This is a genomic window from Flavobacterium sp. (assembly GCF_040402835.1).
Classification (GTDB): Bacteria; Bacteroidota; Bacteroidia; order Flavobacteriales; family Flavobacteriaceae; genus Flavobacterium.
Map to the genome: position 1 here is coordinate 1 of NZ_JBBALW010000016.1, position 57,671 is coordinate 57,671.

At 32.8% G+C, this 57,671-nt stretch carries 47 protein-coding genes; 32 read left to right on the forward strand and 15 right to left on the reverse strand.

What is annotated here, in order from left to right:
* The first annotated feature begins 79 nt into the window (after positions 1-79).
* From ruvB to AC9UEH_RS06985, 18 genes are all read left to right on the forward strand, one after another.
* Entirely contained in the window at positions 80-1,102 is a 1,023-nt protein-coding gene (gene ruvB / locus AC9UEH_RS06900) for a Holliday junction branch migration DNA helicase RuvB (RefSeq protein WP_509530015.1), read from the forward strand.
* Positions 1,103-1,140: 38 nt separating this feature from the next.
* Positions 1,141-1,509: a four helix bundle protein gene (locus AC9UEH_RS06905; protein ID WP_509530018.1), complete on the forward strand. Its 369-nt coding sequence runs from the start codon at positions 1,141-1,143 to the stop codon at positions 1,507-1,509.
* A gap of 33 nt (positions 1,510-1,542) precedes the next feature.
* Positions 1,543-2,436: a tRNA epoxyqueuosine(34) reductase QueG gene (gene queG, locus AC9UEH_RS06910; RefSeq protein WP_509530021.1), complete on the forward strand. Its 894-nt coding sequence runs from the start codon at positions 1,543-1,545 to the stop codon at positions 2,434-2,436.
* A 68-nt stretch (positions 2,437-2,504) separates the two neighbouring features.
* Positions 2,505-2,939: a CBS domain-containing protein gene (locus AC9UEH_RS06915; RefSeq protein WP_509530024.1), complete on the forward strand. Its 435-nt coding sequence runs from the start codon at positions 2,505-2,507 to the stop codon at positions 2,937-2,939.
* Positions 2,940-3,078: 139 nt separating this feature from the next.
* Positions 3,079-5,364, forward strand: coding sequence for an NADP-dependent malic enzyme (locus tag AC9UEH_RS06920; RefSeq protein WP_509530027.1), 2,286 nt, complete (start codon positions 3,079-3,081; stop codon positions 5,362-5,364).
* A gap of 87 nt (positions 5,365-5,451) precedes the next feature.
* Positions 5,452-6,033: a Holliday junction branch migration protein RuvA gene (ruvA, locus tag AC9UEH_RS06925; RefSeq protein ID WP_509530030.1), complete on the forward strand. Its 582-nt coding sequence runs from the start codon at positions 5,452-5,454 to the stop codon at positions 6,031-6,033.
* A 3-nt stretch (positions 6,034-6,036) separates the two neighbouring features.
* Positions 6,037-13,302 (forward strand): T9SS outer membrane translocon Sov/SprA, encoded by a 7,266-nt coding sequence (gene sov / locus AC9UEH_RS06930; RefSeq protein ID WP_509530033.1) that lies wholly within the window; start codon positions 6,037-6,039, stop codon positions 13,300-13,302.
* A 74-nt stretch (positions 13,303-13,376) separates the two neighbouring features.
* Entirely contained in the window at positions 13,377-13,757 is a 381-nt protein-coding gene (gene gcvH / locus AC9UEH_RS06935) for a glycine cleavage system protein GcvH (protein WP_509530036.1), read from the forward strand.
* A 10-nt stretch (positions 13,758-13,767) separates the two neighbouring features.
* Positions 13,768-14,136 carry a VanZ family protein gene (locus AC9UEH_RS06940; RefSeq protein ID WP_509530038.1) on the forward strand — a complete coding sequence of 123 codons (369 nt, stop codon included), beginning with the start codon at positions 13,768-13,770 and terminating at the stop codon, positions 14,134-14,136.
* 41 nt (positions 14,137-14,177) lie between these two features.
* Entirely contained in the window at positions 14,178-14,921 is a 744-nt protein-coding gene (deoC, locus tag AC9UEH_RS06945; RefSeq protein ID WP_509530041.1) for a deoxyribose-phosphate aldolase, read from the forward strand.
* A gap of 131 nt (positions 14,922-15,052) precedes the next feature.
* The gene (gene cyoE / locus AC9UEH_RS06950; protein WP_509530171.1) at positions 15,053-15,955 is read left to right on the forward strand and encodes a heme o synthase; all 903 of its coding nucleotides are present in this window, start codon (positions 15,053-15,055) and stop codon (positions 15,953-15,955) included.
* Between the two features lie 2 nt (positions 15,956-15,957).
* Positions 15,958-16,539, forward strand: a complete 582-nt coding sequence (locus AC9UEH_RS06955; RefSeq protein WP_509530044.1) for a cytochrome c oxidase subunit 3 — start codon at positions 15,958-15,960, stop codon at positions 16,537-16,539.
* A 42-nt stretch (positions 16,540-16,581) separates the two neighbouring features.
* Positions 16,582-17,613 (forward strand): cytochrome c oxidase subunit 3, encoded by a 1,032-nt coding sequence (locus AC9UEH_RS06960; RefSeq protein ID WP_509530046.1) that lies wholly within the window; start codon positions 16,582-16,584, stop codon positions 17,611-17,613.
* 17 nt (positions 17,614-17,630) lie between these two features.
* Entirely contained in the window at positions 17,631-17,981 is a 351-nt protein-coding gene (locus AC9UEH_RS06965) for a cytochrome C oxidase subunit IV family protein (RefSeq protein WP_509530049.1), read from the forward strand.
* Between the two features lie 76 nt (positions 17,982-18,057).
* On the forward strand, positions 18,058-18,699 hold the full coding sequence (locus AC9UEH_RS06970; protein ID WP_509530051.1) for a hypothetical protein: 642 nt from the start codon (positions 18,058-18,060) through the stop codon (positions 18,697-18,699).
* 10 nt (positions 18,700-18,709) lie between these two features.
* Positions 18,710-19,399 carry an SCO family protein gene (locus AC9UEH_RS06975; protein ID WP_509530054.1) on the forward strand — a complete coding sequence of 230 codons (690 nt, stop codon included), beginning with the start codon at positions 18,710-18,712 and terminating at the stop codon, positions 19,397-19,399.
* 2 nt (positions 19,400-19,401) lie between these two features.
* Entirely contained in the window at positions 19,402-19,941 is a 540-nt protein-coding gene (locus AC9UEH_RS06980; RefSeq protein WP_509530057.1) for a DUF420 domain-containing protein, read from the forward strand.
* Between the two features lies 1 nt (position 19,942).
* On the forward strand, positions 19,943-20,221 hold the full coding sequence (locus AC9UEH_RS06985; RefSeq protein ID WP_509530060.1) for a CAMCR motif-containing small membrane protein: 279 nt from the start codon (positions 19,943-19,945) through the stop codon (positions 20,219-20,221).
* A 361-nt stretch (positions 20,222-20,582) separates the two neighbouring features.
* Here AC9UEH_RS06985 and AC9UEH_RS06990 read toward each other — a convergent pair whose 3' ends face one another.
* Positions 20,583-21,977: a DUF4403 family protein gene (locus AC9UEH_RS06990; protein WP_509530063.1), complete on the reverse strand. Its 1,395-nt coding sequence runs from the start codon at positions 21,975-21,977 to the stop codon at positions 20,583-20,585.
* Positions 21,978-22,341: 364 nt separating this feature from the next.
* Between AC9UEH_RS06990 and AC9UEH_RS06995 the strand changes: the two genes are divergently transcribed.
* Both AC9UEH_RS06995 and AC9UEH_RS07000 read left to right on the forward strand, forming a co-directional pair.
* The gene (locus AC9UEH_RS06995; protein ID WP_509530065.1) at positions 22,342-24,681 is read left to right on the forward strand and encodes a T9SS type A sorting domain-containing protein; all 2,340 of its coding nucleotides are present in this window, start codon (positions 22,342-22,344) and stop codon (positions 24,679-24,681) included.
* 85 nt (positions 24,682-24,766) lie between these two features.
* Positions 24,767-26,719, forward strand: coding sequence for a T9SS type A sorting domain-containing protein (locus AC9UEH_RS07000; RefSeq protein WP_509530067.1), 1,953 nt, complete (start codon positions 24,767-24,769; stop codon positions 26,717-26,719).
* A gap of 96 nt (positions 26,720-26,815) precedes the next feature.
* Here AC9UEH_RS07000 and AC9UEH_RS07005 read toward each other — a convergent pair whose 3' ends face one another.
* The gene (locus tag AC9UEH_RS07005; RefSeq protein WP_509530174.1) at positions 26,816-27,847 is read right to left on the reverse strand and encodes a substrate-binding domain-containing protein; all 1,032 of its coding nucleotides are present in this window, start codon (positions 27,845-27,847) and stop codon (positions 26,816-26,818) included.
* A gap of 285 nt (positions 27,848-28,132) precedes the next feature.
* Between AC9UEH_RS07005 and AC9UEH_RS07010 the strand changes: the two genes are divergently transcribed.
* The 8 genes from AC9UEH_RS07010 to AC9UEH_RS07045 all read left to right on the forward strand — a co-directional run bounded on the left by AC9UEH_RS07010 (position 28,133) and on the right by AC9UEH_RS07045 (position 42,981).
* Positions 28,133-31,171: a SusC/RagA family TonB-linked outer membrane protein gene (locus AC9UEH_RS07010; RefSeq protein ID WP_509530070.1), complete on the forward strand. Its 3,039-nt coding sequence runs from the start codon at positions 28,133-28,135 to the stop codon at positions 31,169-31,171.
* Positions 31,172-31,182: 11 nt separating this feature from the next.
* Complete coding sequence (locus AC9UEH_RS07015; protein ID WP_509530073.1) at positions 31,183-33,030, forward strand: RagB/SusD family nutrient uptake outer membrane protein; 1,848 nt, start codon at positions 31,183-31,185, stop codon at positions 33,028-33,030.
* 101 nt (positions 33,031-33,131) lie between these two features.
* Complete coding sequence (locus AC9UEH_RS07020) at positions 33,132-35,279, forward strand: sialate O-acetylesterase (RefSeq protein WP_509530076.1); 2,148 nt, start codon at positions 33,132-33,134, stop codon at positions 35,277-35,279.
* An 80-nt stretch (positions 35,280-35,359) separates the two neighbouring features.
* Positions 35,360-36,847, forward strand: coding sequence for a sialate O-acetylesterase (locus AC9UEH_RS07025; protein ID WP_509530079.1), 1,488 nt, complete (start codon positions 35,360-35,362; stop codon positions 36,845-36,847).
* Complete coding sequence (locus AC9UEH_RS07030; RefSeq protein WP_509530082.1) at positions 36,844-39,576, forward strand: glycoside hydrolase family 2 TIM barrel-domain containing protein; 2,733 nt, start codon at positions 36,844-36,846, stop codon at positions 39,574-39,576. The genes AC9UEH_RS07025 and AC9UEH_RS07030 overlap by 4 nt, the downstream gene beginning before the upstream one ends.
* A gap of 103 nt (positions 39,577-39,679) precedes the next feature.
* Positions 39,680-40,879, forward strand: coding sequence for an MFS transporter (locus tag AC9UEH_RS07035; protein ID WP_509530085.1), 1,200 nt, complete (start codon positions 39,680-39,682; stop codon positions 40,877-40,879).
* A 25-nt stretch (positions 40,880-40,904) separates the two neighbouring features.
* Positions 40,905-42,347 carry a class I adenylate-forming enzyme family protein gene (locus tag AC9UEH_RS07040; protein ID WP_509530088.1) on the forward strand — a complete coding sequence of 481 codons (1,443 nt, stop codon included), beginning with the start codon at positions 40,905-40,907 and terminating at the stop codon, positions 42,345-42,347.
* Between the two features lie 58 nt (positions 42,348-42,405).
* Entirely contained in the window at positions 42,406-42,981 is a 576-nt protein-coding gene (locus tag AC9UEH_RS07045) for a malonyl-CoA decarboxylase domain-containing protein (protein WP_509530091.1), read from the forward strand.
* A 104-nt stretch (positions 42,982-43,085) separates the two neighbouring features.
* Here the strand turns inward: AC9UEH_RS07045 and rluF are convergent, their stop codons facing one another.
* The 4 genes from rluF to AC9UEH_RS07065 are packed head-to-tail and all read right to left on the reverse strand — an operon-like array spanning position 43,086 to position 46,697.
* Entirely contained in the window at positions 43,086-43,898 is an 813-nt protein-coding gene (gene rluF, locus AC9UEH_RS07050; protein WP_509530094.1) for a 23S rRNA pseudouridine(2604) synthase RluF, read from the reverse strand.
* 32 nt (positions 43,899-43,930) lie between these two features.
* Complete coding sequence (locus AC9UEH_RS07055) at positions 43,931-44,776, reverse strand: alpha/beta fold hydrolase (RefSeq protein WP_509530097.1); 846 nt, start codon at positions 44,774-44,776, stop codon at positions 43,931-43,933.
* A 37-nt stretch (positions 44,777-44,813) separates the two neighbouring features.
* Positions 44,814-45,593, reverse strand: coding sequence for a zinc ribbon domain-containing protein (locus AC9UEH_RS07060; RefSeq protein ID WP_509530100.1), 780 nt, complete (start codon positions 45,591-45,593; stop codon positions 44,814-44,816).
* Between the two features lie 6 nt (positions 45,594-45,599).
* Positions 45,600-46,697 (reverse strand): Nif3-like dinuclear metal center hexameric protein, encoded by a 1,098-nt coding sequence (locus AC9UEH_RS07065; protein ID WP_509530103.1) that lies wholly within the window; start codon positions 46,695-46,697, stop codon positions 45,600-45,602.
* Positions 46,698-46,872: 175 nt separating this feature from the next.
* Here AC9UEH_RS07065 and AC9UEH_RS07070 point away from each other — a divergent pair, with 175 nt between their 5' ends.
* Genes AC9UEH_RS07070 through AC9UEH_RS07085 form a run of 4 tightly spaced genes read left to right on the forward strand, consistent with a single transcriptional unit; the run spans position 46,873 to position 49,190 of the window.
* A complete protein-coding gene (locus tag AC9UEH_RS07070; RefSeq protein WP_509530106.1) occupies positions 46,873-47,118 on the forward strand; it encodes a DUF2683 family protein in 246 nt (81 codons plus the stop codon).
* Positions 47,094-47,375 (forward strand): Txe/YoeB family addiction module toxin, encoded by a 282-nt coding sequence (locus AC9UEH_RS07075; protein WP_509530108.1) that lies wholly within the window; start codon positions 47,094-47,096, stop codon positions 47,373-47,375. Before AC9UEH_RS07070 ends, AC9UEH_RS07075 begins: the two co-directional genes overlap by 25 nt.
* Before the next feature lie 2 nt (positions 47,376-47,377).
* Complete coding sequence (gene lpxK, locus AC9UEH_RS07080; RefSeq protein WP_509530111.1) at positions 47,378-48,412, forward strand: tetraacyldisaccharide 4'-kinase; 1,035 nt, start codon at positions 47,378-47,380, stop codon at positions 48,410-48,412.
* Positions 48,375-49,190: a purine-nucleoside phosphorylase gene (locus tag AC9UEH_RS07085; RefSeq protein ID WP_509530114.1), complete on the forward strand. Its 816-nt coding sequence runs from the start codon at positions 48,375-48,377 to the stop codon at positions 49,188-49,190. The genes lpxK and AC9UEH_RS07085 overlap by 38 nt, the downstream gene beginning before the upstream one ends.
* Here AC9UEH_RS07085 and gap read toward each other — a convergent pair.
* The 9 genes from gap to recF form a co-directional block, all read right to left on the reverse strand.
* Positions 49,187-50,182 carry a type I glyceraldehyde-3-phosphate dehydrogenase gene (gap, locus tag AC9UEH_RS07090; RefSeq protein WP_509530116.1) on the reverse strand — a complete coding sequence of 332 codons (996 nt, stop codon included), beginning with the start codon at positions 50,180-50,182 and terminating at the stop codon, positions 49,187-49,189. The two genes, AC9UEH_RS07085 and gap, sit on opposite strands and share 4 nt — an antisense overlap.
* 75 nt (positions 50,183-50,257) lie before the next feature.
* On the reverse strand, positions 50,258-51,127 hold the full coding sequence (gene lipA / locus AC9UEH_RS07095) for a lipoyl synthase (protein ID WP_509530119.1): 870 nt from the start codon (positions 51,125-51,127) through the stop codon (positions 50,258-50,260).
* Positions 51,128-51,250: 123 nt separating this feature from the next.
* Positions 51,251-52,063, reverse strand: coding sequence for an energy transducer TonB (locus AC9UEH_RS07100; protein WP_509530122.1), 813 nt, complete (start codon positions 52,061-52,063; stop codon positions 51,251-51,253).
* A 245-nt stretch (positions 52,064-52,308) separates the two neighbouring features.
* On the reverse strand, positions 52,309-52,860 hold the full coding sequence (locus AC9UEH_RS07105; RefSeq protein WP_509530125.1) for an RNA polymerase sigma factor: 552 nt from the start codon (positions 52,858-52,860) through the stop codon (positions 52,309-52,311).
* Positions 52,851-53,957 (reverse strand): glycosyltransferase, encoded by a 1,107-nt coding sequence (locus AC9UEH_RS07110; protein ID WP_509530128.1) that lies wholly within the window; start codon positions 53,955-53,957, stop codon positions 52,851-52,853. The genes AC9UEH_RS07105 and AC9UEH_RS07110 overlap by 10 nt, the downstream gene beginning before the upstream one ends.
* Positions 53,958-54,064: 107 nt before the next feature.
* Complete coding sequence (murB, locus tag AC9UEH_RS07115; RefSeq protein ID WP_509530131.1) at positions 54,065-55,078, reverse strand: UDP-N-acetylmuramate dehydrogenase; 1,014 nt, start codon at positions 55,076-55,078, stop codon at positions 54,065-54,067.
* Positions 55,079-55,140: 62 nt separating this feature from the next.
* Positions 55,141-55,812: a DUF2461 domain-containing protein gene (locus AC9UEH_RS07120; RefSeq protein ID WP_509530134.1), complete on the reverse strand. Its 672-nt coding sequence runs from the start codon at positions 55,810-55,812 to the stop codon at positions 55,141-55,143.
* Positions 55,813-55,815: 3 nt separating this feature from the next.
* Positions 55,816-56,514, reverse strand: a complete 699-nt coding sequence (locus AC9UEH_RS07125; RefSeq protein ID WP_509530135.1) for a thioredoxin domain-containing protein — start codon at positions 56,512-56,514, stop codon at positions 55,816-55,818.
* Between the two features lie 59 nt (positions 56,515-56,573).
* A complete protein-coding gene (recF, locus tag AC9UEH_RS07130; protein WP_509530138.1) occupies positions 56,574-57,653 on the reverse strand; it encodes a DNA replication/repair protein RecF in 1,080 nt (359 codons plus the stop codon).
* Positions 57,654-57,671: the final 18 nt, after the last annotated feature.

The window sequence follows — 57,671 nt, forward strand, 5'->3', positions numbered from 1 at the left end:
CGTTATAATATTCAAATAGTTCAATTTTTATTGGACTATATTGAATACATAAACGGTATAACTTTCCTATATTTGTAATATGAATGAAAACTTAGACCCTACAAATGAAAATTTAAATCCTGAAGAACTTGATCTCGAAAAAAGATTAAGGCCGCTTACATTTGATGATTTTGCGGGTCAAGATCAAATATTGGAAAACCTAAAAGTTTTTGTTGAAGCTGCAAATCAAAGAAACGAAGCTTTAGACCATACACTTTTTCACGGGCCACCGGGATTAGGAAAAACTACTTTGGCAAATATTTTAGCCAATGAATTGGGTGTGGGAATAAAAATTACTTCGGGACCTGTTCTTGACAAACCCGGAGACTTAGCAGGATTATTGACCAATCTCGATGAAAGAGATGTTCTATTTATTGATGAAATTCACCGTTTGAGTCCAATAGTTGAAGAGTATTTATATTCAGCAATGGAAGATTTTAAAATTGATATTATGATTGAATCGGGACCCAATGCCCGTTCGGTTCAAATCAATTTAAATCCTTTTACATTAGTTGGCGCCACAACACGTTCCGGATTGTTAACCGCCCCGATGCGCGCTCGTTTCGGAATCCAAAGCCGATTACAATATTACACAACCGAACTTTTAACGACAATTGTTGAGCGAAGTTCAGCCATCATAAAAATGCCAATCACTATGGAAGCTGCGATTGAAATTGCAGGAAGAAGCAGGGGAACACCAAGAATTGCAAATGCACTATTGAGACGTGTTCGTGATTTTGCACAAATAAAAGGAAATGGAAAAATCGATATTGAAATTGCACGATATTCGCTAAAAGCGTTGCATGTTGATGCCCACGGTTTGGACGAAATGGACAACAAAATCCTAACCACCATAATTGATAAATTCAAAGGAGGACCTGTTGGTTTATCAACATTGGCAACAGCCGTTTCTGAAAGCAGCGAAACCATTGAAGAAGTTTACGAACCCTTTTTAATCCAAGAAGGCTTTATAATGAGAACGCCACGAGGTCGCGAAGTTACCGAAAAAGCATACACACATTTAGGCAGAATCAAAGGCAACATACAAGGAGGTCTTTTTTAATTTAAGAATTATGATTTCAGATTTTAGATTTCAGAATTATGGATGCAAACCAATTAAAGAATAGAACTAAAAATTATTCAATTACAATTTTAGATCTTGTCGAAAAGTTGCCAAATACAATTTCAGGTAAAGCAGTTTCTAATCAGATTGTAAGGAGTGGCACTTCTGTTGGCGCAAATTATAGAGCGGTATGCAGAGCGAGAAGCGATAGAGAATTTATTGCTAAAATGTCAATAGTAATAGAAGAATCCGATGAAACCTTGTTTTGGTTAGAAATTATTCTTGAAAAACAATGGATTAATAAATCAGAAATTGATATTATTTGGAAAGAGGGTAATGAGTTAACTGCAATCTTTGTGAGCTCAATGAAAACAATAAAAGACAGGGTTAATAATGCAATAATCTGAAATCTGAAATCTAAAATCTTAAATTATTCTGCATTGATAAAATCCGAAGCCAAGCGCCTCGGGTTTTTGTCTTGTGGAATATCCAAAGCAGGTTTTTTAGAACAAGAAGCACCACGATTAGAAAATTGGTTGAACAAAAACCAACACGGACAAATGTCCTACATGGAAAATAATTTCGACAAACGCCTCAATCCAACTTTACTAGTTGATGATGCCAAAAGTGTCGTTTCCTTATTGTTGAATTATTATCCCTCAGAAATACAAAATTCTGAAAGCTATAAAATTTCTAAATACGCTTACGGACAAGATTATCATTTCGTAATCAAAGAAAAACTCAATGAATTACTTTTTTCCATTCAATCAACTATCGGGGAAGTTTCTGGGCGTGCTTTTGTAGATTCCGCACCCATTCTCGATAAAGCTTGGGCTGCCAAAAGTGGCTTGGGTTGGATTGGCAAAAATAGTAATTTATTGACGCAGCAAGTTGGTTCGTTTTATTTTATCGCAGAACTCATAATCGATTTAGAATTAGAATACGATTATGCAACAACAGACCACTGCGGAACCTGCACGGCTTGTATTGATGCATGTCCAACAGAGGCAATCGTAGCGCCCTATATCGTTGACGGAAGCAAATGTATTTCCTATTTCACCATCGAACTCAAAGAAAATATTCCTATAGAAATGAAAGGAAAATTCGATGATTGGGCTTTCGGTTGTGATATTTGTCAAGATGTTTGCCCTTGGAACAAATTTTCAAAACCACATAAAGAACCTTTATTCAATCCAAATCCTGAGTTGCTTTCCATGTCAAAAAAAGATTGGGAAGAAATCACAGAAGAAACATTCAAAGTAGTTTTCAAAAATTCAGCAGTAAAACGCACAAAATATGAAGGATTAAAAAGAAATATTGAATTTTTGAAATAATTTTCCTTAGTTTTTTTCATTTGTATTGTGTTTTAACATAAATTTATAAGGAATTTAAATTTTATATCATGACAGTAAACCAAATTTTAAAATTAAAAGGAAGTGAAGTTTACTCAATACTTCCCAATGTAACTGTTTTTGAAGCATTGAAAGTGATGGGCAATAAAAATATCGGTGCAATTTTAATTATTGAAGATAATAGTTTAAAGGGAATTTTTTCAGAACGCGACTATGCTCGGAAAATAGTTTTGAAAAACAAATCTTCAAAAGACACTTTCGTTTATGAAATAATGGAATCCGAAGTTATTACTTTAAAGCCATCGGATAAAATAGAGTATTGTATGGAATTAATGACTACAAAAAGAATTAGACATTTACCCGTTTTCGAAAATGGTGTCGTAATTGGTATTATATCTATTGGAGATGTTGTTAAATATATAATCGAAACTCAAAAACAAACTATAGAATATTTAGATTCTTATATAACTGGAAGCAAATTATAAGTAATAAATTTACATTTTAAATAGTTGTGTTTTAAAGTTAAGTTGTTCAAACATCACCACAATTTTTACAAAAGAATTCAATAAATTAAATGTATTTTGAACAAGTCTTTTATCTTTGTCGAGAAAAATATTCACTTTAATGGACAATCAAAATAAAAGAAGAGAAGCGTTATTATACCACGCCAAACCAACACCTGGGAAAATTCAAGTGGTTCCAACCAAAAAATATGCTACTCAAAGAGATTTGTCATTGGCGTATTCTCCCGGAGTTGCGGAACCGTGTTTAGAAATTGCAAAAGACATAAATAACGTTTATAAATATACTGCTAAAGGTAATTTAGTAGCCGTAATTACTAATGGAACCGCTGTTTTAGGACTTGGTGACATTGGTCCAGAAGCTTCAAAACCAGTGATGGAAGGAAAGGCATTGTTGTTTAAAATATTCGCTGATATTGATGTTTTTGATATTGAAGTGGATACCAAAGATATCGAAGCTTTTATTACAACTGTAAAAAATATCGCACCTACTTTTGGAGGGATAAACCTTGAAGATATTAAAGCTCCAGAATCATTTGAGATAGAAAGACGCTTGGTTGAAGAGTTGAATATTCCTGTAATGCATGACGACCAACATGGAACTGCAATTATTTCTTCGGCAGCTTTATTGAATGCATTAGAATTAGCAAAGAAGAAAATTTCAAATATAAAAATTGTTATATCTGGTGCAGGTTCAGCAGCTTTAGCATGTGCAAATTTATATGTATTATTGGGTGTAAATCCAGATAAAATCATCATGTTTGATAAAGATGGAGTTTTGTCAAGTGACAGAACTGACTTGTCAGATTTACAAAAAAGATACTCAAAAGGATTAAAAAATACGAATTTAAAAGACGCTCTTTTGGGGGCAGATGTTTTCTTAGGACTTTCTGCGGGTAATATTTTATCGCCAGATATGTTGCTTGGAATGGCAAAAGACCCGATTGTTTTTGCAATGGCAAATCCAGTTCCAGAGATTGATTATGATGTTGCAATTGCCACACGAAAAGATATAATAATGGCAACTGGTCGATCAGATCATCCAAATCAAGTGAACAATGTACTTGGATTTCCTTATATTTTTAGAGGTGCTTTAGATGTTCGAGCAACAAAAATTAATGAAGCTATGAAAATGGCCGCTGTGAAAGCATTGGCGGCATTAGCTAAAGAATCGGTTCCAGAGCAAGTGAATATTGCTTATGGCGAAACTAAATTAATTTTTGGGCGGGATTATATTATTCCAAAGCCATTTGACCCACGACTGATTTCTACGGTTGCGCCAGCAGTTGCGAGGGCTGCAATGGAATCGGGAGTTGCGTTGCATCCCATTTTGGATTGGCAAAAATATGAAGAGGAATTATTAGATCGATTGGGTTCTGATAATAAAATGGTGCGCCTTTTGGCAAATAGAGCGAAAACAGAACCAAAACGAGTTGTATTTGCGGAAGCTGATCATCTTGATGTTTTGAAAGCAGCTCAAATTGCCTATGAAGATAAAATTGCTTTTCCAATTTTATTGGGAAATAAAGAAATTATATTAGAATTAAAAGCAGAAATTGGGTTTGATGCCGATGTTCCAATATTTGACCCAAAAACAAAATGCGAGGATAAAAGAAGAAATCATTATGCTGAAATTTTTTGGAAATCGAGACAACGACGGGGAATTTCACTTTTAGACGCTCAAAAATGGATGCGAGAACGTAATTATTTTGCAGCAATGATGGTCAATGAAGGCGAAGCAGACGCAATGGTTTCTGGATATTCTCGAAGTTATCCATCGGTTGTAAAACCAATTTTGCAATTAATTGATAAAGCTCCAGGAATATCATTGGTGGCAACCACCAATATGATGATGACCAATCGAGGCCCTATGTTTTTATCAGATACTGCGATAAATCCAAATCCACCTGCGGAAGATTTAGCAAAAATTGCTTTAATGACTGCAAAAACAGTTCGTATGTTTGGCTTGGAGCCAATAATTGCAATGATTTCTTATTCTAATTTTGGTTCTTCAACAAATGAAAGTGCGAGTAAAGTTAGGACGGCAGTTAAGTTTTTGCATGAAAATTATCCTGAATTACAAGTTGACGGAGAACTTCAAGCCGATTTTGCATTGAATCCAGAAATGTTAAAAGATAAATTTCCATTCTCAAAATTGGCGGGAAAAAAAGTGAATACCTTAATTTTCCCCAATTTAGAATCGGCAAATATTACTTATAAGTTATTAAAAGAATTGTACAAAGTAGATTCTATAGGTCCGATAATGTTGGGAATGGACAAGCCGGTTCACATATTTCAATTGGGTGCTAGTGTCGAAGAAATGGTGAATATGGTTGCCGTTGCCGTTGTTGATGCGCAGGAAAAAGACAAAAGAAATAAAACAAAATAATTTGTTTCCATAAAACACCATTTATATAATGATTAAGAATATTTTCAATTGAAGATTTTTCTTATATTTGAAAATTACTAAATAAAAATGATAGCACATTTACAAGGAAAATTAGTAGAAAAAACACCTACAGAAGTCATTATTGATTGCAATGGAGTGGGATATCATGTCAATATTTCTTTGCATACGTATTCTTTACTTCCTGCTTCGGATTCTATAAAATTGTTTACCTATCTTCAGATTAAAGAGGATTCGCATACGCTTTTTGGATTTGTAGAAAAATCGGAGCGCGAAATTTTTAAAATGTTACTTTCTGTTTCGGGAATAGGCGCAAGTATTGCTCGAACAATGTTGTCGTCATTAGAACCAAAACAAATTATACACGCTATTGCTTCTGCAGATGTAGTTACAATTCAGTCTATTAAAGGAATTGGTAGTAAAACAGCACAAAGAGCTATATTGGATTTAAAAGATAAAGTGTTAAAATTGTATGATTTAGACGAAGTTTCTATGAGTCAAAGCAATACAAATAAAGATGAGGCGTTATCTGCTTTGGAAGTTTTGGGTTTCATTAGAAAATCTGCCGAGCGAGTGGTGGAAAGAATCGTTAAAGAAAATCCTGATGCCACAGTGGAAAACATCATAAAATTAGCCTTAAAAAATTTATAATACTTGAAAACACTTCACAAAAAAAACAGAAATTTCTTCCTTAAAATAAGTATTTTTTTACTTGTTTTACTTTCTGATTTTACACTTCAAGCCCAAGTTAATGATGTTGTTCAAGATTCGACTAAAATGGGTTATTCAACTGGTCACATAGGGATTCCAAATCCACCTAGTGTTGTTAATTTATACGTTTATGATCCATTGACAGACCGATACGTTTTTACAAGTTCTGTTAGCGGGTTTTCAATTAATTATCCAGTAATTCTAACTCCAAAGGAATACAGAGCGATGGTTTTGAAGGAATCGATGCGTACTTATTTTAGAAAAAAATTAGATGCAATTGATGGAAAAAAAGAAGGAAGTGAAGCTGCTAAAAAGGATTTATTACCAAGATATTATTTAAACAATAGTTTTTTTGAAACCATTTTTGGAGGCAATACAATTGATGTAAAACCAACGGGTTCAGTAGAAATGGATTTGGGTGTTCGCTATACAAAACAAGACAATCCTTCCTTTTCTCCAAGAAATAGATCAAGTACTACTTTTGATTTTAATCAACGGATAAGTATGAGTTTAATGGGGAAAGTGGGAACAAGATTGAGTGTCAATGCCAATTACGATACTCAATCTACATTTGCATTTCAAAATCTTATCAAATTGGAATACAACCACGATTTGAATGCCAATGAAGATGATATTATCCAAAAAATAGAAGTTGGAAATGTTAGTATGCCTTTGAATACTTCTTTAATTCGGGGTGCTCAAAGTTTATTTGGCGTAAAAGCACAACTTCAATTTGGTAAAACGACAGTTACAGGAGTTTTTTCTGAGCAGAAATCACAAACAAAATCGGTTACTTCCCAAGGTGGAGGGACCATTCAGAATTTTGAATTATTTGCATTGGATTATGATGCTGATCGTCACTTTTTCTTGTCACAATATTTCAGAAATAAATACGATTCATCACTAAAAAATTATCCTTATGTGGATAGCAGGGTTCAAATTACACGCGTTGAAGTCTGGATTACAAACCGACAAAATCGGGTTACAACTACCAATAATAATTTAAGGAATATTGTTGCGCTTCAGGATTTAGGAGAATCCCAGTTGACAGGGTTAAATGATAATGAAATTGTAGTTGTAAATCCATCTACAGGATTTTTTATTAGCTCAACCAACTCACCTTCTGACAATAGAAATAATAAATATAACCCAGCTTTAATTGGCAATGGAGGGTTTTTAAATGGAAATATTAGAGAAATTGTAACTGCAAGTTCAGGATTTAACGGCATCACGGTTAGTGAAGGTCAAGATTATTCTAAATTGGAAAATGCAAGAAAATTAAATGCTTCAGAATTTACATTTCATCCACAATTGGGATACATTTCTTTGCAACAAAAATTAGCAAACGATGAAGTTTTGGCAGTTGCCTTCCAATATACAATTGGTGACGTAGTTTATCAAGTTGGGGAATTTGGTTCAGATGGGGTTCAAGCAACTGAAGTAGGGGGTGTTACAACTGGAACAACTCAACCAACAACGATTACAACTCAAAGCTTAATTTTGAAGATGTTGAAAAGTAACTTGACTAGCGTTGAAAATCCAACAACCCATGTTACTAGACCTATTTGGAACTTGATGATGAAAAATATTTATCAAATTCCAAATGGTTTTCAATTGCAACAAACGGATTTTAAATTTAACATTCTTTATACAGACCCATCGCCACTAAATTATATTAATTTAGTTTCGCCACTACCTCAACCCCTTGATTTAGTAACTTCTACTCCTTTGTTAAAGGTTTTTAATGTTGATAAATTAAACTACAATAATGATCCACAAGTAGGAGGTGATGGATTTTTTGATTTTATTCCAGGAATTACTGTAGATTCTCAAAATGGTAGAATTATATTTACAACAGTTGAACCTTTTGGAAAACATTTATTTGAGAAGTTAAGAGATGATAATAATAGAAATTATAATGGAGATCCAAATAGTATTTTAGACTATAATGCCAATCAAAAAAAATATGTTTACCGGAATTTGTATCGTCAATCTCAAGCGACTGCTTTGCAAGAGAGCGATAAAAATAAATTTCAATTAAAAGGAAAATTCAAATCATCTGGTGGCGAAGGAATCTCAATAGGTGCTTTCAATGTACCTAAAGGCTCTGTTGTTGTTACTGCAGGCGGACGTGTTTTAGTAGAAGGGGTAGATTATACGGTTAATTATCAAATGGGACGTGTTCAGATTTTAGATGCATCGCTTCAAGCATCCAATACTCCAATTAATGTTTCTTTAGAAAATAATGCTGTTTTTGGTCAACAAACCCGAAGATTTATGGGTTTCAATGTAGAACATAAAATATCAGAAAAGTTTTTGGTAGGAGCTACATTTTTAAAAATGACAGAAAAACCGTTTACTCAAAAATCGAGTTACGGAAAAGAATCGGTGAACAATACTATTTTTGGATTCAACACTAATTTTTCTACCGAAGTTCCTTTTTTTACAAGATTAGTAAATAAATTGCCCAATGTAGATACCGATGTTCCCTCAAATCTATCTTTCAGAGGCGAAATAGCTTTCTTAAAACCCGATACTCCTCAAGCAGACCAATTTCAAGGAGAATCTACCATTTATGTTGATGATTTTGAGGGTTCACAAACATCAATTGATATGCGAGCGCCCTATTCATGGAGCTTGTCATCTACTCCAGAAAAGTCACTTACAAGTCCATACAATTTTAATGGAACTGCAACAGACTTAAGTTATGGTTATAAAAGAGCAAAATTATCATGGTACAGCATAGACCCAATATTTTATGCAGCCAGACCCGGTGGGATTTCTATTCAAGACATATCCTTAAATTCAACAAGACGAATTTATAGTGAGGAATTATACCCCGCGACCGATATTGCTATTGGGCAAACCCAGGTGGTAAATACATTAGATTTATCTTATTACCCAAAGGAAAGAGGGTCGTATAATTATAATCCTGCTGCAGCAACTACCAATGTATTACCAAATCCACAAGAAAATTTTGGGGGCATTATGCGTTCCTTGAATTCTACTAATTTTGAACAAAGTAATGTTGAATATTTACAATTTTGGATTTTAGACCCTTATTTTGACCCAGGTAATGTAGCTAGCGAAACGTCAATAACTAACACGGGAAAAATATATTTTAACCTTGGTTCTATATCTGAAGATGTTTTAAAAGATGGTAGAAAACAATTTGAAAATGGACTTGGACCAGATCAAATATTGGTAACCCCACAGCCTATTTGGGGAAATGTCCCGGCATCACAATCATTGATTTACGCATTTGATACCAATGCTGCGAATAGAGCGAATCAAGATATTGGGTTAGATGGTTTAAATAATTCTGAAGAAGCTATTAAATTCCCTACTTTTTCTGGAAATCAAGATCCTTCATCCGATGATTATGTATATTATTTGGCTGCAGAAGGATCGGTTCGTGAGCGCTATAAAAATTATAACGGAACTCAAGGAAATTCCCCTGTTGATGTCACAGATACTAATAGAGGCGCTTCTACTCTTCCAGACGTTGAGGACATCAACCGCGACAATACAATGAACACCATCAATGCCTATTTTGAATATAGTATTTTTTTACACAAAAATATGACAATTGGAGCAGATCGATATGTAACCGATATTAGAGAAACAGATGCAGCCAATTTACCAGCAGGTGCCAACCCTACTAAGGCAAGATGGATTCAATTTAAAATTCCAGTTTCTCAACCTGAAAATGCTATTGGAGGAATTTCTGATTTCAGATCTATTGGCTATATGCGAATGTTTATGACTGGTTTCAATGACAATTTAACGGTGCGTTTCGGTGCATTAGATTTAGTAAGAGGAGAATGGAGACGCTATACCAATACATTAAATTCTCTTTATCCAATTCAATCTACTGGTAATCCAGATTTAGATGTATTGGCAGTAAATATTCAAGAAAATGGAAATAGAAGTCCAATTCGTTACGTGTCGCCTCCCGGAGTTGTTAGGGAGCAACTGTATAATAACAATTCTGTAATCAATCAAAATGAACAAGCATTAGCAATGAGAGCGGGCGGGGCTGGATTACTACCAGGAGATTCCAGAGCGGTATTTAAAAATATAAATGTAGACATGCGTCAATATAATAATCTAAAAATGTTTCTACATGCCGAAGCACTTCCCGCTCCTTCTGACCCAACACCACTTCAAAACGATCAGATGGTTGGATTTATACGATTTGGAAATGACTTCACACAAAACTTTTATCAAATAGAAATTCCTTTAAAAGTAACTGCTGAAGGAGCATCAACTGCTGAAGACATTTGGCCAGAAGTAAATAATATAAATTTACCATTATCACTTTTAACACAATTGAAAATTTTAGCAATGAGCGGTAGTGCTCCCCCAGAAGATGCAAACGGAATTCGATATATAGATGATAATGTTTTAGATCCTTCTCTAACAACCAATACAAGTAGAGGTAAATTGAGATTAGGAATTCGAGGAAATCCTAATTTTGGATTGGTACGGACTTTAATGGTGGGTATAAAAAACAAATCTACAACCACTAATATTCGCGGTGAAGTATGGTTTAACGAACTTAGATTGTCCGGAATGGATAATAAAGGAGGAATGGCCTCTGTGGTGAATTTAGATACTAATTTTGCTGATTTGGCTACAGTTTCTGCTACTGGAAAGCGAAGTACTGCAGGTTTTGGTTCCTTAGAACAAGGACCAAATGAAAGAAGTCGCGAAGATATCTTTCAATATAATTTTGTCTCTAATTTGAGCATTGGTAAATTATTGCCTAAAAAATGGGGAATCAATTTGCCTTTCAATTATGCTGTAGGTGAAGAAATTATTACGCCACTCTACGACCCATTTAATCAGGATATTAAACTGCAACAACTTATTGATATTACAGCAAATCAAGCTGAAAAAGATAATATTAGAGACAGGGCAATAGATTATACAAAACGTAGAAGTATCAATTTCATAGGCGTAAAGAAAGAAAGAGGCGAAAAACAAAAGCCACATGTTTATGACCTTGAAAATTTAACTTTATCCTATTCTTATAACGAAGTGAAGCGACACGATTTTGAAATTGAAAGTTATTTGGACAAACAAGTCAACACAACTGTTGATTACGCCTATACATTTCAACCAAAGCCTTTTGAACCTTTCAAGAAAGTTAAGGTTTTCAAGAAAAGTGATTATTGGAAATTGTTGAGTGACTTTAATTTTAATTATTTACCAACTAACATTTCGTTTAGTTCAAACATTATCAGACAATATAATCGGCAAGAATTCCGTCAAGTTGAAGTAGCTGGAATTGGATTAGACCCATTATACAGGCGAAATTTCCTGTTTAATTATCAATATGGATTCAATTATAATTTGACAAAGGCTTTGAAATTAAATTTCACGGCGTCTTCAAATAATATTGTAAAAAACTATTTAAACGAAAATAATGTTCCGAATAATAACATAACAATTTGGGATAATTATTGGAATGTTGGCGATCCAAATCAGCATACACAACAATTGACAGTTAATTATGATTTGCCAATAAACAAAATTCCATTGTTTGGTTTTGTAAAATCCACCTATTCATATGTAGGAAATTATAGTTGGCAAAAAGCATCTGCAGCTTTATCTTCTGTTGAAGCTACCGACGGAACTTTTTATAATTTAGGAAATACTATTCAAAATTCCGCCTCTCAAAAACTGAATACGGCTCTAAATATGGATGCTTTTTACAAGTATATCGGATTGTCAAAACAAATTAAAAGAGCGCCTCAAATCACTCCAAAAGTTGCTCCAAAACCAGGTCAGAAAGTTGTAAATACGCAGGTACAGCAAAACACATCTCAAGACAATGTGTTCATAGAAGGACTAAGAGGGGTTTTAACAAGCGTTAAAAACATACAAATTAATTACACAGAAAATAGAGGAACTGCCTTGCCAGGATATTTACCAGGATTAGGATTCTTGGGGACTTCAAAACCAACTTTAGGATTTGTTTTTGGTTCGCAAGACGACGTTCGTTATGAAGCAGCGAAAAATGGTTGGTTGACGAATTACCCTCAATTCAATCAGAATTTTACGCAAGTGACAAATAAAACATTGAACCTTACGGCAAATATGGATTTGTTTCCAGATTTCAAAATAGATTTAACCGCTGACAGAAGCTATGCAGACAATTTCTCGGAGCAATTTGATGTCTCTGCGGGACTATACAATTCAAGATCGCCCTATAGTACTGGAAATTTTGCAATTTCTACAGTTATGCTAAAAACCGCTTTTAGAAATAGTGACATCAATGAATCATCAGCATTTAATGACTTTAGAGGAAACAGAATTATAGTTGCAAATCGTTTGGCACAGCAATATTATAATTCTACAACTTATCCATTGGATCTTGAAGGATATCCTGTAGGATTTGGAAAAAACAGTCAGGCAGTTTTATTGCCTTCTTTCCTTGCAGCTTATACGGGTTTAATAAGTGATAAAATTGGACAAGCTGCATCTGGGGTTTCACTTTCTGCTTTTAGAGATTTTCCAATACCAAACTGGACTGCAAAATATAGTGGCTTAATGAAATATACTTTCTTTAAAGAAAATTTCAAAAGATTTTCTATGCAGCACAGTTACCGAGCGTCATATACAATCAATTCATTTAGGTCAAATTTAGCATATAACTTAAACCCGAATGGATTGGATGCGGGAGGAAATTTTCTAAATAAAACCATTATTGCAAATATCAATTTAGTAGAACAATTTAATCCATTAATCAGAATTGATTTTGAATTGAAAAACGCAATGAAATTTTTAGCAGAAATGAAAAAAGATCGTGCATTATCAATGAGTTTTGATAATAATTTGTTGACTGAAGTTCAAGGAATTGAATATGTAGTTGGGATGGGATATCGTTTTAAAGACGTAGCTTTTACCTCTAAATTTGCAGATAATCCAACAGGAGTAATCAAAGGGGACATTAATATAAAAGCTGATTTTTCTTATAGAAACAACCAAACTATTGTTAGATATTTAGATTACAATAACAATCAATTGGCTGGAGGGCAGAACATTTGGTCAGCAAAATTAACAGCTGATTATTCTTTGAGCAAAAATCTAACCGCTATTTTCTATTATGACCATTCGTTCTCAAAAGCAGTAATATCAACGTCATTTCCGATGACAAATATTAGAGGAGGATTTACTATAAGATATAATTTCGGAAATTAAGTTGAAATATTTTTAAAATAACTCACGAAATGATACCTTTGTAATTAAATAATTTAAAAACTAAAATTAAGAAAATGAATATTCCTTCAGAATTAAAATACACTAAAGACCACGAATGGATTAGTATTGATGGTGAAATTGCAACTATTGGAATTACTGATTTTGCCCAAAAAGAATTAGGAGATATTGTATATGTTGAAGTGGAAACGTTAGACCAAACCCTTGAAAAAGATGCCGTTTTTGGAACAGTTGAAGCAGTTAAAACAGTCTCGGATTTATTTCTTCCACTTTCAGGTGAAATAATCGAATTTAATGACAACTTAGAATCCGTTCCAGAAACAGTAAATGCCGATCCTTACGGAAAGGGCTGGATGGTAAAAGTTAGGTTTTCTACTCCTTCAGAAATTGAGGAATTGCTTTCAAGTGAAGATTATAAATCGCTAATTGGTGCTTAAAAATATTTATTTGTCAGCATCATTAATTTGGACTTCTTCCATATTAGTTCTTTGTTTAGAGCCTTTCAATGATTTGCCCGAAGTAGCAATAAAAAACGCTGATAAGTACGTTCATTTTACATTTCATTTTGTATTTGTAATTTTATGGACCTTGTATTTTAATTCTAAAATTGCTGATAAATTAGTTAAATTTACGAAAGCAATAGTTATAGTTTCTTTTTTATTCGGTATCCTAATTGAATTAGCGCAACAATTTTTCACCACCACTAGAAAAGCCGATATTTTAGACGTTTGTGCGAATACAACTGGTGCGATAACTGCATTAATAATTATTTTAGTCTATAATTATGCGATCAGATTAAAGATAAAATCACAGTAATTATCGAATAATAGATCTGAAAGTTCTCTTAAAAAACGGCTATGAATATTAAAGATTATTTAGATTCAACCTACTTAAAAACTGCAGGACAAGCCGGAATAAGCGAAAATAAAAACTTCGAAATAGTCGTCAATTGTGTTCAAGAAGCAATTGACGAACGTTTCAAATTGGTAATGATTCGTCCAGAAATGGTTGCCTTGGCAAAAAGAATGATACTTTCGCAAAATTCTAAATTAGGCATAGGAACTGTTATTGATTTTCCAAAAGGTATTTCAAGTCTTAGTAAAAAATTAAAGGAAGCCAACCAAGCTATTCTTGATGGCGCCGATGATTTGGATTTTGTTTGTAACTATGAAGCCTTTAAGAAGGGGAATATAAAATTAGTACGAGATGAAATTCTAAAATGTACACAGCTCGGAATCGAAAACCATAAAATTGTAAAGTGGATAATTGAAGTTGCGGCTTTGAATAATCAACAAATAATTCAATTATCATCGTTAATTAAAAACATTGTAATTTCAAATTTTAAAGAAGATAATTACGGTTCTGTTTTTGTAAAATCATCTACAGGATTTTATAAAACCGAAAACAATCTGCCTAATGGCGCTACAATTCCTACAATTATAATGATGTTAGAAAATGCATCACCCCTGTCAATTAAAGCAGCTGGAGGAGTAAAAAATTATGACGAGGCGATGGATATGATTCGAATCGGTGTGAAAAGAATTGGAACATCTTCAGCAAAAGCGATTGTAGGTGGTATTTCCTCCTCTGGTAATTATTAAATCAATTAAACACTTGTATTTTTTTTGTTAAAAATAGAATAAACCTTTATGTTTTAAGGTTTTTCCTTTTGTGATATACTATTTTTTCAAGTATCTTTGCACAAGTTTTGAAATACCAAATGAAAACAGCATTGAACGCTACAACAAATACTCTTTCTATCAAATCTATTTACACCGATTTCCTTGAAATCACTAAGGCCAGATTGGCTGTTAGTGTTGTGTTTTCATCTGTTGCAGGTTTTATGTTAGGTATTGCCGATTTTCAATCTTTGGAATGGTTGGTTTTAGTAAAACTCGCCATCGGTGGTTATTGTATGGTGGGCGCTTCAAACGCTTTCAATCAAGTAATTGAAAAAGAATTGGATGCCTTAATGGACAGAACCAAAAATCGTCCCGTTCCTGCTCAAAGAATGTCCGAAGGTTCAGCTTTAACAATTGCTTTCTTACTCACAATTTTCGGAATTTTCCTATTATATTCTATAAATCCGAAATCGGCTATGTTTGGCGCGGTTTCTATTTTTATTTACACCTGTATTTATACGCCTTTAAAAACAATGACTCCGTTGTCAGTTTTTGTTGGTGCCTTTCCTGGTGCAATTCCATTTATGTTGGGTTGGGTTGCGGCAACTGGAAATTTCGGTATTGAAGCCGGCACTTTATTTCTAATACAATTTTTCTGGCAGTTTCCTCATTTTTGGGCAATCGGTTGGTTTTTATACGAAGATTATGAAAAAGCAGGATTCTTTATGTTGCCTTCGGGTAAAAAAGATAAATCCACCGCTTTGCAAATTATTCTTTATACTGTTTGGCTGATAATTGCATCTTTATTACCAGTTTTAGGTTATACTGGGAGATTATTTATTACCAAATTCTCAGCAGTGATTGTATTTTTATTAGGATTATGGATGTTATTTTATGCCGTTAAATTATACCAAACTCGAACTTCAAAATCGGCGAAAACCTTAATGTTAGTTAGTGTTTCTTATATTACTTTATTACAATTGGTTTATATATTAGATAAATTTTTAAGATAATTATGGAAATGACAATCAACGAACACAAAGAAAGAACCGCGAGATCATACAAATTGATTTTGATTTTTGCAATGGTAAGCATGTTTATGATGTTTGCAGGGATAACAAGTGCATTTGTGGTAAGTAAATCAAGAGCCGATTGGTTAAAGGATTTTCAATTGCCAACTGCATTTTATTTAAGTACGCTAGCAATATTAAGTTGCAGTGTCACTTTTCATTTTGCAAAAAAAGCGATACAAAAAGACAATAGAAATGCGACAACTTCATTTCTTTTAGCTACTTTAGCGCTCGGAATTTTATTTGTTATTTTACAGTTTGTTGGTTTCCGTCAAATCGTAGATAATGGCTATTTTTTCACAGGAAGTGCGAGTTCTATTACAACCACTTTTTTATATGTTGTAACAATTGTGCACCTTGCTCACCTTGCTGGAGGGCTAATTTCACTTTTAATTATAATTTATAATCATTTTAAACAAAAATACAATTCAACTCAAACCCTTGGTATTGAGCTAGGTGCAATGTATTGGCACTTTCTTGACTTCTTATGGGTTTATTTGTTTTTGTTTTTATATTTCTTTAAATAAGAAAAAAACGTAAATTTGGAAACTTTTTAATGAATAACTTATATGGGATCGACAGTTACTACTGCAAATAGTGAAGAAAAAACTTGGGGAGGCGGAAATGAGCCAATGGGAGCAAGTTATGGCAAATTAATGATGTGGTTTTTTATCGTATCTGATGCTTTAACGTTCTCTGGATTTTTAGCTGCTTATGGTTTTTCAAGATTTAAATTTATTGAAACTTGGCCTTTAGCCGATGAAGTGTTTACTCACTTTCCTTTCCTTCACGGCGTTTCTGCGCCAATGTACTATGTTGCATTGATGACTTTTATCTTAATTGGTTCTTCAGTAACAATGGTTTTAGCCGTTGACGCAGGTCATCATCTAAACAAAGCAAAAGTTACATTTTATATGTTTCTAACCATAATCGGTGGTTTAATTTTCGTTGGTTCTCAAGCTTGGGAATGGTCTAATTTTATTAAAGGGGAATATGGTGCTATTGAAACAAAAGGAGGAAGTTTGCTTCAGTTTGTTGACAATACAGGACACAGAGTAAAATTAGCTGATTTTGCTGCTTCTCTTCCAAAAGAAAGAGAACAATTAACAAGAAACAAAGGAATGTGGTTTATGGAAGAAGAAGCTTCATTACCTACATACACTGTTGCGGAAGTTCAAGCAGGCTTCAAAGCAAATCCTGATTTATTAATCAAAACAGAGGTGATTTATGAAGACAATGCTGCCACTAAAGTAGATACAAAAAACAATCCAACTTTAAACAAAATAAAGCACAAAACAATTCTAACCAGAACAGAATCTGAGCACAGATTAGAAAATGCAGTTTTAGTTGTTGAAGGAGCAAACCTTAAAAGAAACGAATACGGAAGTAGGTTATTCGCCTGTTTCTTCTTCTTTATTACTGGGTTCCACGGTTTCCACGTATTTTCAGGAGTTATCATTAACGTCATTATTTTCTTTAACGTCCTTGTTGGTACGTATGAGAAAAGAAGAAGTTATGAAATGGTAGAAAAAGTTGGATTATATTGGCATTTTGTCGATTTAGTTTGGGTGTTTGTATTTACAGTTTTCTATCTCGTTTAATTTTCAAAAGTTATATTATGTCAGACGTTCACGTTTCTAACACAAAAAGAATTTGGTTTGTTTTCGCACTATTATCAGTTGTAACAACCGTTGAAGTATTTCTTGGAATTATAAAACCAGAAGCTTTGCACTTGCATCATTTTTTAGGCATGAATTTGTTAAATTGGATTTTTTACATCCTAACCATTTTCAAAGCCTATTTTATTGTTTGGGCATTTATGCACATGGAAGGCGAAAAAAGTGTCCTTAGATATGTAGTAGTAACTCCAGTAATATTCTTGGTACTTTACTTATTATTTATTTTATTGACCGAAGCAGATTATATATTCGAGGTTTTCAAAAACTCCACCATCAAATGGAATTTTTAACAACATATTAATTAAAAAAAAGGGTACGCATTGCGTACCTTTTTTTATTTTTGCATAAATATATCATCAAGACATAATGAAAAAAAATATAGTTCTCTTCGTCTTATTTATTTTACCAATTGTTGCGTATCTATTTTTTGCATCAGGCATCAATAGTTTCACAAAATTGCCAACCGTTACCTCTAAAATTCCTGATTTAGGTGCTTGGAATTCATTAAATAATCAGAAAGTAACGCTGAACAATAAAATCACTATCCTGGGTTTTTCAGGGGCTGATTTATTAAAAAACAGAGGGAATTATTTCAATATAAATCAAAAAATTTACCAGCAATACCATTCTTTCAAAGATTTGCAATTTGTTGTTGTTTGTCCTTTAGGAACCGAAAAAGACGCAAAGTACATCGTGGATCAATTTTCGAAAATCACTGACGTTTCTCAATGGCATTTTGTTTTTACTTCTAAAGATGAAATCCAGAAGTATTACAACCAATTGAAATTAAAAAACAAACTGAATTCCGATTTTGGGACTTCAAATGTTTTCATAATTGACAAAAAAAGAAATCTTCGTGGAAGAAAGAAAAAAAGTGAATACAAAGAAGGATACGACACCACATCTCCAGCCGATTTAAGCAACGAAATGTTAGATGATTTCAAAATCATTTTATACGAATACAGAGCCGCTTTGAAGAAAAATCACAATGCAGAACGTCAAATTTAATAAGTAGAAAATGATAAAAAATAAATCATACATCGGAATTTTCTTCGTCATTTTAGTGTTCGGAATCTTTGCAATTCCAAAAATTATTGATAGAATTCAAAACGGAGAAGTGGTAAAAGGAGATCGTTTAGATAATATATCTAACCATTCTTCAGAAGATAAATCCAAATTACTCACTATTGGACCTGCACCAAAATTTGAACTTACAGATCAAAACAACAAGCTAATTTCAAATAAAGAGTATGCTGGAAAAGTATATGTTTTAGAATTTTTCTTTTCGACGTGTCCATCCATTTGCCCAAAAATGAATTTGAATATGATAACTATTCAAAACACCTTTTTTGGAAATCCAAACTTTGGAATTGTCTCTATTACTATAAATCCTGAACACGATACTGCAGCAGTTTTAAAAGAACACGCAGAAAAATTAGGCGTAAAATCAACCAATTGGCATTTCCTAACAGGCGATAAAACCAAAATATTTGAATTGGCAAACAAAGGATTTAATGTTTATGTAGGCGAAAATGCAAAAGCAAATGGCGGCTTTGAACATTCAGGATTATTTGCATTAATCGATAAAAATGGCGATATTCGTTGCCGAAAAGACAACTTTGGAAACCCAATTCTATACTACGACGGAATCGAAAAAGAAGGTGTTAGAACCCTACAACAGGACATTGCAATTTTACTAAAAGAATAACTATGGAAAACAATTCAGTAGAACAAAAATACAACAAATGGATTATCGCATTATCCGTAATAATTCCAGTTGCAGTAGCCGTACTTTTCAAAATTAAACTAAAAGATTTAGGATTCAATGTATCGCCATTGCCAATTTTACCACCAATTTACGCAACCATAAACGGAATTACAGCTGTTTTATTAATCACCGCTGTAATCGCAATTAAAAATGGCAATCGAAAACGTCACGAACTGCTAATGAAAATTGCTATCGCCTGTTCATTAGTTTTTTTAGTACTGTACATCGCCTACCACATGACCACCGATTCAACTCCGTATGGAGGAGATGGATTCGACAGATACGCCTATTTTTTCATTCTTATTTCCCACATCATTTTATCCATCGCCACCATTCCGCTCGTATTAATTACATACGTTCGTGCCTTGGCTGAAAAATTTGACAAGCATAAAAAAATCTCCAAAATCACCTTCCCAATTTGGCTGTATGTTGCCGTTACTGGTGTGATTGTCTATGTTATGATTTCTCCCTATTATGTTTAAAATGGAGACAAGTGACAAGAGACAAGAGGCAAGAGTTGCAAGAAAAATAAAAGGGAATGTTCAGTCACATCTTGTTTCTTTCTTCTTTCTTCTTATTTTTTCTCTATCAACAAATGCCCAATGCGCCATGTGTCGAGCGGCGTTAGAAAGCGAGGGAAATCAGGCAAAAGCCAAAGGAATCAACGACGGAATTGTCTATCTTATGGTAATTCCCTACCTACTTTTTGTAATTGTTGCCTATGCCGTTTACAGAATGTACACCCAGAAAAGCAAGGCGTAATTTTTTTTGGAGCGAATTGTCTTTCTTTTTCAGGAGATGCACTTCCCGCTGTCATTCCAAATCCTCGCTAAAAAGCTCGGGATTTTCCCTTCCATCGGGGCTAGATAAAAGTTTATATTCCTCTCCCCAGCCCTCTCCAAAGGAAAGGGTGACAGGATGTGAAGTTGTTGGTGGAAAATCTGTGAAAATCTTTTTAATCTGTGTCAAAAAAAACTATCCAACTACCGTCATTGCAGCAAAACTTACTTTATTTGTCAATCTGGATTTATTTCAGATTCTATTAACCGAATAACCCAGCAACCAATTACCACCAACCGAAAACTTTTTTATATTTCTTTTGTGCTGAAAAAAGTTTGGATGTCTATTTTATCCCATCAACAGCAACTTTCACATTTCCACTAACTTTAATAAAAGCAATAATAGCCTTGTTCGTCAATTGTATTTTTTGAAATTGAACGTCGTCAATTTTCCCATTAACAAAAACACCAGGCATCGGTGAATAATTCTTCAAATAATTCATCATACTCTGCTTTCCGTCTTCCAAATTAGATTGTATTGAATACCTGCAACTTTCCTGAATTTTTCTTAAAACCATTCCTTGAGCCAACCAATTTGCGGTTTTCAATAATTTACTTTTTGTGTCCAAAACATAATCCAATTGGTCAAAATAAATCTCTTTTGTCGTTTCATTATATTGCGGAACACCTGTCAAATAAACCGTTCCATTAATGCTTCCCAACATTTCTAAAGCGATAACCATCTTCCCGTTTTTATGCCAAATAGAAACATTTTGTACCGTCACTTTCTTGCTTCCATTTCCGTATTCTTGACCAGCAAAATTCTTAGTAATAATTTTCGATGCATGTTCATAACTTGAAACCGCCACAATATTAGCCGAAATCTTATCAGGCATTAGCGTCACCGATTTCAAAACAATCTTGTATCTATCAAATTTAGAAACTGGTTTTTGACCAATTAAGGTTTCCATATTGCATTTCAATCCCATTTCTAACATAATGGTTTCCTTTTTGAATTTTGCATCAGTAGCATACAATTCTATTGGAACAATTCGAAGCCAACTTTCAAAAGCTTCATTCATCTGAAATGGTGTACATATTTTCTCTAAAGCATCTAAAACATTAGGCTTAAAATCCATAGATTTTTCAATTGCATCATCAATTGTTCGCTCAATTTTCGATTTAAAAAGTTTTACCGTAGGATTAATCAAAAACGCAATCGGAATAGATTTTCCCATTACAACCGCCGTTGGACTTTCGTTCCAATCCAAAGATTTAAACTCTGTTTTGGTGTTTAATTTCCAATTTGACAAATTCACATCGCTTATCAAAGTGATGTTTCCATTCAAATTAAATTCTTGTGTGCTGTACAAAGCAATTCCTAATTTGTCTGTTCCAATTCGATACTTAATAGCTGCTTTCAATGGCAAAACAGTTTTGATTTTTCCATTCAAATTTTCAATGGATATCGGTGCCAACTTCCAAATCTTCATTTCAATATCATCGTCTTCAATTTTATTGTCTTCAAAAATTAATCCCGTCATGAATTTATTGGTTTGATTTTCAATATCTTTCAACTTGATTGCAATTGGAATAGTAATAAATGAAGGCGTATTTTCATAAACCAAAGGCGAAGCATCATCTGGCTCAGGTTTCAAAGCAGTAATTTTGGAAGTAGTAGCACAACTTGAAAAAAGAGTTAGCACTAAAAGAAAAGTAACTTTATAAAGAGTTTTCAAAACGATTTTTAATTTAATTTGAGTTCAAAATTAAGCAAAATGTTATGAATTTAAAGTACAAACCAGAAAGATATTCAAACTTAAATTCTTTATTTCTCTCTATCTCAATTAATTTCATCAATGTAATGGCTTTCATTAATGATAAGCTCTTTATAAATTTCAATTAATTTTACAATCAATTATTTTTAATTATGAAATTCATTTTTATGGAATTATTATTATTAATCAATAAAATATTTTTTTTTGATAATTTATTTGCATTGTAATTTATTTATGTATTATATTTGTCTTGTTGTGTTCGTACACGCATTTTTGACAAATCGGATTTTAGACTAAAAATTAATAAATAAAAAAGAGTTATATTATGAAAAGAAAATTACAAATTATCATTGATTCAAAAATTAAATATTCACTTGTATTTTTTGCAATGTTGTTATTTAATAGCGCCCTAAATTATGGTCAAACAACTATTGTATCAGATGATTTCAATAGAGTTGTCTTATCACCTGGTGGAATTCCGTCGTTAACTTATTCTACATTGATTACTGGAATTGCAACGTCAGCCAATGTCGTAACCACCTCTCCTGATTATAGATTACAAATTTTAAATGGAGTAACTGTTGGTACCGCCGGAAGAACTTCTTCAATGTCTGTAATGCCTACCGTTACTAATTATAACACTACTCTGCGTTCCAACACACAATTAGTTACTTGGTCATTTAATATGCGTCACAACAGAAGTTCTGGAACCACAATGTCAGGTTTTGGAGCGGGTCAATGGGGTGTTGCCACTGTAATTGCTTGTGATAATGCCGACCCAACGGCTGCAACTGCAAAAGGATACGCGGTTATTATGGGAGGAACGAATAATGTCGCAACGTCAACGTATGATCTGGTAAGTTTTTCAAATGGTTTAAATGTAAATACGAATATTGCTCCAATAATAACCGGCATCGCCTTAGCTAGTTTTAAAAATGTAGTAAGTATAAAAGTAACTTATGACCCTATTACCAACAAATGGAATATGTTTCAAAAAGACGAAAGTTCAGCGGTTTCAACTACTGCCTACCCAGATCCGTATGCTATTTCTGTGGCCGCAATTGGTGAAGTAACGGATACTGCGGGATATGTAAGTGGTTCATTAGCAAATTTTGGTTTCATGTTTATGCACGGAACTACACTAAACAATTCTGCGTTTTTTGATAATTATAAGGTTACAGTAGGAACTGCATCAATAGCCACTTATTATTTAGCAGCAAATTCGGCTTGTACTAATTTAATAAATTGGTGGTCAGGAACTGATGCTGCAACTGGAACACATCCAACTGATTTTACTGCCGCCAATCAAATATTCAACATTTTCAATACAGGAGCTACAATTGCTTCCGATTGGACAGTGAATGGTAGTGGAAGCAAGGTAGTTCTTGGAAATGGAACAGTTGCAAATTCATTAGTGATTCCTGCAACTGCTTTTTTAAACGGTAAAATAGATTTAGCGGCTTTAAGCACATTAATTATAAGTCACGTAACTACTTTCCCTACTTTAAACCAAATTTCACCAACTTCATCTATTATTTATAATGGAGTGGCTGATCAGGTAATTCAAACAGGTTCTTATGGTAATTTAGCTGTAAACACTGTTGGAATTGGTACTGCTTCAGGAGCCATTACAACTGCAGGAAATTTAACTATTTCAAGTAGTTCAACACTAAATATGGGTGCTAATAAATTATTAGGAGTTGGAACATTTACCGGAACAGGGGCAATTAAAACACAATATTCTTCTTCTTCCTCTGCTTCTGCTTTTCCGGTTGATATTAATTGGCCATTTTCTGTTTTTTACAACAGTTTAACTACAGTACAAGCAATAGTTCAAGGGACTTATACTAATTTAGACATCACAGGTGGAGGACCTAGAAATTTATTAGCTGCAGTGATTTCCGTTTCTGGAAATTTAAATGCCGAAGGAGCGGTTTGTACTCCTGCAACTAGTACAATTAATTATACTGGAACTGCACCTCAAACCATTGGAACGGTATTCCCTGGTTTCTCAATGAAAATTGCTAATTCTAGTACTTCAGGAGTTTCGCTCACTGCTTCTAACATTGCTTCAATTACAAATGCCACCAATTTAGAATTGGCAGGTAACATGAGCTCTGGCGGTTTCAACCAAACTTTTGGTGCAATTTCGCTTTCTGGAAATTCAATTATTACTTTAGGAACGGGTTCACATACCTTAAATTTCCCTGATTGTAGCACAACTTTTTGGGATCCTACAAAGACTTTAGTAATTAAAGGATGGACAGGAACGCCGGGCGCTTCAGGAACTGCGGGTAAACTATTTTTCGGAACAAATGCTTCTGGATTATCTTCAGCTCAGATAGCCGCAATTTCTTTTCAAGGTTTTACAGGAAAAATTTTATTACCAACAGGCGAAATAGTTCCAGCAGCTTTGGGAATTCAAAATCAAAATTTCGAAAACCTAAAATTATATCCAAATCCTGTTTCAACCGTATTAAATGTATCCAATGATACTGAAATTTCAGAAGTAACTGTTTTCAATTTCTTAGGACAAAAAGTATTAAATTTAACTCCAAATACTTTAACTTCGTCAATTGATATGAGTAGTTTGTCTCCATCTGCCTATATTGTAGAAATAATTTCAGCAGGAAATAAAGCAACCTTTAAAGTAATTAAAAAATAATATCTAAATAGGTTCAATATAAAAACCTCGATTTCATTCGGGGTTTTTATTTAGTAATTTATACAAATACAAATTAGTTAGTTTTATGAAAAAATACCCATACAATAACAACCCTTTTAACTGGTTTATCCTTCTTCTTCTTATTTTGGCGACTAATATTTCAAATGGAGCTATTTATTATATAGACTCTGTGGCTGGTTCTGATACTAATAACGGAACCACAGATTTAACTCCTTGGCAAAATATTTCAAAAGTAAATTTTTTAACCATAGCTTTAGGTTCCAAAATCTATTTAAAATGCGGTAGCGTTTGGAACGGTCAACAATTAAAATTTAATGGTTCAGGAACAGCTGCCTATCCAATTGTTGTGGATCAATATGGAACAGGAGCGAAACCACGACTAAATGGCGATGGGATTGCAACTGCTAATCAAGGCGTTGTGTATTTATACAATCAAGATTATATTGAAATAAATAATTTAGAAATTACCAATTACCCTGTTTTATCACCAAGTACAAATCCAAACAGCATTTTCTTTGTAGGATTGTATGCCACCTCAGGAACTAATCCAAATCCTTATGGTGCAGACCGACGTGGAGTGATGGTAGCGCTTTTGGATAAGGGTGTATGCAATCATATCTATCTTAAAAATTTAAATATTCACCACATAAAAGGGCAATTGGGCAATGGGTCTTCTGCTGTAAATGGTGCTATTCCCAAAAGAACAGGCGGTATTTATTTTGCTGTTTTAGATGAAGCTACTGCAAGTAATTCAAGATTTAATGATGTTTTAATTGATAATTGTGCCATAAATTATTGCGAAAATACTGGTTTGGCTTTTGACAATGAGGACAATGTGTATTATCCTGGAGGAACAGAATTGGCTTTATGGACTGCTAGAAAATTCACTAATATTAAAGTAAGTAATAATATCATTCACCACATTGGTAAAAACGCAATGATTATTCGTTGCACTGACGAAACTGGCTTAATAGAATACAATACGTGTTATGAAACAGCTGTGGGAACTACCGGAAACACTATGTTTACGGCAAGAGCAAAAGGTACTATATTCCAATACAATGAAGGGTATTACAATCGCGCTACAACTCAAAATGTTGATCCTGGGAGTATTGATGGAAGTATGTATGACCCTGATTTTGGTAGTGTAGGCGTTATTTTTCAATACAGTTACAGCCACGATAATTCACAAGGAATTTATTGGGGTTGCAATACTCGCGGTTCTAATAATAATACTACTGGCATTCCTGATCCTGAAGATGTGGGGTGTACTTTAAGATATTGCATCAGTCAAAATGATCTTGGGGACTTAGTATTTTTAAATTATTCCTCAGCAGGAAATGAGATTTACAACAATGTTTTTTATATAAAATCAGGAACCAGCCCTAGTATAATTCATGAAAATAGTGGCAACAATCACACCTATAATTTTTTTAATAATATTGTTTACAATTTAGGAAATGGCGGCTATTCCTTTGGCACAACTGGACAAACGAGAACCATTCAAAACAATGTTTTTTATGGTACGCACCCTTCAAACGAACCATCAGATGTTAATAAGTTAACCACCAATCCATTATTTGTGAATCCAGGACTAGCCACAACTGGAATTAATTCACTACTTGATGGATATAAATTGCAATCTACATCTCCCGCACTATCTAATGGAAGATTAATTTCAAACAATGGAGGAAAAGACTTTTGGCAAAATACAGTAAGCTCCTTGACAGTGCCGAATAGAGGGGCGTATCAAGGTTCGGGGATTTTAATTACTGATACTTGGGCTTTGGCTTCCTTAAAAATATATCCAAATCCATTTGAGGACGTTGTAAATTTATCCAATACAACACGAATCAATTCGGTTGAGGTGTTTAATATTCTGGGGCAATGTCTTTTAACAACCCATCCAAATTCCTTAAACAGTTCCATTACTATGCAACAATTGCCTCCTGCTACTTATTTTATGCATATAGAAACAGAATCGGGAAAGGCTACGGTAAAAATGGTTAAAAAATAGCAACTATTACATTAAAAAAATAGTTTAGTTGATTTAAGTCTGCTCCAGTTTTGAGCAGACTTTTTTTGTTATATATTTTCTACTTTAGACTTTTTCTTAAATATTTTCCTTTACAATAATATCCACTTTGACATAATTGATTGTAACGTCTAATTCTTGTTTAAGTATTAGTGTTTTGTATAATTTTTTAACACCTAAATACCCTTGTTTTTCTGGTTTTTGATTGATTAAAAAATCGATATAACCTTCATTCAGGTATTCTAAATTTGACTTTAATAAATCATAACCAATAACCCGTATGTTTTTCAGATTATTTTCTTTAATAAATTTTGCTACAATATGAACCCTCGAATTCAATACAAAAACAGCGCCTATATTATCAAACATTTCGATTTTAAGATTTTCTTCAGAGGAGTCTTTAATGCTTATTTCTGTAAAATTATATTTTGGGAGTTTGGATTTATTATCTTCGAAATAGGAATAAAAACCTTCAATTTTTTTCAAATTAAAAACAGTTTTAGAGGTGTTTTCTATATTGCTTGTAATTTTAAAAATCAATACATTACTTTCTTCTTTAACACCATAGCTAATTAATTTCCCAGCCAGATAGCCACTTTTGAAAGAATTTTGTCCTATAAATGAAACGTTTTCAACTTCTTCTAGGTTTGAATCTATAAGTACTATTGGGATGTTTTTTTTCTTATATTCATTCAAAAAAGAAATTGATTCTTCATAAAAAACGGGTGCGAAAACCAAACCGTCATATTCAAGCTCTAAAATTTTTGCCGCAGTTTCATTAAAAGATTTGGTGTCGTAATTAAAGAAAAAGTAATCTACTTTTACGCCGTAATTTAAAAATTCTGTAGCTGCTTTTACTATTCCTTTCAGAGGAGCATCCCAATAGGCAAATCCTTCGTTTTGGAGCAGTAATACTGCAAATTTGAATTTTTTATTTAAAACTAAATTGCTAGCAAAAATGTTTTTAACATAACCGTGTTCTTTTATAAGCGCGTTTACTTTATCTGTGTTTTCTTGGCTTACTCTTCCTCGATTATGGATAATTCTGTCCACTGTTCCGGGAGAAACATTTGCCATTTTCGCTATTTTTCTTATTGTTATGATGGTTATTTTTTTTTAAGTTAGTGTTCTTAAAGAGTTCAATTATTTTCTAAATTCTTTCTCCAAATTTAGGTTTAAATATATTTACAGAAATCCAAATTTAGTGTAAAATAGTGTGATTTTGTATTTAATCCTCAAACTGTTTAAGTTAGATTAAGTATTTTATTATTATTTTGAGAATTTTATTAGGAAATTAAGATTTTAAGTGTTTAATTTGCTTTTTATGTGTACGAACACGCGTATTAAAATAAAAATAAATTAACCAAACTAAATTCTAACCTTTAATAATTAAAAATGAAAAAAAAATTAGTGTTTTTATTGTTGCTATTTGCTACATTTAGTTACGCACAAACCCAGAAATTAGTTGTTTCTGGAACTGTAACTGATTCGAAAGGAATGGCTTTGCCAGGGGTTTCTATTACTACAAATAGTAAAACAAGTACAACTTCTGATTTGGAAGGAAATTTTGCTCTAACTGTTTTGAATAGTCAAGCTACTCTAAAATTTTCTTATGTTGGATTTATAAGTCAAACTATAAACGTAGGGACGAACAAAACAATTAATGTTACCCTTCAAGAAGACAATAAAGAGCTTGAAGAAGTTGTTGTTGTAGGATACGGTACCCAACGCAAAAAAGATGTAACTGGGGCAATTACTACCGTGAAAGTAAAAGACATGTTGACTATTCCAACAACTAGCGTTGCCGAAATGCTTCGGGGTCGTGTTGCTGGAGTTCAGGTAACTATTGGTTCGTCTAGACCAGGAAGCGGTTCAGATATTTTGATTCGTGGAAAACGTTCCCTTTCAGGAGGAAATTCTCCATTGTTTGTTGTAGACGGTTCTCCGGTTACAGATGTAGATGATTTAAATGCCAATGATATAAAGAGTGTCGAAGTTTTAAAAGATGCTTCTTCACAAGCTATATATGGTGCTCGCGCTTCAGCAGGGGTAATTTTGATTACTACTAATAGAGGTTTCAATGGAAAAACTCAAATTGAATTTAACACTGCTACATCTTTTCAAACTTTAAAAAAGAATTTTGACTTAATGTCTGGGCCAGAATGGATTCAAATGATTTTAGCAGGACAAAGTGACTTTAGACCATTATCTCAAGTTGAGCCTTATGTAATTGAAGCTGCAATTGGAGACCCAATGTTATATAATAATTATTTAGCAGGAAAAATAAATAATTGGGAAAAAGAACTTATCAAGCCCGCTCAAATGATTTCTTACAATTTAGGAGTAAAAGGGGGGAGCGAAAAAACTAAATACAGTAGTAGTTTTAATTACACCAAGCAAGATGGAATGATTACTAACTCAAGTTATGAAAGATTTACTGGCAGATTAAATATAGACCAAATTATTTCAAGCAGTCTTAAAACAGGCACCAATATTTCATACACCCGTTCGACAACAAATGGGGAAGACGGAATTACCAATGGAAGCTCAGGAAGTTCAAATATGTATAGAAAAGCATTTACATTTTCACCCTATTCTGCTCCTTACGATGATTTGGGAAATGTTGCACAGTTTGTATCAACAGATTTAAAATACAACCCTTTATGGAACAGTCAGCAAGCTTCCGATCAACGTTTTACTAATAGATTATTAGTAAATGTATTTTTAGATTGGCAAATTACAAAAGGACTTAAATACAGATTAAATACGAGTTATAACTCTCGAAGTGAAAATAGAGAAAGTTATGAATCAAGTTTGCACGAAAGAGGAAGACCTGTTCGTGGTTGGGGACAACTCAAATTTGGAAATGATACAGAATGGTTAGTTGAAAATATTTTGACGTACAATAAAGACATCAACGATAAAAACAGATTTGATATTACATTAGTGCAAAGCGCGAATAAATTTAGAAATGAAAGTTTTACTCAAACAGCTCAGAATTTCTTAACCGATTTCTTTGGAGCTAATGGCTTTAATAACGCATCTGTTTTTGGCGTTCCAAGTCGTTCCGTTACGAATCGTCAGATACAATCCTATTTAGGAAGAGCAAGATTTTCATTATTAGATAAACTTGTACTTTCAGCTTCTTTAAGGTATGATGGCTCTTCCGTTTTTGGTACTGAAAACAAATGGGGACTATTTCCATCCTATTCTGCGGCTTTAAAACTTAATGATGATAATTCAGAAGTTGTGAATAATTTGAAATTGAGATTTAGTTACGGTGAAGTTGGAAACCAAGGAATTGGAGCTTATCAAACTACTTCAACAACCAGTCAATCTGAATTTATATTTGGACCAGGACCAACCTATTCTGTTGGGTTATTGCCAGGAAACGTAATGCCTAATCCATTCTTGAAATGGGAAAATTCAGCTTCACACAATGCCGGTTTGGATTTTGGGTTCTTTAATAATGCCATCTCTGGAAGTGTAGAGGTTTATACCACTAAAACTACTGATTTATTGGTTTATAAAACGCTTCAAGCTTCATCAGGATATTCTTCTCAACTTTCAAATTTGGGAGAAGTCCAAAACCGCGGAGTGGAATTGCAGTTGAGTTCAACCCCAATAAAAACAAAAGATTTTACCATGGGAGTTAACTTAACTTTCAGTCAAAATAGAAATAAAATTATCAGTATCGATGGAAGGTTAGATGCCAATGGAAATCCTTTAAGTCAGCCTAATAATAACTGGTTTATTGGTCATCCAATTGATTGTTATTATGAATATCGTTTTGATGGAATTTTCAATACTATTGAAGAAGTTCGTGCTTCAGCCCAAGGCAAAGATGTTTCTGGGAACCCATTACCAGACGCCCAGTTGCAAACAAAAGTGGGTTCAATACGTGTTAAAGATATAAATGGTGATGGAATAATAAATGAAGCTGGTGATAGAGATATTATAGACGCAACACCCGATTGGATAGGTTCATTTTCAACTACTTTTAACTATAAAGGAATTAATTTATTACTTGATTTTTATACAGTTCAGGGCATAGTTAGAAATAATACTTTTTTGTATGACTATAACGATGGAGGAACAAATAGTGGGAGATTAAACGGAATTAAAAGAGATTATTGGACTCCAGATGGACTTGGTCAAGAGGCTCCAATGCCAAGAACAAACTACTCTGATCCGTATGTTCGATCAATGGGAATTCAAGACGCTTCTTATTTCCGTTTAAGAACAATCTCATTAGGATATACGCTTCAAAAAATGAAGTGGATGGGTAAAGAAAACAAAACAAAAATAAATATTTATGGAACGGCTACTAATTATTTAACATGGACAAAATATCAATCCTTCAGTCCTGAAGGAAGTCCTTCTAGTTATCCTGAACCTAAAACAGTAACTTTTGGTATTAATATATCACTATAAAAACAAATAAAATGAAAAATAAAATTTTAATTATAGCTTTTTTGTCGTTTTTAATCAACGGTTGTTCGGACTTCTTAGTTGAAAAAAACGAAACTGATCTGTCCACAGATTTTGTTTATAGCACTCCCGATGGTCTTGGATTTGCGGTAACCGCATTGTATTCTATACAAAGAGATATGGGTAAAAAATTCGGAGAAAATGGGGGTAATAGTTCATTATCTACAAGTGGATTAATGACGGGCGACGACATCACCTTCACCCGAGCGGGCGATGGGGATTGGTCTGGTACCGCTTTGTATGACCCAACAAAATTAACTCCTAATAATAAAGACGTTGAAGGATTTTGGTTGTACAATTATAAAATTATTGGTAGAGCAAATGAAATTATTTATTACGGACTTCAAATGGATCAAAACGATCTAAAAGTGAAACAAGCTTTATCCGAAACGTACTGTTTTAGAGCACATGCCTATTTTAATTTATTAAGAAGATTCGATAATATATATTTTACTACCATACCCGTTACTCCTTATAATGTGAACGATGCAATTAATTATCAACCCGCAGACCAAGCGGTTGTTATGAATCAAATGAAATTGGATTTAAACTATGCTATCAACAATTTAGCTTGGTCTACAACTCAACAAGGTAGATTCGTTCAAGGTGCAGCAAGACACATAAAAGCTCTTGTAGATATGTGGCCAATAAATCAAAATCTAAGTACAATGGACTTAGACGATGCTATTGTTCAAGTAGAAGCAATAAAAAGTCAATCAATGTATGCTTTAATGCCTGAGCCGAAAGACGTTTTTGCTCCAGCGTCTTCCTCATTGTTAGGAGCAAAAATTAGCAATAGTGAATGTATCCTAGTAGAACAATGGAGCAACCAAGTAGGAGGAGCTCCTTCTAATTTGACGGGAACACAATCAGGACATCGTTTTGCATCGGCTACATTAACAAGATATGACAATAAAACTATAGTTTCAAGCCCTTCGGCATTGTTAACTGATATGGAACAAGGTGGCGTTTCTTGGGGTCGTATTTACCCTAATGACTATCTTTTAGGTTTGTATGACAAAGTAAATGATAAACGTTACAACCAATACTTCCGTCAAAACTTTACATTTAATAATATTACAACACCATTAATTCGTAAATTAATTGTTCAATCTTGGGATATGAATTATTTATTGTTAAATGGATTACCAAATCCTAATTTAGGGATTACTGTACCAGCAAATGTTGCAGTTGGACAAACATTGAATTTTACATTTGTAAACGGTAACATAGCTCCTAAATTCATGGTTAGTAATTATGCCTTGGATATGCACCCATCAACCACTAAATATTTTGACAAATGGACAAGAACTAATATAGACAATCCTTCTTATAAAGATGTGGTAACTTATCGTTTAGCCGAAACATTTTTAATTGGTGCTGAGGCCTATTTACGCAAAGGAAATCAAGCAAAAGCCCTAGAATTTTTTAATAAAACATGGGTAAGAGCTGGAAATACTTCAAGAACAGCGGCGCTTACTCTTCAAGACATCCTTGATGAAGACGCAAGAGAATTATCTCAAGAAAATTTGGGTCATAGATGGTATCTTATAAAAAGATTTGGTCCTACGACTATGAGTACGCAAATTAGAACGTATGCTGGATCTGACAATTATTTAAATAAAGTTGTTTACAGTAGCACCACGGGAAAAACTACTCTTGCTTCTGCAAATGCAATAAATGCTGCTAATTACATTTTAATTAGATCTAATTTTGATGTTTCAAGAAATGTAAGATGGCCAATTCCGCAAAGCCAAATTAACGCTATGGGTGGAAATTATCCTCAAAATCTAGGATATTAATACTGAATAATGCAAAAAAAGATGAGGTGTTTATTTCTATGAAATGCCTCATCTATTTTTGTCTTTTACAAATTCTGAATACAAATATTTATTATTACATAATGAAACACTTTATATTAATTACATTTTTTATTGCTCAATTTTCATATTCTCAAGGCTGTGACCCAAAAAAATACAGTAATCTTGGAGCAATACAATACAAATCTATTCAAGTTGAGGCCAAGCCATGGGTTAAAGGAAAAGATATGCCATGGGAATTCTTTGAAACTTGTACTGTAAAAGAAATTGAAGGATTTAAACCAAACACTAAAAAGGTTCCGAATACTCTTTATGGTAGCGATGTATCTCAAAAATTCAATGCAACTGGTTTTTTCAGAACTGAAAAGCAAGGCAACAGATGGTGGGTCATTGATCCTTTAGGATACCGAAATATTCAGGTAGCAATTAATTCTTTGCGACTAGGAAAGTCAGAAAAAAATGAAATGGAATTTAGTAAACGTTTTGGAAATGATAGAAAGTGGATAAATACTACGGCAGATTCTCTAAAATACTATGGTTTTAATGGAAGCGGTTCTTGGAGTGAAGACGAGTTAATACAAGAATACAATACAACAGCAAAATTACCTCTTTCATTTTCACCAAACCTAAACTTTATGAGTGGATATGGTAAGGAAAGAGGCGGAACAGTTCAACTACCAGGAAATACTGGTTATCCCAACCAATGTATTTTTGTTTTTGATGCTGAGTTTGAAACCTATTGCGAAAAAAGAGCCCAAGAAATTGCTAAATACAGTACTGATAAAAATTTATTTGGATATTTTTCGGATAACGAAATGCCACTTGGATTAGAAAATTTAGAAGGATATCTCAAGTTAGAAAATAAATTAGATCAAGGGTATTTGTTTGCTTCTAAATGGATAGAACAAAAAGGAATCACAATTGATAAAATAACAGACAAAGACAAAGCTGAATTTGCTGGAATTGTTGCCGAAAAATATTTTTACATAGTTTCAAAAGCCATAAAGAAATATGACCCTAATCATATGTATTTGGGAAGTAGATTGCATGGAGGAGCAAAAAAAGTAGATTCTATAATTGCTGCTGCTGGAAAATATTGTGATATTATTGCCATTAATTATTATGGTAGTTGGTCACCAGATGCAGTAATGATTGATATGTGGGACAGAGCGGGTAGAAAACCATTTATAGTAACTGAATTTTATACCAAAGCAATGGATTCGGGACTTGATAATACTTCTGGAGCTGGGTTTACAGTTCGAACTCAAAAAGACAGAGGATTGGCATATCAAAATTTTTGTTTGTCACTTCTAGCCAGCAAATCATGTGTTGGATGGCATTATTTTAAATACCAAGACAATGACCCAACATCAAAAAAAGCAGATCCTTCTAATACTGATGCCAATAAAGGATTGGTAAACAACAGTTTCCAATATTATAAACCCTTAATGAAACTCATGAAAGAATTAAATGATAATAAGTATAATTTAGTTAGTTTTTTAGAATCTGAATCAAAAAAAACAAAAGCGATAGAACCATTAGACATCATTTTTGCTATAGGACAATCTAATATGTCAGGTCGAGCGCCTATTGACGATTATAGTGTGATTCCAAATGTATATCTATTAAACGCTGATGGAAATTTTGAACCCGCTTCACAACCTTTAAACAAATATTCTAACATCCGAAAAGAATTGAAAATGCAAGGCGTGACGGCTGCAAGAAATTGCATGGTAAGTTTGCAAAAATCTTTAGACAAACCCTTGGGATTAATTGTAAATGCGCAAGGTGGTTCATCGATAAAATTGTGGTATAAACCGGGTAAAGCAAATTACGATGGTGCATTGAAACGAGCCAAAGAAGCTCAAAAACACGGAAAAATTAAAGCTATTATTTGGAATCAAGGGTCTAGTGATAATAAAGATGGAATGGCAGATAATTTTGTTACTTATAAAGCCAATTTAAAAGAAATGGTTGAAAATTTTAGAAGAGATTTAAACGAATCTGAACTTCCATTTATTTGTGGAGAATTATCAGCGCGTCCCGATTTTGCCGAATTCAACAAAGAAGTGATTCAAAAAGTGAAGGAATATATTCCGTTTAGTGATTTTATTACTGCCGAAGGAACGAAACTATTAGAAGATAACATTCATTTTGATGCCGAAAGCGCGAATAAACTAGGGGACAGATATGCTGAAAAGGTACTTCCGTTTCTTGTAAAAAAACAATAATTTTCAAAATTTACATAAAATTAAGGTATTAGTTTTTATCATTATAAAGCTAAAACTCTAAATGTTTTGATAGTAAAACCATGAAATTAGCTTTTAAAGTATTTTTTATTTTATTTTATACGGTAGCTTTTGCAAATATATCTTTGCCAGCCGTTTTTTGTGATAATATGGTTTTACAGCAAAATAGTAATGTTGCTTTTTGGGGAACTGCGAGTCCAAATGAAGCTATTTCTATTTTTGTGAGTTGGTCAAAAATGACATATAAAATAAATGCAACCGAAACCGGAAACTGGAAATTAACAATACCAACTAAAAAAGGAAGTTTTCAAGAGCAAATAATTACTTTAAAGGGAAATAATGATATTCTAATCAGTCATGTGCTTCTTGGTGAGGTTTGGTTTTCTTCTGGCCAATCCAATATGGAATGGGTGATGCGTCGAGTAAAAGATGCTAAAAAAGAACTTTCAGAATCCAATTATCCTAACATCAGACTTTTTAATGTTACTAAAAAAATAGCCGAAACCCCTCAGGTTAATTTCCCTAAAGAGTGTAAATGGCTTCCTTGCGATTCAATTAGTGTAAAAGAATTTTCTGCTATTAGTTATTATTTTGCCCGTGAAATGTACTTAAAACTGAAAGTGCCTATTGGAATTATTACTGCAAATTGGGGAGGAACAGGAGCAGAATGCTGGACTACAGCAGAAATGAACAAGAACAATCTTGCGCTTAAAAATTTATATGTTCGTTGGGAAAATTGGGATTTAGACAGAAAAAAAGATAGTATTTCGTTTGCAGATTTCAAGTCAAAAGGAATAAAAGCAGAAGAACCGCAATCGGTTTATATGACAAACAGACCACACCGACGTCCTTCAGTTTTGTATAACGGAATGGTTGCACCGCTTATTCCATACACTATAAAGGGAGTTATTTGGTATCAAGGCACGTCGAATAGAGAATGGGCTAACGAGTATTTTGAACAAATGAAAGCTTTGATTACTGGATGGCGAAAAAAATGGAATAAACCCGATTTGCCTTTCTATTTCCTTCAACTAACAGCTTTCAAATACAGCGACAGTAATTTGGCTGCCATTATTCGAGAAAATCAATTGAAAACACTTCAAATTCCAAATACAGCAATGTGTCCAACAATGGATATTGGTGATTTAAACGACTTGCATTATCCCTATAAATTACCTTACGGGATGAGGTTGGCGAATATTGCTTTGGCAAATTCCTATTCCAAAAAAATTGATTTCTGTGGCCCATTATATTCAAACTATGTAATAAAAAATGATTCTATTGAAATTTCTTTCAATTACAATAAAGAACTCAGAATTAAAGGAGCTATTTTGAATGATATTTTTATTGCGGGTGAAGATAAAAATTTTGTAAAAGCAGAAGCTTACATCAAAAACAATAAATTAATTGTATTTTCACAATCAATTAAAGCGCCAGTTTCTGTTCGATATGCTTGGAATAACACTGATAAAGCCAATCTTTTTAATGGTTCTAATCTACCTGCTTCTCCATTTCGAACTGACAATTGGGAAAATATAATCATCGAATGAAACCAATCATCACTGTCGCAATTTTGAACAAGAACCACTTTAAAACGCTATTAAATTTCTTATTTTTATATGGAATAATTTTTGGCACATCACTTTTTTCTCAACAAAAACAAGGATTTCAAGATGTTAATTACACCATAAATGAAGCTTGGAAATTTTCTAAAGAAAATCTATCGGATGCTTATAAAATGGATTTTTCCGATAAAAATTGGATAACAGTTTCCATACCTCATACTTGGAACAATGAGGATGCTATGGATGAAACGCCTGGTTTTTTCAGAAATGCTTGTTGGTACCGACGTTCTGTTTTTATTGGGGAAGAAGCCAAAGGGAAAAATACCATACTACATTTTGACGGAGCCAATCAGTTGGTTGATGTATATGTAAATGAAAAATTAGTTGGGAATCATATTGGCGGTTCAACAGCATTTTCTTTTGATATTACCAAATTCATACAAGTGGGAAAACCAAATTTGTTTGCTATTAAAGTTGATAATTCCTATAATGAAAACATTCCGCCATTAACAGCAGATTATACTTTTTTTGGAGGAATAAACAGACCAATTTCGCTACGTTTTGTAAGTCCAATTCACCTATCAAATGATGATTTTGCTTCTTCTGGGATTTATATAAAAATACCTAAAGTTTCTAATAATGAAGCAACTGTTGCTGTCAAAACAATAATCAAAAATACACTCTCTAAAAAAACTAAGATTCAAATTATTCAGAAATATTGTAATCCAAAAGGGGAAATTTTAAAAGTTGTAACTAATAAATTAACCTTGATTGCTGGTGAATCTAAAACCTTTGAAACCAATCCAATTCAAATCGAAAATCCAGAATTATGGTCGCCTGATTCGCCTAAATTATACACTTTAATTACAACTTTAGTTGATGAAAATAACAACACAATTCAGGAAAAGCAAAATATTTTTGGGTTACGATGGTTTGAATTTACAGCCGACAAAGGTTTTTATTTAAATGGTAATCCGTTGAAGTTAATTGGTGTAAACCGCCACGAAGTTTATGACAAACTTGGAAATGCTTTGAGGGATGAAATGCACCTTCAGGACATGAATTTGATAAAAGAAATGGGTTGTAATTTCCTTAGAATTTCTCATTATCCACAAGACGATTACATTCTAAGCATGTGCGATAAACTGGGAATTATTACCATGGTTGAAATTCCAATTGTCAATGCAATTACTGAAAACGAGTCGTTCCTAAACAATTCTTTGCACATGGCTGAGGAAATGGTCAAACAAAATTTCAATCATCCGTCGCTAGTAATTTGGGCATATATGAATGAGATTATGTTGCGTCCTCCATTCAAAAAAGATCTAGAAAGGCACGCGATATATTGCAAAGAAGTAAATAGACAAGCCAAAGCAATCGAGAAATTAATTAGAGAATTAGACCCCAGCCGATATACGTTAATTCCATGTCACGGTTCGATGTCGGCATATAAAGAAGCAGGATTATTTGAAATTCCTAAAATAGTAGGATTAAATTTGTACCAAGGTTGGTACAGTGGCGTTTTTTCTGGATTTGATGATTATCTAGATAATTTTCATAAAGAATATCCAAATACTCCAATTATAATTACCGAATACGGAGCGGATGTTGATTCTAGATTACATTCTTTTTTACCCGAAAGGTTCGATTATACAGCTGAATACGGCAATTTGTACCACGAACATTATTTGAAAGCAATTCAAGATCGAGATTTTGTTTCGGCAGCAGCCATTTGGAACTTAAATGATTTTTTCTCTGAAAATAGAGCAGCAGCAGTACCTCACGTAAATAATAAAGGAATTACAGGATTAAATAGGGAAAAGAAAGATACCTATTTATTATATCAAGCCAATTTACTCAAAAAACCTTTTGTCGCAATTGGTTCTAGTTCATGGGAAAACAGAGCTGGAGTTGAAACACAATTGGGAATATGTTCTCAAAATATTTCTATTTATAGTAATTTACCCAAAGTGGAAGTCGCTTTAAATTCTAAAACTTTAGGTATTTTTATTCCTATAAATGGGGTAGTAGTAGTTCCAATTCCATTTGTGAGCGGAATAAACATCGTGGAAGCTGTTGCTAAAAGTGATATCTCTGAAACGACTGATTTTTATAAAACAAATTTTCAGATAATTCCAAATCAAATCCAAAATTCTGACTTTGAAAGTTTGAATGTAATGTTGGGTTCCAATCGTTATTTTGAAGATAAAGACGCGAGAATTTGTTGGATTCCAGAAAAGCCTTATTCGACAGGTAGCTGGGGATATATTGGTGGAAAACCATTTAAAACCAAAACACGATATGGTGAATTACCGGCATCAGAATTGGATGTTTTAAATACAATCCAAGACCCAATATTTCAAACACAACGCAATGGAATTGAAGAGTTCAAAGCCGATGTTTCTGATGGACAATATGAGGTTTATTTCTATTGGGCACATTTAATTCCTTTAGTTCAAAAAGAAGCGCTGGCCTATAATTTAGGAAATACTTCTACTTATGAAAATGCGATCAATTATATATTTGATGTTGCTATTAATGGAAATACGGTGCTTCAAAATTTAGATATTCCAAACCAAATCGGAGTGGAACGAGCCATTGTAAAGAGCACTGAAATAAATGCAATAGGTGGTAAAGGAATTTCAATAAAATTTAATGCCAACAAGGAGGGAAAAACCTATTTAAATGCGATTAGAATCGTGAAAATAAAGTAAAATATAGAAACTGAATTCAGTAAATAACTATTTATTAAATAAAGACTAACCAGCTTTAGTATTCAAATTAACCAAAAACCAAATTAACTTAAAATTTAAAAAAATGAAAGAAAAGCTAATATTAACCGACAAAGAACAAAAGATTGCACTGTTTTGCGCTTGCCTTGCAGGATTCGCATTTTCGGCAAATTACACCAACCATGCTCCTTTAAAAGAATGGTTGATGAAAAGTTTCGACACTCCAGAATTTCCATTTACAAAAGCAATGTTTGGGTTTTTAACCACTGCAATTTTCTTAACTCATGCTTTGATGCAAATTCCAGGTGGACATTTAGCTGATAAATTTGGGCCAAAAAAAATATTGTGTATTGCATTAACTATTGTTTGTATTGGCAACTTTGGAATTTCATTTTCAGAGAGTTATAATCAATTATTATTCTGGAAATTTTTTGTAGGTTTTGGAACAGGGGTAAGTTTTGTTTCGGGAGCTCGTTACATCTACCAATCAATCCCTTTAGAAAAATTATTTATATACCAAGGATATTATGGTGCGAGTGTTTTGATGGGTTCAGGATTTGTAATTTTTGCTGTTCCACAAATAGCAAGAGTTTATGAAAATTGGTCCCCCGCATTTATTTCAACTTCGGCTGTTGCACTAATTACACTTTTAATGGTGCTGTTTTTTGCGCCAAAACCATTTGCTAAAGAACATCCTCACAGTTCTTTGTTGACGATGCTTTCTAATGGACAATTATATTTATTAGGTTTAGTCCAGATGGCTTCCTTTGGATTAGTAATTGTAATCGGATCTTGGATTACAGAAATGTTAAAGGAAAATTTTTCCTTTGAAAATAAAATAATTATCCCTTTTATCGCTTCTTTAGTTTTGTTACTTGGCATCTTTACTAGACCTTGGGGCGGAAAATTAGTTTCGCAAATTGGTGTCCGCAAATTGCTAATTATAAGTTTACTATTGAACGCTTCAGGCTGTTTTATATTAGCCTTTTGCACCCCTTATTTATACATAGATATTGTAGCAATTATTTTATTAGGAATAGGATGTGGATTGCCCTATGCAGGTTTGTTTAATCGTGCAGCTGCTTTATTTCCCGGAAGAGCGGGAGCGGCAATGGGTTTAGTAAATATGTTAGGAATTGTTTTTATTTTGGCTGCAGCGCCATTAGTAGGAAAAATTACAGATTGGACAGGAAATTTCTCTTCTGCATTTATTTCATTAGGAATATTTGCTTTAATAATCTGTGTAATATCTCTTAAAATAAACAATGAATATCAACAAAAATAATTTATAAATACATTATAATTAAATCATGAACTTAATTAATCTTTTTGATTTGTCCCTTGTAGGCAGAAAAAACAAAATTGCCCTTGAATTTGGGACATCTACTTTCACTTTCGGAGAAATCGATTTACGAAGCAATAAAATGGCTAACTTTTTATTGTCTAAAAACTTGGTTTCGGGCGATAGAATTTGCGTTTATCTGGAGAATTGTGTCGAAATGATAGACCTTTATTTGGCTTGTGCCAAAACGGGCATCATCTTCGTACCAGTTAATATTTTATACAAGGAAAGAGAGATTACACATATTTTAACCGACGCCGATCCAAAATTATTAATTGCAGACGTTGAAGTTCCTGGTGGATTTCCAGCCTTGCAATTAAATGATTTGATTCAGGAGTTGAAAAATCATAATGATACAGCAGTTGAAATTAGAACTACAGGCGATAGTCCTGCTGCTTTAGTATACACAAGTGGTACTACAGGAGTATCAAAGGGAGCAATTCTAACGCATAATAATTTCATTTCTAATGGACTAAATTTAATTACTTGTTGGCAAATCACTGAAAACGATCGGTTTTTATTAGCACTTCCATTATTTCATGTTCATTCACTTGCTAATGGGATTCACTGTTGGCTAATGAGTGGTTGTTTTATGCGATTGTTGGTTCGTTTCGAACATCTAAAAGCAACTAACGAATTCTTAGATTTTAAACCGACTTTATTTTTTGGTGTGCCAACGATATATATTCGTTTGCTGGAACAATCAACTGAAATTGCTAAGCAAATTGGTGCCAACATGCGCTTATTTGTTTGTGGTTCCGCTCCTTTACCACCCCAAGTTATGGAAGATTTTGAAACCAAATACGGTCACGTAATTTTGGAACGGTACGGAATGACAGAAACTTTAATGAACATTAGCAATCCCTACACTGGCGAAAGAAAACCAGGAACGGTTGGATTTCCATTGCCCGGAATATCAGCTAAAATTGTTTTGCCAAATGGAGAAACAGCCGCAATAGATGAAGAAGGGGAAGTATGCGTAAAAGGTCCCAATGTTTTTGCAGGTTATTGGAAAAAAGAACAAGCTACAATTGATTCTTTTATAGATGGTTATTTCAAAACCGGTGACATGGGTGTGCTTTCGGAAGATGGGTATTTTACATTAAGAGGACGAAAAAGTGATTTGATTATTAGCGGCGGATTTAATATTTATCCTCGTGAAATTGAAGAGTTTTTATTAGAACAAGAAGGAATTTCTGAGGCGGTTGTTGTTGGAATACCTCACGAAACTAGAGGGGAAATGCCTATAGCCTATATTGTTTCTTCTCCAAATTTTGATGCGAATTTAATTGAAGAATTGTGCAAAAAAACCTTTGCATCGTTCAAAATACCAAGGAGTTTTATTACTGTAGAAAGTTTGCCCAGAACAGCGCTTGGAAAAGTTCAAAAGCATTTATTGCCAAAACCTTGATGCTAATTTATTGGCCGATTATAAACCAAATAGTTTAATTTTTTTAAATAAAAATACAATGATAGTGCAATACGGAGACGTGGGATTTAATGAAGAATGGCTAGAATTAGTAAAAAACGACCCCGTACATCCAACGATTTCAATCGAGAAACGAATAACTGGAAACCGAACAATTTTTGTTTACGTTCATGAAGGAATTCCGCAATTTATGATATGTGCGAGAATAGGTAATAAACTTCCTAGAAATATGATGGAGGTTTTAAATGATGATGGATATAAAAGCAAATACGACATTACGTATGCCATTTTTTATTCTGTTTTTAGGTTGCCACAAGCAAGTTTGAAAGGAGCAGGGACACTGGCAATTAAAGATTTAATAGAACATAGCCGAAAATTAGGTATAAAAAACTTCTTTACGTTAAGTCCTATTCCTTCAATGAAACTTCACCTCAAAAACAAACCTGACGAATCTATTGTGAGGCAATATTTAGAATCTTGGGAAGGTTCAGTAGCACGTTTTCATTTAAGCAATGGCGCAAAAATTCACAGTATAAATTTTGATGCAGACTACAGCGAATTAAGATTAAATGAAAGTTGGGGCGTAATGGTTAATTATGATTACAACTTTAAGTAATTAGTCATGAAATTAGTCTATTGATTTCGCTAACATATAGTGGGAGTTAAAAAGTTTATCATCAATTATTTATAGATAAAAAAATATTTTTAACTTCCCATTTTTTAATAATCCCCTCGATTTTTAAATCTTGGATCGTCTTTTTTGATAAATTCGGTTCTTCGTTTTACGGGTTCTATTTTTGGCAAACTCGCTTCTTCTGTTTTGCTCGAAGGTTCAATAAGTTGGTTCAACTCCAAGATTTCTGCATCGGTCAAATCACGAAATCTTCCTACAGGAATATCCAATGAAATATTGATAATCCGAATTCGTTTTAAAGCCACTACATCGTAACCTAAATAGTCCGACATTCTACGAATCTGACGGTTTAAGCCTTGTGTTAATATAATTTTAAATATAAATTGACTGATTTGTTCTACTTTACATTTTCTTGTAATCGTATCCAAAATAGGGATTCCGTTGCCCATTCTTTCAATAAATTGCGCTGTTATTGGCTTGTTTACCGTAACTGTATATTCCTTTTCGTGATTGTTTCGAGCACGAAGTATTTTGTTTACAATATCGCCATCATTCGTCATAAAAATCAATCCTTCGCTGGCTTTATCTAATCGTCCAATTGGGAAAATCCGTTTTGGATAATTGATGTAATCTACAATATTATTCCGAACATCTAAATTGGTTGTGCATTCAATTCCTACAGGTTTGTTGAATGCCAAATAAACTGGTTTTTCTCGTTGTTCTCGGATTAATTTTCCGTCAATTCGAATTTCATCTGTATTTGAAACTTTCGTACCCAATTCTGGAACTACGCCATTAATTGTTACTCGACCTTCGTCAATTAATTTATCGGCTTCCCGACGCGAACAATAACCAGTTTCTCCAATGAATTTATTGAGACGCTTTAGATTTTCTTCCATGCTACAAAGTTAATTAGAAAAACGCTTAATAGTTAGGATTCTACTAAAAAAGCAACTATTTTTTGATATAAATCAATATCATTCATACTGTGTCCAATTCCTTTTGTTGGTATAAAAATTGAATCTTTCCAAGCAATTGCATTTTTTTCTCCTTCTGAAAAAGCAACTATTTTATCATCAATATCGTGAGCGATAAAGCCTTTAGTTGAGATATTGGATGAAAAAAATTGACCACTAAATTCCGTAATACTAAGGTTGTAATTTTCCAAATAATAGTTTTCTAAACCTTTATATATAATGGAATTCAAACTTAATAACGCGATATAATTTTTGAGAATTACTTTAAAATCTGATGGTGCGCCAAGAATTACCATCTTTTGAATCGAAGGATTTTGATATAGCGATTGATAATACAAACACGCTTTGCCGCCAATGGAATGACCAATTAAAATTTGTGGATTATATTTTTTGGTTGCGTGATTTATAAATTCGGCATATTTTGGAACATTAAAATCTATTCCACCAGATAATCCGTGAGCGGGCGCATCAATTGCAACAATTGTATTTCCGGATTCTAATAAAAAGGGAAGTGCTTTTTTCCAACGCCCCGAATTACTTTCCCAACCGTGAATTAAGAAAATGACAGTTTCATCGCCTTTCCAAATATAAGTTTGAATGGCATTTCCTTCAAAATCGATAGATTTTGCTTCCGCATTTTGAAGAATTTCTGGAATTGAATTTAAAGTAATTTTTCCTTTTCTGGGAATACTGAATAAATCATACGCTTTTTGAGTTGCTTTCTTTTGGGAAATAAAACTCAGCAAATTGATGTAAAAACCTATGGATTTTGTAAGCAGGAAATAATTGATTTTCTTCATAATAAAAAAGCCACGTTATTAGCGTGGCTTCATATAATTAAAATTTAGAAAACATCTTTTCCATTTTTTCTCTTTCCTCTTCAGCAAGTGAGCTGTCAACTAAAATTCTTCCTGAATGTTCGTCAGTAATGATTTTTTTTCTTGACGCAATTTCCACTTGTGTTTGAGGTGGAATTGTAAAGAAAGAACCCGCAGACGCACCTCTTTCAATAGAAACTACTGCCAATCCGTTACGAACACTTGATCTAATTCTTGTGTAAGCAGCTAATAATCTTTGTTCAATTAAAGCTTGGTATTCCGCTGATTTTTGAGTTAAGAAACCTTCTTCTTTTTCAGTTTCAGACATAATTGCATTCAATTCTGTCTTTTTATGTTTCAAGTGAGTTGATTTAATATCTAATTTTTCTTTAGATTGAGAAATCACTTCTTTTTTATGTTCAATAGTAGCTTTCATTTCTTTAATTTGCTTTTCAGCCAATTGAATTTCAAGCTCTTGAAACTCAACTTCTTTTGTTAAAGAGTTGAATTCTCTGTTGTTACGAACAGTTTCTTGTTGTTTAACATATTTTTTCATTGACTCATTGTGGTCGTCAATAGCTATTTTTTTAGCTTTGATAAGATCTTCAATAACGGTCAAATCATTTTTAAGTTTATCTAAACGAGTGCTTAAACCAGCAACTTCATCTTCTAAATCTTCTACTTCTAAAGGAAGTTCTCCTCTAACATTTCTGATTTCGTCAATTCTTGTATCAATTAATTGCAAATCATACAATGCTCTTAATTTGTCTTCTACACTTAGTTCTTTCGTATTCGCCATAATAATTTATAAGTACTTAACTGGATTTGTATTTTCTTCCGATAAAATGATTGCAAAATTAAGGATTTTTTTGCTAAGAAAATCAACAATATAATTTTTTGTATACCTTTCGCTCTCAAAATGACCAATATCGGCTAAAATTATTCGATTTTCGGCTTCATAAAACTGATGGTACTTCAAATCTGCCGTTAAAAAAATATTTGCACCAGCAGCAATTGCATTTTTTATGGCAAAACTTCCAGCTCCTCCAAGAAGGGCAACTTTTTTGATCGGTTTTCCAATAAATTCAGAATGACGAATTCCTTCACATTGCATTTTGTCTTTCACAAACAATAAAAAATCTTTTTCGGTCATGGGATTTTCTAATTCTCCAATCAATCCCAAACCTATATTTTGATGTTTGTTTTGCAATTCTATGATTTCATAAGCCACTTCTTCATAAATATGACTTTCAAAAAGTGCTTTCAGAATTTTGCTTTCTAATTGTTTTTCAAAGGTAACTTCAATCTTAATTTCATCCGCTTCAACAAATTCAAATCGTTCACCAATTTCAGGATTGCTGTGTTCATTTCCCATATAAGTTCCCAATCCTTTAGAACTAAAGCTACAATTTTCATAGTTTCCAATCGTTCCTGCACCAGCATCAAAAAATGCATTTCGAACTTTTTCTACATTTTCAGGAATGGTAAAAGTCACTAATTTTCTTATAAATTGCTCTTTTGGAATTAGAATTTTAGTATTTATTAAACCTAAAGCATCACCGAAAATTTTGTTTACACCTTCAGGATGATTGTCTAATGCCGTATGAACTGCATAAATTGCAATATCATTCTTGATTGCTTTTATAATGGAACGTTCAACATAATTTTTCCCAGTAATTTTCTTCAATCCTGAGAATAATATCGGATGGAAACACACCACTAAGTTGCAATTTTTGATAATAGCTTCATCAATTACACTTTCTAAAGCATCGTGACAAACTAAAATTCCAGTTGCTTCGGTTTCTAAATTACCAACTAATAATCCAACATTATCGAAATCTTCAGCATACGCTAAAGGCGCCATTTCTTCAAGTAGGGAAATTATATCTTTAATTTTTTGCATAATTGTATCTTTGAATTACAAATTAACGAATAATCAATTCAACTTTTTTATAAAGATAAAAGAATATCTTTTTGAAAATAAAATTACTTCAAAAAATACTGTTTGTTAAGTACTTGTTTCTAATCAAATTTAAATACTGCAAATTTTGTATATTTGTAATTAAAATACAATAATTATGACCACAATAACCTTAAAAATTAACGAACGAACCAAAGCAGGGAAAGCATTTTTAGAAATGACGAAGGTTTTGGTTAATGATTCAAAAGGAATTGAGATTATTGAAACCAATTCCAAAAAATTAAATGTCGAGGAAAGTCCTTATAATCCTGAATTTGTAAAAATGATTCTAAAAGCGGAAAAAAGAGGTGATTATACAGAGATTAATCCAAAAGATATATGGGGAAGTTTAGGCTTAAAATAGAAAAATTAGCAGAACTTCATCTAAAAAAGCATATCAAATCTGGGAATAAAGCTGCTATTAAAAAAATCAACATAATTTTAGAAGAACTTCAAGAAACACCCTTTCAAGGAGTTGGTAAACCTGAAGCATTAAAACACGAACTTACTGGATTTTGGTCAAGAGAAATAAATTCTAAAGATAGGATTATTTACAAAGTTGACCGAGATATTGTAATGGTTTACGTTTTTTCTGCAATGGGTCATTATTCCGATAAATAATTATGAATTTACTTCGAAAAATACTGTTTCCATTTGTCATTATATATGGTGTAATAACTTCATTACGAAATTTTCTATATGATACGGGGGTTTTCAAATCCTATTCTTTCAATTTGCCAGTAATTGTAGTTGGAAATCTGAGTGTTGGTGGAACAGGAAAAACCCCTCAAATTGAATATTTAATCCGATTATTATCTAAAAAATATAAAATTGCAACTTTAAGTAGGGGTTATAAAAGAAAATCTAAAGGGTTTATTTTGGCTGATGCCAATGTAAATGCGTCTATAATTGGCGATGAACCGTTTCAATTTTACTCAAAATTTCCAAATATTCAAGTAGCCGTTGATGACAATCGAAAAAATGGAATCGAACAATTGCTTTCTCAAACTTCAAAACCAGAAGTCATTTTATTGGACGATGCCTTTCAACACAGAAAAGTAAAAGCTGGGTTTTATATTTTGTTGACTTCGTATAACGAATTGTATTCCGATGATTTTCAGCTTCCTACTGGAAATTTAAGAGAGAATAAGAGCGGAGCAAAAAGAGCAAATGTTATACTAGTTACAAAATGCCCTTCTGATTTATCAAATGACGAGCAACTAAAAATCAGAAAAAAGTTAGCTATTTTAGACACTCAAGAATTGTATTTCACAACAATCGCTTACGATGAATTTGTGTACTCAGAAAATGAAAAATATAAAGTTTCAGAGGTACGAAATGTTGATAAATTACTTTTGGCTGGAATCGCAAAACCCCAATCCTTTTTTGCACATTTACAAAATAATAATGCGGAGTGTTTGACTTTTTCAGATCATCATCATTTTTCAGAAAAAGATATTTTAGAAATTAAAAGTAAAGCCAATAACAAAATCATAATTACCACCGAAAAAGATTACGCTAGATTGAAAGGAAGTATTTCAAAAGAACAACTTTTTTATCTGCCAATACAAAGTAAATTTCTTACAGAAGGGGAAAATTTTGATAAAATCATAAACAATTATGTGGAATTCAGTTCAAGAAACAGTAAATTATATTAAAGCCAAAACAGCTGATTTTGCCCCAGAATACGGAGTAATTTTAGGCTCAGGATTAGGAAGTTTTACAGATGATATTCAAATTGAGTTTACTTTGCCGTATTCAGAAATTCCAAATTTTCCGGTTTCTACAGTTCAAGGGCATAAAAGTGCGTTGGTTTTTGGAACTATTGGAAACAAAAAAGTCGTTGCTATGCAAGGTCGATTTCATTTCTATGAAGGATATTCTATGAAAGAAGTGACTTTTCCAGTGCGTGTGATGAAATTTTTAGGAATTGATAAAGTAGTTGTTTCTAATGCTTCTGGAGGGGTAAATCCAAATTATAAAGTGGGTTCAATTGTAATTATAAAAGACCACATAAATATGATGCCTGAGCATCCTTTACGTGGAAAAAATGATGAACGTTTTGGTCCTCGTTTTGTAAATATGAGTGAGCCATATTCTAAAAAAATGATTGCAAAAGCTAAAGAAGTAGCTCAAAAATTAAATATTGAAGTGCAAGACGGAATTTATTTAGGTTTGCAAGGACCTACATTTGAAACGTTGTCAGAATACAGAATGGTGAAAATTTTGGGTGCCGATTGCGTTGGAATGTCAACCGTTCCTGAAGTAATAGTTGCACGACACATGGACATGGAATGTTTCGGAATTTCCGTGATTACAGATATGGGCGATGAAGATAATATTGAAGATGTAAACCACGCAGAAGTTCTAAAAGCAGCCGAAAAAGCGGAACCATTTGTACGAAAACTAATCAAAGAATTGATTATAAATTATTAATTTTCAATATATAAAATTAAGTCAATAATTCTTGAAGAATATCCAATTTCATTATCATACCAACCCACAACTTTCACCATTTTATCAATAACGGATGTTAATTGGGAGTCAAATACACAAGAATTGGTATTTCCAATAATATCTACAGAAACAATTGGGTCTTCGGTATAATCTAAAATGCCTTTAAAATTAGTTTGTGATGCAGTTTTGAAAGCAGCGTTAATTTCTTCAATAGAAACTTGTCTTTTTACATTAAATGTGATGTCGGTCAATGATCCGTCTGGAACGGGAACTCGAATACCACAACCTCCGATTTTTCCTTCAAATTTTGGAAATATTTTCGTCAATGCTTTTGCTGCTCCGGTTGTTGTTGGAACTATAGATTGTGAGGCGCCACGAGCCCTGCGTAAATCTTTATGAGGTTGATCGTGCAAACTTTGGTCGGTGGTGTAAGAGTGAACCGTCGTAATATATGCCTGTTCAATTCCGCATAATTCATCAATAATTTTAATCATCGGGGCTGCATTATTGGTGGTGCAACTCGCATTTGAAATTATAGTTTCGCTTCCATCAAGAATAGTTTCATTGACACCTAAAACCACTGTTTTTATAGCATCAACTTCTGATGGTGCTGACAAAATTACCTTTTTGGCTCCAGCCAATATGTGTGCGTTTATGTCGTCAAAAGTGTGGTATTTCCCAGTAGATTCAATAACAAAATCGATATTCAAGGATTTCCAATCTAAATTACATATTGATTTTTCGTGAAAAAACAAGTAGGATTTTTCATTTATAACAATTGCATCTTCTGTAAAACTGCATTCGTAAGGAAGTTTTCCATGAATACTGTCATATTTCACAAGATGCGCCATCGTTTTGTTGTCGGCAATATCATTAATCGCTACAACTTCAATTATTGGATGGTTTAAAAGCAATCGAAATAAATTCCGACCAATTCTCCCAAATCCATTAATGGCAATTCTTGTTTTCAAGTGTATTGTTTAATCGGTTAATTGTTAATTTGTTGAATCGATTACACAAATAAACGATTACACAAATAAACTTTTCTATAATATATGTTTCTGAGCTTTATAAGAAGACCTTACTAAAGGACCACTTTCAACGTGTCGGAAACCCAATTCAAGTCCAAATTGCTCGTATTTTGCAAATTGATCTGGGGTTATAAATTCCTTCACAGGCAAGTGTTTTTTACTTGGTTGCAAATATTGTCCGATGGTTACGACATCAACATTCGCTTGACGTAAATCCTTCATCGTTTGAAAAACCTCTTCTTCAGTTTCGCCCAAACCAAGCATAATACCCGATTTAGTTCTAGTGATTCCTTTTTCTTTTAGGTATCTCAAAACTTCCAAACTTTTGTCGTATTTCGCTTGAATTCTAACTTCTCTTGTCAATCTGCGAACGGTTTCTATATTATGGGAAACTACTTCAGGATTTGCCTCCACAATTCGGTCAATATTTCTTTCAATTCCTTGAAAATCTGGAATTAAGGTTTCCAAAGTAGTAGTTGGATTCATTCTTCGAATTGCTTTTATAGTTTCAATCCAAATTATCGAACCGCCATCTTTCAAATCATCTCTGTCAACACTTGTAATTACAGCGTGTTTGATATTCATAATTTTTATGGAACGTGCCACTTTTTCAGGTTCATCCCAATCTACAGTTTCAGGTCTTCCCGTTTTTACACCACAAAAACCACAAGAACGGGTGCAAATATTTCCAAGAATCATAAACGTTGCAGTTCCTTCGCCCCAACATTCACCCATATTTGGACAGCTTCCTGAAGTACAAATGGTGTTGAGTTTATATTTATCGACCAAGCCACGAAGCTCAGTGTATTTTTGTCCAATCGGTAGTTTTACTTTCAACCATTTTGGTTTTCCAGTTGGAAGTACATTTTCTAAAACAGATTCCATAATAGGGATTTTAATGATGCAAATATACGAAAAGTAGATTTTAAAAAACGGTTTTTGATTTGTAATTAGGATATAATTACAAAACAAAAACCGAAATTTAATAGGCAATTTTTTTGTATCTGATTATTCTAATTTTACGGTTATTGGCAAATTATAAGAAGTGCGAACGGCTTGACCAGCAATCATTCCAAGTGTCCATTTTGATTTTAAGGATTTCAATACTCGAATAGCTTCTGTTCCTAATCCATAACCGGGATCACGAAGCACTTTAATGTTGGACATTGTCCCATCTTCTTCAATCACAAAAGAAACGTAAACGCTTATTGTTTGTTCTCCTTCAATTTCAGGTTTTTCAAAATGATTACCAACGTAGGAATAAAATTTAGCAATTCCTCCAGGAAATTCAGGGAGTTTATCCAGCGCATTAGTATTTACTGGGCCATTATTTTTCTTTACGCCACCTTCAGAAGTTCCATTTGTAATAATTGGAATTGTAGTTGCAGTTCCAGTTGGTGAGCCTAAAAGTGTTGATTTTGATTCTTTTTGCTCATTATTAGTATTAATTTCATCTACTGGTTCTGTACTTTTTGTAATTATCGGATGTATCAAATCTTTTTTAGTAATCACCTTTTCAATTTCTTTCTTTTTTAAAGGAAGGATTTCTTTTTTTGGTACTTCTCGAATGTGGTTTTCAAATTTAGTGATGTGGATTGTAGGAAATATGTGCTCAGGTTTCGCAACTACTGCTTTTGAATTAAAGGAACTTAATAGAAATCCGATTCCAAAAATTGAAATAATAAATAACAATCCAAAAAAGAAAGCTGTAATTGTATTCACAGAATCTTCTTTTCGTAATTGATACGCGCCATATTCTTTGTTTCTTCCTTCGAAAACTAGGTTAGTCCACCCGTTTCCATAAATACTTACTTTAGACATAATTTTGAGTTTAATGGTTAAGTAGTATCACATCATAAGTGTGTGTTTTTACTTATAACGCTAAAATTCAAAGTAATATTGTGGTTGTTTATTTTGTGAAGAAAAAAATGCAAGTAAGTAATACGTGGGTGTAATAAAGTGTCGTGATTTAAAATCTGTAATTTATTGTTTTTGGTTAATTTTAAATAGTTTTTTACTATTTCAAGACTTTTAACTTTACGACATTAAAACTTTCGACTTACTTATTATCTTTTATTTTGAATTATTTCTGCCAATAATTTTTTAGCACGTAGAATTTTAACTTTCACATTACCCAAAGGTTCATCTAGCTGATTTGCGATTTCCTGATAACTCATTTCTTGAAAATAACGCAACTGAATGACTTCTTGATAATGTGGTTTTAACTCTTTTATATATTGAAGTAATTGCGACAAATTTTGTTCGGTAATCAATTTGTCTTCCGCCGATGGAGTAGTATCAGCAATATTATAGGCCTGATAATCTTCTTCGTCAGTAATTTCTAAAAATAATGATAATTTTTTCTTTCGTAAAATATCAATGTGAACGTTTTTTGCAATAGCAATTAACCACGTATTAAATTGAAATTCGGGATTGTAAGTGGCTAATTTATCAAATGCTTTTGAGAAGGTTTCAATGGTAATATCTTCGGCATCTGTCTCGTTTTCAGTGCGTTTTAACATAAATCCATAGACTTCATTCCAATAAAAATCCAATAGAAAAGTAAAGGCAACTTGATCACCAATTTTAGCTTTTTCTATATTATTTATTATTTCCAATGTACGGGTTTTGAGAAAATGTTGGATACAAAGATATTCATTTGTGTGAATATAAGTACAATCTCAATAATTGGAAACCAATACATTACATCTTTCTCTTTTAATTTGCCTGCTGAAAATCCAAGAATAATCCAAGTGAACAGGTATCTAAAACCAATTATACTCAAAACGACAATCCATTGGTATTGAAAAGCCAAGAGAATTATGGGTAAAATTAGAAACAATATTTGCGAAATAAAAAACACTGAAAGTTGAATTCTGTCAAATGATTTATAAAAAGTTGCAGTGGCAACGTGGCGTTTTTTCTGTGTAATCCAATCCTTAAAAGTCGTTTTTGGTTTGGAATACGTAAAACTATCTGGGGAATAACAACAAGTCGTATTGTTTCCTTTACTTGCCTGATTGATGAATAAATCGTCGTCACCAGAACGAATTTTCATGTGGTCGATAAACCCATTTACTTTGAAAAATTCGTCTTTTTTGTAGGCTAAATTTCTTCCAACACCCATATAAGGACGCCCGATTTTTGCCCAAGAAAAATATTGAACTGCGGTTAACATCGTTTCAAAACGGATGATTTTGTTCAAGAAAGAACCCTTAATTTTTTCATAAGCGCCATATCCCAAAACAAATGTTTTATGCATCGTAAACTGAGAACTCATCAACGTAATCCAATCTTTCGAAGTTGGATAACAATCGGCATCTGTAAAAAGCAAATAGTCTTTTTTGGCAGCTTTGATTCCTAAAGTCAATGCGAATTTTTTGTTACCCCAAAAAGCTTCATTATTTTCAACTTTTACCAAGTGAACATTTGAATATTTTTTTTCAAATTCTTCAAAAATATCTAAAGTTGTGTCGCTTGAGGCATCGTCAATTAAAATAATTTCAAAATCCGGGTAGTTTTGTTCTGCCAAAAGTGGAATAAAATTAATAACATTTTCTTCTTCGTTTTTAGCGCAAACTATTACTGAAATTGGGATTCTTTTAGACGTACTTTTTTGGATTTTTGCAAAAGCAAATTTCGAAAAAATTCCCGCATAATAAAAAAGTTGCACTGCAACAATTACAATAAAAATATAAAAAATAGTGATTAACATATCAGTTTTTCCTCTTTTTTGGATGTGTGCAAAGGTATGAATTCAAATAGGATTTTCAAATAGAGAATTTGTATTTAAACAAATTAATTTCGGCTCTGACTTAAATTTTAAATGATATTCACTTCCGCTTCAATACGAATTCCGAAAGTATTGTAAATTGTATCTTGAATTTCCCTAGAAACATTCAAAATTTCTTGACCTGTAGCCGAGCCATAATTTACTAAAACCAAAGCTTGATTTTTATGAATTCCCGCATCACCATAACGTTTTCCTTTGAATCCAGCTTGTTCAATTAGCCAACCCGCAGGGACTTTTACTTCGGTTTCGGAAATTTCATAAAATTTCATTTCAGGGAATTTTTGATGAATTTTCTCAAAATCTGATTTTAAAACAATTGGATTTTTGAAAAAACTACCGCTATTTCCTAATACTTTTGGATCGGGTAATTTGCTTTGTCGAATTGCTATTACAGCATTGCTTACTTCTTTTAATGTTGGTATTTTAATGTTGTTTTTTTCTAATTCCAATGCAATATCGCCATAAGAAATATTGATTTTATGATTGCGTTTCGTCAATTTAAAAACTACCGAAGTGATGATATATTGGTCCTTCGCTTCATTTTTGAAAACACTTTCTCTATAACCAAAATGACATGCTTCTTTTGAGAAGGTTTTCATCTCCAAAGTGTCAATTTTGATAGCCGAACAAGAAACAAAAGTGTCTTTTATTTCGGTTCCATAAGCACCAATATTTTGAACGGGTGTGGTTCCAACATTTCCTGGAATCAATGACATGTTTTCTAATCCACCAAAATTTTGATTGATTGTCCACAAAACAAATTCGTGCCAATTTTCTCCAGCTTGGCTTTCAACCCAAACAAAACTGTCATTTTCTTTAACTATTTTCTTTCCCTTTAAATCAATGTGAATCACTAAAGCGTCAATATCTTTGGTTAATAGCATATTGCTTCCACCTCCCAAAATAAATTTGTTTTTAGTTTTATTTTCAATCAAAACAGTTTTTAAATCTGCTACTGAATGAACTCCCACAAATTGTTTTGCGTTGGCTTCGATACCAAAAGTATTGTAGTTTTTTAAAGAAAAATGATTTAGAATTCCCATTTATATAGCATAAAAGTAAAAAGCAAATGTACTTTAAACCTATTAAAAATTATAATTTATATTTAATCGATTGACAATCCACGGTTCAAAAATTCGAGCAATGGTTTCAAAACGATTAATTTTTCTGCGGAAGTTTTAATGAAATTTTCATTTAACAGTTCAGCATCAGTTATATTCTGAACAGCAACAAAACTTTTCAGTTTTAAAAATTCAATTGCAGGATGTTCTTTGTCAAAATCTTTTGGACTGTTTTTCAACGAATTGGTTTCAGTTTTGTCTAATCCAGAATAGTGTTTTTTGAAGTTTTTATCGTTCAATATTACTTCCAAATCTTCATAAAAAAAGGCGATTTCTTTTCTAATTTTTTTCAAATCATCTGCTTCAGGGCTATAAATTCCGCCAGCGATAAAACTGCTTCCTTTTTCAATATGAATATAATATCCTGGTCCATTTTTATTGCCTTGGTTGGTATTCATCCAAATTCCTAAATGAGTTTTATAAGGTGCTTTATTTTTAGAAAAACGAATATCACGGTTAATTCTGAATGCGCTATTTTTCACTTCTAAGAGTTCTAAATTGGCATCTTGAGGTTTCATAATTTCAAGAAACCCTCGAATTAATTGGTGATAATCCTTTTTAAATTCTTCGTAACGTTTTTTATTTTCTAAAAACCAATCCCGATTGTTATTGGCTTTTAAATCTTCAAGAAATTTTATTTGGTGTTTTGAAATCATAATTTATTGAAATTGTTTCGTCAAATCTTCTTCACTTATATATCCCGAATGTTTCCAAATTACTTTATTATTTTGGTATAATAGTAAGGTAGGAAGTTCGTCAATTTTCAATTCTGTGATTAAAGTCTTGTTTTCATCTGCATTTAATCGAACAATAGTCACTTTTTCTGCCATTTCTTTTTGCATTTTCAAAAGGTACGGTTTCATTTTTTTACAAGGAGCACACCATTCTGCATAAAAATCAATCAGGACTTTTTTTTCAGAATTTAGCAATTCTTTGTATTCCTGACTGCACATTCCGATGATTTTATCACTCGGAATTGACAATCCTGCAGCATTCCATTTCATAATTCCACCTTGCAATTCATAAATGGTTTTGAAACCTAATTCTTGCAATTTTTCGGATGCTTTTTTACTTCTTCCGCCACTCATACAATAGACGAATACAGGTTTTGATTTGTCATATTTACTAACTTTCCCATCAAAATCATCACCATTCCAATCGATGTTTACTGCTTTATCAATGTGCTGTCCTGCAAATTCTTCTGGGGAACGAACATCTATAATTTGTGAGTTTGTATTCGCTTTTATTTTATCTGCAAATGCCTTTGGTGCTACAGATTCGTATTTTTTTTCGGTTTGACCATTGCAATTTGTACATAGGAAACCTATAAATAATAAGGAAAAAAGTGTTGCTTTCATTGTATGTTGATTTAATTTTTATTAGTAAAGGAAATGGTTAATTATGGAATTTGCAAAACTTACAAGTTAAATATTTTATAACTCTGATGTGTCGATTTTATGATGGCTTCCGTTCGTTCAGGATGTGTATCCGAAATAAATAGTTGTCCAAAATCATCATTATTGACCATTTCTACAATTTTTCCTACACGAGTTTCGTCTAATTTATCAAAAATATCGTCAAATAATAATATTGGATTTTCGCCAGATTGCTTTTTCACAAATTCAAATTGAGCCAATTTTAATGCTATTAAAAATGATTTTTGTTGGCCTTGAGATCCAAACTTTTTTATCGGATAATTATCAATTTCAAATGATAAATCGTCTTTATGAATTCCGACACTTGTATAATGCAAAACCCTATCTTTATTGATATTTTCTTGTAAAAGTAACAATAATTCTTTCTCAAATAATTGACTTTCATAAACCAATTGAACAGTTTCTGCGGAACCTGTAATTGCTTGATGGTGTTTGTTAAATATTGGAACAAAATCAGCTAAAAATGCTTTCCTTTTTTCAAATAGTATTTGACCTAAACCATTCAATTGTTCATTATATATGGACAATGTATCCATTTCAAAAACCTGATTCAAAGCAAAATATTTTAATAAAGCATTGCGCTGATTTAGGATTTTTTGATATTGAATTAGCTGGTGCAAATAATTGGAATCCAACTGCGAAATCACACTGTCAACAAATTTCCGTCTGGTTTCACTGCCTTCAACAATCAAATCTCTATCGGCTGGTGAAATTATTACTAGCGGTATGAAACCTAAATGTTCGGAAAACTTATCATATTGTTTACCATTTCGTTTCAAAATTTTCTTTTGTCCTTTTTTTAAACTACAAACTATTTGCTCTGTTCGTTCGTTTTTTTCAAATTCGCCATCCACAACAAAAAATTCTTCGCCGTGTTTGATATTTTGAACCGCCAATGGGTTGAAGTAGCTTTTTCCATACGATAAATGAAAAATAGCATCCAATACATTGGTTTTTCCAATTCCATTTTTTCCTACGAAGCAATTTATCTTGCTGTCAAACTCGAAATTGGCTTCTGAAAAATTTTTATAATTGAATAAAGAAATCTTTTTTAGATACATTTATGAAACTTACTGATA

Coding starts and splice junctions, on each gene's coding strand:
- AC9UEH_RS06905 (WP_509530018.1), top strand. CDS start 1,141: ATGGATGCAAACCAATTAAAGAATAGAACTAAAAATTATTCAATTACA.
- AC9UEH_RS07040 (WP_509530088.1), top strand. CDS start 40,905: ATGAACTTAATTAATCTTTTTGATTTGTCCCTTGTAGGCAGAAAAAAC.
- AC9UEH_RS07125 (WP_509530135.1), bottom strand. CDS start 56,514: ATGAAAGCAACACTTTTTTCCTTATTATTTATAGGTTTCCTATGTACA.
- AC9UEH_RS07045 (WP_509530091.1), top strand. CDS start 42,406: ATGATAGTGCAATACGGAGACGTGGGATTTAATGAAGAATGGCTAGAA.
- AC9UEH_RS07010 (WP_509530070.1), top strand. CDS start 28,133: ATGAAAAAAAAATTAGTGTTTTTATTGTTGCTATTTGCTACATTTAGT.
- lipA (WP_509530119.1), bottom strand. CDS start 51,127: ATGGAATCTGTTTTAGAAAATGTACTTCCAACTGGAAAACCAAAATGG.
- lpxK (WP_509530111.1), top strand. CDS start 47,378: ATGAATTTACTTCGAAAAATACTGTTTCCATTTGTCATTATATATGGT.
- AC9UEH_RS07085 (WP_509530114.1), top strand. CDS start 48,375: ATGTGGAATTCAGTTCAAGAAACAGTAAATTATATTAAAGCCAAAACA.
- AC9UEH_RS06915 (WP_509530024.1), top strand. CDS start 2,505: ATGACAGTAAACCAAATTTTAAAATTAAAAGGAAGTGAAGTTTACTCA.
- ruvA (WP_509530030.1), top strand. CDS start 5,452: ATGATAGCACATTTACAAGGAAAATTAGTAGAAAAAACACCTACAGAA.
- AC9UEH_RS07075 (WP_509530108.1), top strand. CDS start 47,094: ATGGGGAAGTTTAGGCTTAAAATAGAAAAATTAGCAGAACTTCATCTA.
- AC9UEH_RS07055 (WP_509530097.1), bottom strand. CDS start 44,776: ATGAAGAAAATCAATTATTTCCTGCTTACAAAATCCATAGGTTTTTAC.
- AC9UEH_RS07100 (WP_509530122.1), bottom strand. CDS start 52,063: ATGTCTAAAGTAAGTATTTATGGAAACGGGTGGACTAACCTAGTTTTC.
- AC9UEH_RS06960 (WP_509530046.1), top strand. CDS start 16,582: ATGGGATCGACAGTTACTACTGCAAATAGTGAAGAAAAAACTTGGGGA.
- AC9UEH_RS07110 (WP_509530128.1), bottom strand. CDS start 53,957: ATGTTAATCACTATTTTTTATATTTTTATTGTAATTGTTGCAGTGCAA.
- AC9UEH_RS06985 (WP_509530060.1), top strand. CDS start 19,943: ATGGAGACAAGTGACAAGAGACAAGAGGCAAGAGTTGCAAGAAAAATA.
- AC9UEH_RS07120 (WP_509530134.1), bottom strand. CDS start 55,812: ATGATTTCAAAACACCAAATAAAATTTCTTGAAGATTTAAAAGCCAAT.
- AC9UEH_RS06980 (WP_509530057.1), top strand. CDS start 19,402: ATGGAAAACAATTCAGTAGAACAAAAATACAACAAATGGATTATCGCA.
- AC9UEH_RS06920 (WP_509530027.1), top strand. CDS start 3,079: ATGGACAATCAAAATAAAAGAAGAGAAGCGTTATTATACCACGCCAAA.
- AC9UEH_RS07030 (WP_509530082.1), top strand. CDS start 36,844: ATGAAACCAATCATCACTGTCGCAATTTTGAACAAGAACCACTTTAAA.
- AC9UEH_RS06970 (WP_509530051.1), top strand. CDS start 18,058: ATGAAAAAAAATATAGTTCTCTTCGTCTTATTTATTTTACCAATTGTT.
- AC9UEH_RS07025 (WP_509530079.1), top strand. CDS start 35,360: ATGAAATTAGCTTTTAAAGTATTTTTTATTTTATTTTATACGGTAGCT.
- AC9UEH_RS07035 (WP_509530085.1), top strand. CDS start 39,680: ATGAAAGAAAAGCTAATATTAACCGACAAAGAACAAAAGATTGCACTG.
- AC9UEH_RS07070 (WP_509530106.1), top strand. CDS start 46,873: ATGACCACAATAACCTTAAAAATTAACGAACGAACCAAAGCAGGGAAA.
- AC9UEH_RS07065 (WP_509530103.1), bottom strand. CDS start 46,697: ATGCAAAAAATTAAAGATATAATTTCCCTACTTGAAGAAATGGCGCCT.
- gcvH (WP_509530036.1), top strand. CDS start 13,377: ATGAATATTCCTTCAGAATTAAAATACACTAAAGACCACGAATGGATT.
- AC9UEH_RS07000 (WP_509530067.1), top strand. CDS start 24,767: ATGAAAAAATACCCATACAATAACAACCCTTTTAACTGGTTTATCCTT.
- AC9UEH_RS06965 (WP_509530049.1), top strand. CDS start 17,631: ATGTCAGACGTTCACGTTTCTAACACAAAAAGAATTTGGTTTGTTTTC.
- AC9UEH_RS07015 (WP_509530073.1), top strand. CDS start 31,183: ATGAAAAATAAAATTTTAATTATAGCTTTTTTGTCGTTTTTAATCAAC.
- ruvB (WP_509530015.1), top strand. CDS start 80: ATGAATGAAAACTTAGACCCTACAAATGAAAATTTAAATCCTGAAGAA.
- murB (WP_509530131.1), bottom strand. CDS start 55,078: ATGGGAATTCTAAATCATTTTTCTTTAAAAAACTACAATACTTTTGGT.
- AC9UEH_RS06975 (WP_509530054.1), top strand. CDS start 18,710: ATGATAAAAAATAAATCATACATCGGAATTTTCTTCGTCATTTTAGTG.
- AC9UEH_RS07020 (WP_509530076.1), top strand. CDS start 33,132: ATGAAACACTTTATATTAATTACATTTTTTATTGCTCAATTTTCATAT.
- recF (WP_509530138.1), bottom strand. CDS start 57,653: ATGTATCTAAAAAAGATTTCTTTATTCAATTATAAAAATTTTTCAGAA.
- AC9UEH_RS07060 (WP_509530100.1), bottom strand. CDS start 45,593: ATGGCGAATACGAAAGAACTAAGTGTAGAAGACAAATTAAGAGCATTG.
- rluF (WP_509530094.1), bottom strand. CDS start 43,898: ATGGAAGAAAATCTAAAGCGTCTCAATAAATTCATTGGAGAAACTGGT.
- AC9UEH_RS06995 (WP_509530065.1), top strand. CDS start 22,342: ATGAAAAGAAAATTACAAATTATCATTGATTCAAAAATTAAATATTCA.
- AC9UEH_RS06955 (WP_509530044.1), top strand. CDS start 15,958: ATGGAAATGACAATCAACGAACACAAAGAAAGAACCGCGAGATCATAC.
- deoC (WP_509530041.1), top strand. CDS start 14,178: ATGAATATTAAAGATTATTTAGATTCAACCTACTTAAAAACTGCAGGA.